Raw genomic sequence first — 57,671 nt, forward strand, 5'->3', positions numbered from 1 at the left:
CGTCACGTCGATGCGCCGGTTCTCGCTCACGACGCGCGTGACGCCGACGACCGCGACGTAGGTCGCCAGGGTGGCGAGGATGGCGCTGAGCCCGACCACCGTGACCAGGACCGCATTGACGAGGCCGACGACGAGCGCGGCGAGCAGAGCGAGCAGGAACGCCTGGGGGAGGCCCGCGCCGCGGTTGGTCAGCTGGTCGCTGAGAATGACGGTCGCGAGCGCCGCCGACGCCGGGAGCGAGAGGTCGATGCCGCCCGAGACCACGTCGTCCCCGCCGCCGATCACGACGATCGCGAGGCCGAACGCGACGACGGCGATCGGCGCGGTCTGCTCGAGGCTCGACAGGATGTTCGCCTGCGTGAGGAAGAACGGGGACGCCAGCGCGAGGTACACGCACACCGCGGCGAACAGGATCAGCGGCCCGCGGCGAATCGCGAAGCGGAGCACCCGGGCGCCCGTCGACTCGGTGGCGAAGGGTCCGGCGCTCGGCCTCGTCGTGGTGTCCGTGCTCATGAGGCGCTGCCATCGGCGCGGTCGGCGATCGCGGTGTCCGCGGAGGCCGGGGCGGATGCCGGGGCTGCGGTTCTCGCGTCGGCGGTCGGGTCGCCCGCGGCGCTGCCGGTCATGTGGGAGATGAGCTCCTCCTGGGTGAGGTCGGACGCGGGCACGTCGAGCACGACGCGGCCGCGAACCATGACGACGATCCGGTCGCAGAGGCCGAGCACCTCGAGCGGGTCGTTGGACGCGATCAGCACCGCGGCGCCCTCGTCAGCGAGGCCCGCGACGAGGCGATAGATCTCCTGCTTTGCGCCGATGTCGACGCCCACCGTCGGGTCGTCGAGCACGAGGATCCCGGCGTCCGCCGCCAGGGCGCGGCCGAGGACGACCTTCTGCTGGTTGCCGCCGCTCAGGAGCCGCGTGGTCGCCGTCCGATCGGCGGGCCGGATGTCGAGCTTCTGGATGAGCCCGTCCGACCGCGAGGCGAGGAGCTTCGAGCTCAGCAGCCCGAGCCGCGACGCTCGGCCGAGGGTGGACAGGTTGAGGTTCGTCTCCACGCTCTGCTCGAGCACCAGCCCGTCGTGGCGCCGGTCGCGGGGGATCAGCACGAGGCCGGCCTCGAGGGCGTCGGCGGGCGACGCGATGCCGCTGTCCCGGCCGGCGATGCGGATGCTCCCGGTGCGGTGCCGGCGGAGGCCCACGACGGTATCGACGACCTCGGCCGTGCCCGATCCGAGCAGCCCGGTGAGGCCGACGATCTCGCCGCGCGCGACGTCGATCGAGACGTCCGCGAAGGTCGCGCCGTCGCCGAGGCCGCGGGCGCTGAGGGCGATCCCGTCGCCGCGGGCGTCGCGGTCCTGCCCGTTCTCCCCGTCGCCCTCGTCCCTCCGATCCGCGCGATTCTTCCGCTCCGGGAAGAGCTGGTCGACGTCCCGCCCGATCATCCGGCGGATCAGCTCGCGGCCCGACGACTCGACGATGGGGTCGACCACACTGACGTCGGTGCCGTTGCGGAACACCGTCGCCCGGTCGCAGATCTCCGTGATCTCGCCCAGGTAGTGCGAGACGTAGAGGCTCGCGATGCCCTGATCGCGAAGCCGGCGGATCGCGCTCAGCACGCGCTCGCCCTCGGCGGCGGCGAGCGGCGCGGTCGGCTCGTCGAACACGACGAGGCGCGGCCCCTCCTGGACGAGCGCGCGGGCGATCTGCACCAGCTTGCGCTCCGCGGGTCCGAGGTCCCGGATCAGCCGCCGCCCGTCGATGGCGGTCCCGAGCACCTCCTCGAGGATCCGCTCCGCGCGCGTCCGCATCTCGCGGCGCCGGACTCCGAGGGGACCGACGAGCTCGGCGCCCATGAACACCGACTCGGTCACCGAGAAGGTGGGCACCAGCTGCAGCTCCTGGTGCACGAAGCGGATGCCGCGGGAGCGGACCGCCGCCGGCGTCACGTGCGCGAGCTCCTCGCCGTCCACCCGCATCGTCCCGCTGTCGGGCGCGTAGATCCCGGCGAGCACCTTGATGATCGTGGACTTGCCTGCGCCGTTCTCGCCGACGAGGCCGTGCACCTCGCCGGGCCGCACGGTGAGGCCGGCGTCGTCGAGGGCCTTCACGCCGGGGAAGGTCTTCGAGATGCCGGCCATCTCCAGCACCGGGGTGCCGGGCGGGGCTTCGTCGACGGTCACTTCGTGGTCCTCACGTTGGGGGAAACGCCGAAGTTCCCCCGCGGGAGGACGGGGGAACTCGGCTGCTCGATCCGGTGGTGCGGCTACTCCTTGTCGTAGCCCAGCTGCTCGTAGACCTCCCGCGCCTGCTCGGGCCCGGCGACCGGAAAGACCTCGGTGTAGCTCTGCCGCTCGATCTCCTCGCCGGAGAGGTAGGCGGCGACGTTGTCGGCCGCGACGGTCGCGATCTTGCGGGGCTGCTGCGCGACGTTGCCGACGAACGGGCTGCCCTCCTCCATCATGATCTCGAGCGTGTCGGGGCCCGCGTCGATAGCGGTCACCTTCACCTCGGTGCGGCCGGCCTCCTCGAGGGCCTGGACGACGCCGATGGCGGGCTGGTCCCAGCAGGCGACGTGGATGGCGGCGAGCTCGCCGACCGGGTAGCGCTCAAGCAGGGAGAGGGTCTGCTGGCGGGCGTCCTCGGGGGAGTTCGCGAACTCCTCGGCGAGCTCCGGCTGGAGGATGGTGACGTCCGGGAAGTTGGTCTCGAGCGCCTCGCGCCACGAGTCGTAGCGGACGCCGCAGAACTCGAGGGACTCGCCGAAGGCGTTGAAGACGGCGACGTTCCCGGTGCCCTCGATGGCCTCGCCGAGGATGTTGCCGATCGCCTCGCCCGCGGCCTCGTTGTCGGACTGCGAGTTGTTCACGGCGCTGGGGGAGTCGCGGTCGACGCCGAAGACGGGGATGCCCGCGTCCTTCAGCTCGGCGAGCTTCGGCTCGACGGCGTCGTCGCCGAGGATCGTGATGACGGCGTCGACCTGCTGGCTGAGGAACACCTCGTGGTTCTGCGCGTGCACGGTGTTGTCGCGTCCGCCGTCCGTGGTGAGGACGGTGCCGCCGAGCTCCTCGATCCGCTCGACCGCGCCGTTGAACGCCTCACGGTCCCAGAAGTGCTGCGTGCCGACGACGGCGACGCCGATGGTCTTGCCGGCGAGCGGCTGGTCGCCGCCGCCCTCGCCCAAGCCGGCGGTCTGGCCGCTGCTCGCGCTGCAGGCGGTCAGGGCGAGACCGGCGGCCAGGATGGCCCCGGTGAAGGCGAAACGGTGCTTGCGGATCATGTCGGTCCTCGTGGTCTTCGGTGCTCGCGCGGTGCGATGCGCGGGGTGCAGGGTCTGGCGCAGCGAGCGTCCGCTGCTCCCTGAAGGCTAGGAACCGGGTCTAACGAGGACCAAAGCGGGCGTCACATTGCGACACGTTGGGCGTGCGTCCGGCGTCGTCGCGCCGGTGGGTGCGGTCGCGGTCTCGGGCGGGCACTAGGCTCTGCCGGCGGATCACTGGGAGACCGGCGGATCCGGCGGATCACCGAAGAATCACCGGGATCACTGAAGGAGAGCGATGGCGAAGGTACTGACGGTGGGTCTGCACGTGGCCGACGTGCTGGGGCGATACGTCTCCGCGATCCCCGAGGGCCAGGGCATCGCCCTCCTCGACGAGATCCGCCTCACCGTCGCCGGCACGGCGGCCGCCACCGCGGTGAATCTCGCGAAGCTCGGCGTCTCGGTGGACACCGTCGGCGTGGTCGGCGACGACGCGCTCGGTGAGTTCATGTCGCGCACGATGACGTCCGCCGGGGTCGGCTGCGACCGCCTGCGCGTCAGCCCCACCCACCCGACCTCCGCGACGATGCTCCCGATCCGCCCGGACGGCAGCCGCCCGGCCCTCCATGTGATCGGCTCGAACGCGGCGCTGACCGCCGACGACGTGCCCGACGAGGCACTCGACGGCGTCGAGGTGCTGCACCTCGGCGGGTCCTGCCTCCTCCCGGGCATCGACGGTGCGCCGAGCGCCGACCTGCTGCGCCGCGCCAAGGAGCGGGGCATCACCGTGACGATGGACTTCATCCCGACCGGGGCCGCGTCGGACCCCGATGCACTGCTGCCGTGCTTCCCGTACGTGGACTACGTGCTGCCGAGCCTGGAGGATGCTCTCTCGTTCGCGGGCGCGTCGACTCGGCAGGAGGCGATCGACTTCTACCTCGACGCGGGCGTCTCGACGGTGATCATCACGATGGGCGGCGAGGGCGTCAGCATCAGCACGAGGGAATCGATCGACGAGCGGCTTCAGGCGTACGAGGTCGACGTCGTGGACACCACAGGGTGTGGCGACGCGTTCAGCGCTGGGCTCATCGCGGGGCTCGTCGAGGGCGCGTCCGTGACGGAGGCGGCGGAGCTCGGGATCGCGTGCGGGAGCCTCGTCGCGACGGGGCTCGGATCGGACGCGGGGATCGTCGATCGGACGTCCTTGTCGGAGTTCCGGGAAGCGACGCCGCTGGCGGTTTCCGGCGTGACGCTGCCGCCTGCGGCGGTTCCGTCGCCGGTGTGGGGCTGACGAAGCGGGTTGCTCAGGGCGCGCAGTTGCCGACGGTGAGGGCGACCCCATCCGGCCGGCGCCGTTGACGCTTGGCACCGCCGGCGGACACGCAGTGCTCCTGCGAGGTCACCGTGTCAGCGAGGCCTGGACCGCGGGAATCAGGACTCCGTAGATCATCCAGATCGCGACGCCGATGCCGGCGAGCTTCACGAGGGCGGAGCTCCGCCCGGAGCGACGCCTCGATCCGGTCGCGGTCTTCCTGCGGGGCGTGGCCGGCTGAGCTGCACGAGCCCGCGCCTTGGTCGGCTGCCGTGCCTCGTGAGGTAGGGCCGCCGAAGCGCCGTCCAGCGGCGCCGGCACCGCGCCGTGCAGTTCACGGGCCACGATGGCGTCGAACTGAATGGCAAGCGTCCGAGTATCGATGTCGGAAGCGCCGGAAGCGTGCCACGTCTCCGGTCTGACAGCGGCAGCGACGATGCGGTCGACCTGCTCCTGGCTGAACACGGGACGGCCCTCGAGGGAACCGAGCAGCTCCCAGTCGGCGACGACGCGCACACCACCTTCGGGAGCCGCCTTCACCGTGCGCCTGCCGGGGTTCACGAGGACGATCAGGGGCGTTACGGGCACGACCAAGCCCGAGGCGTCGGTGAGCAGGCGCTCGGCGCGCGCCGCTTCCGCTGTGGCGAGGCCGATGTAGTTCGTCCGTCGTCCGGACACCAGCAGGCCGTGTCCGCCGATCCAGATGTCCTGGCCCGGGTGACTCTTCGTGTTGATGGTGAAGACGCCGGCCGGTCCGATGACGACGTGGTCGATATCGGTGTCGCCGTCACCGACGGGAACCGAGTGCAGCACCGTCCAGCCGTCCCCGAGCCACTCGAGGATGCCGGCGACCGCCATCTCGCCGAGGGCGCCCCTGTACCAGGACAGCGTCTCGTCGCTCGGGGCGTACAAGCTCCGCTGGTGCAGTTCTAGGGTGCGCTGCATCAACGACTGAGCTGGGATGCGCTCGCGCAAGTCCGACATGGCTGCCCCGTTCCCGTCGCCCCCCGACGACTCTTCGAGTACATCGGAGATCGGGAGTAAAGGGGCGGCCCCAATTGAGGCCACAGGCAGGACCGCCATCTTCCGGCAGTCCGTGACGAGCAGTAGCTCGACCCGCGCGGGAAATGTCGACGCCAAGTTTCGTCTCTGCCGCCGGCCGCCCTGATCCACTCAGCACTCGGGATGCCGCGCGCCTCCGACGCGGAGCCCCTAGAGCTCACGCCGGGGTGCGGGCGTCCCTGCGGAAGGAAGCCCCCGGGTGCTCGGGGGCCAGGTGCGGCGTCCCGGTGTCAAGCAGGCGCTCGCGCAGAGTCATCGTCGGCAGATCCGTCTCGACGAGACCGCGTACCCGCAGCTCCGGCATCACGAGATCGAGGAAGCTGTCGAACGTCCCCGTGTGGTCGGGCTGCACCAGGAAGCCGTCGGCGCCGGTCGCCGCGATCGCCTCTTCCGCCTGGTCGACGACCTGCTGCGCGTTGCCGATGAAGGGCGCGCCCATCACGTTGTTGCGCTGGAACTCCTCGAGGATCTCCCGCACGGTCGGCGCATTCGGGCCGAGGAAACGCTCGACGTTGGTGCGACCGGTCTGCGTGCTCGCGACGATTGGGTCCATCGGCTTGTCCGCGTCCATCGCCGACAGGTCCAGGCCGGTGAAGAACGCGTACGCGGCCGCCGCGTCCTCGAGGCTCTTGGTCGCCGTCTGCCGCTCGCGGATCGCCCGGGCCTCCTCCTCGGTCTCGGCCACTATGAACGTGCCGGCCATCAAGCACTTGATCGATCCCGGGTCCCGGCCGTACTGCTCGGCGCGCCGGCGGATGTCCGCGATCTGCGCCGCGAGGGCCGGAACCTCCGCCGCGAGGAACACCGCCTCCGCATACTTCGCGGCGAGATCGCGACCGGGGGCCGATGCTCCCGCCTGGAAGAGGACGGGCGTGCGCTGGGGACCCGGCGGCACGGTGAGGACGCCCTTGGCCGAGAAGTGCGGGCCGTGGTGCTCGATCTCGCGCACCTTGTCGGGGTCGGCGTAGACGCCGGCCTCCCGGTCGACGACGAGGCCATCGTCGTCCCAGCATCCCTCCCAGAGCTTGAGCGACAGGTCGACGTGGTCGGCGGCGATCTCGTAGCGCACGTCGTGATCGGTCAGCGGGATTCCGAACAGCCGGGCGGAGGCGTTCTGGCCGGCGCCGGTGACGATGTTCCAGCCGATGCGCCCGTTCGTGATGTGGTCGAGGGTCGCCATCTTGCGGGCGACCATCGGGGGCTTCTCGACCATGGTGGACAGCGTCGTGACGAGCCCGAGCTTCTCGGTGACGGCGGCCAGGGCCGGCAGGATCGCCGTCGGGTCGCCCTTCGGGAACTGCACACCGCCCCGGATGGCGTTGGCCGGGATCGCGTCGCCCACAACCGGGTAGCCGTAGTCGTCCGCGAAGAAGAGGAAGTCGACTCCGGCCTCCTCGCAGCGGCGCGCCATCGTCAGCCAATGGTTCAGGTCGAGGAATTCGGTGGAGGTGTTGTCCGGCAGCTTCCACGCGCCCATGAGCCCCGCGCACTGGAACATGCCGATCTTCCACGATGCCGTCATTCCGCGTCCCCTTCGAGGTATGTGAACTGATCGATTCAGACGCTACGGCGGCCTTGTTTCGCCCATGTCACAGTCGGGAGAAGTTCGCGCATACGGAGTCGGCGGCGGCGAGTTGCAGCAGGGTGCGGAGGCAGTGGGGCGCGCACGCGTTCCGCCCTCGTCCACCCCCCTGCCAGTCCCCAGTTCGCGACGTCCTCCGACACGTCGCGGCGCGATCCGGCGCGCCTCTCGCCTGCTTCGGCGTCGTGGCCGATAGCTTCACAGCCGGCAAGTGATGCAGGTGGGGATAGGGCATGAGTGACGGAATTCAGCTGATCAGTGATGGCGACGGCCTGGCGGTGATCGGGGACTCGAGCACCATCGAACGGTTCCTGACCTCGGAGGGCCTCTCGTCGAAGGACCTCGGACTAGACCGGCTCAACGGTTCCATCGGCACCGCCGCTGCTGCGATCAGGGTCGGCTCGGAGATCTCAGCGAACTCGGGCCGCTGGGTGAAGCTGACGAAGGAGTCGGCGCAGCTGATCGATAAGTACGGACTTATGACCAGTTCGAAAACCGGACTGAGCATGGGCGTTGTGCAGGCGAAGGGCGGTCAGATCAAGGGAATCGTCCAGTTCGTGAGCGCGCCTGGCTCGCTCCTCACAAACCCTGCTGTTCTGTCCAGCGCGGCCGGGATCATGTCGCAGGTCGCGTTGCAACAGGCCATGGACGAGATCACGGATTATCTCGCGACGATCGACGGGAAGGTCGACGACGTGCTCCGCGCCCAGAAGGACGCTGTGCTAGCGGACATGATCGGCGTCGACATCGTGATCGCCGAAGGCATGACAATCCGCGAGCAGAGGGGACGCGTCCCCGAAGTGACCTGGTCCAAGGTGCAGGCAACTGCTCTGACCGTGGCGCGCACGCAGGGTTATGCGCTGCGGCAGGTCGACGCACTCGCCGAGAAGATGGAGCGCGAATCCGACCTTGGTGAGCTCGCCAGGGAGTCGTCGGAGGCTGCGTCCAAGGTAGAGGAGTGGCTCGCCGTTCTGGCCCGGTGCTTCCAGCTTCAGGATGCGATCGCCGTACTCGAGCTCGACCGCGTGCTCGACGCGGCCGCGAGTGAGCTGGACGAGCATCGCCTCGCTCTGAGGGCGGCTCGGCAGAATCGCCTGCATCTCATTGCGCGAAGCACCGAAAACTTGCTGGGGCGCGTGAATGCGGTTGCCGCGAAGGCGAACAAGCGCGTCCTCCTGCATCCGGGGAAGGCACGCTCTGCAGTGAATTCGGCGAACCGCGTTGCGAGCGCCTTGATGCGCTTCCACGGATGGCTCGGGATCGAGAGCGAGCACGAGTCGCTGCAGGCCAAACGATGGCTGGAGGCGGCCGCCGAAGCGAGGGACAACGTGCTCGAGACCGGAGCGGACGGCGTCGACGCGGCTAAGAGGCTCGGGAACGAGACCCTCGACCGCGCGCGGACGGCTACGGGCAGATTGGCTCTCGGGATTGCAGAGCGAGCGCTCCGCCCGCGCGGTGAACGCGAGGAGCGGCCGGAGGAGGGGTGACGGATCCCCTCCGAGCAGCCGTGGGACGCGGGCCAGAACCGATGGGGATTTGACCGCGAGCCCGCTGAGGAACCCGGCACACCCGTTCGGAGGGTTTTCGGAGGCCGCGCAATGTATCGGCGCTACTTGAACAGTTTTCCCCGGTCTCCCAACTGATCGGGGCCGTTCTCTAACCGTTGCCCGTGTCACAGGCGGGGCACCCGGGGGGACACGCGCGAACTGCCCGCAGACTGCTTCCAGTCGTCTTCGTTCTGAGAGGAATCATGAACGCACGCACAAATCGCCCATTGCGCACTCGCGAGATGCTCGCCGTTCTGCGTGATCTAGGGGCTGACCAGCAGCCGGCCCAACGCGCTCACGTTCTTGATTTGGTCCTCCGCCGGATCCCCCTCGAGGGCGACGAGAACGAGATCCTCGCCTCGGGCAGCAGCAGGGGAGTCGTCAATGTCCGATGGATCTCGGACGATCTCGCAAAGGCGGGCTGGTTGATCAAAGTCCCCTCGGGTCGTGGGCTCTGGAGCATCACGCCCGAAGGACTTGCCGCGCTGGAGCAGTATGCGGATCCGGTAGAACTGACGACGGAGGCTCGCGCTCGTTATTCCGCATGGGTGCGTGACCGGAACCGTTCACGGGCGGAGCGGCTTCGGAGTGTTGTCCTGCCCAGTGACGAAGATCAAGAGCGGGTCTTGGCTGCCGCCCTCGAGTTCGTCAACCGGGGGCTGAAGGAAGGCACCTCGGTCTTCGCGCCCACCCGCAATATCTGGACGGCGCCCAACGCGGCGAAGCTCGTCGAGCATTTCGCGCTCGCGGAGGAAGGCGCTGAGACGGGGTTCCTCAACAAACTCGAACGCCAGCTCGCGGACGTCGACGAGGATGCGCGGCTCTTGATGGCCGAGATCGTCACGCTGCAGTTCCTTCCGATCAAGGAGCAGATGGGCGAGCGCGCCAAGCTCGACCGCGTGAAGCGAGTGCTCGACCTGATGGAGCACCCTGTTCAGGTGCCGGCCGACATCGCGCAGGCCTTTCAGGGCGGCTCGTTCAATCCCGGCCCGGCGATGCAGAACATGCTCCCGGATGGAGTCGAGATCATCGTGCGCCTGCTCCACGCCTGGTTCGAGCTCACACCCGAGGAGCAGGAAGAAGCGCTCGAGAACCCGAAGGCATGGCGCGCCCTGGTGCGCGCTGTTCCCGGGCCCGCCTTCCCATCCCAGCGCAACTCCCTGCTCTACCTGGTGCATCCGAGCTACTTCTCGCCCATAGTCTCCGAGCGGCACAAGCAGCGAATCCGGGATGCCTTCGTCGGCGAGATTGACTCGGCATCCGGTGACCTCGACGAAGACATTCATCGGATAACCCTGGCCATCCAGGAGAAGAATCAAGGGCCGGCGAACTTCTACCAGGAGCCGCTCCGCTCGGTGTGGGACCCGGCTTCACTGGCTCCAGCCGACGGTGAGGAACCGGTTGACGTGGAAACGCCGCCGCAGCCGGCCGAGCTCACGATCGACGAGCTCGCCGACCACCTCCACATCGACGCGGACTGGCTGTCTTCGACCATCGAGCTGCTGGAACGGCGGAAGCAGCTGATCTTCTTCGGACCGCCGGGCACGGGGAAGACCTACATCGCGCAGGCGATCGGCCGCTATCTGTCGGGCAGCACGGACACGACATCTCTCGTGCAGTTCCACCCGTCCTACAGCTACGAGGACTTCTTCGAAGGCTTCCGCCCTGTCTCGAACGCCGACGGAGTCCTCTCCTTCGAGCTGCGTCCCGGGCCGCTGCGAATCATCGCCGAGCAGGCCAGGAACAACCCCGAGTACAACTACGTCCTCGTAATCGACGAAATCAACCGGGGCAATCTCTCGAAGATATTCGGCGAGCTCTACTTCCTTTTGGAATATCGTGACCAGGCCATCACGCTGCTCTACGGTCAGCGAGACGCGTCGGGAGCACCCGAGAAGTTCACCCTGCCTGCGAACGTCTACATCATCGGCACGATGAACACGAGTGACCGCTCGATTGCGCTCCTCGACGCTGCGATGCGTCGTCGGTTCGCGTTCCGCGAACTTCATCCAGAAAAGGATCCGGTCCGCGGCGTGATCAGGAGTTGGAGTGAACGAAACGGCTGCAAGAATGTCGCCGAGTTGCTCGCCGAACTGAACTCCCGAATCGCTGACGATGCCTTCAAGATCGGGCCGAGCTACGTCATGAAGGCAGAGGACGAAGCCGATCTCAGTGTGGTCTGGGAGACCGAGATCCTCCCCCTTCTCAGCGAACTTCACTTCGGCGATGGCGTGGACGTCGGTGACCGCTATGGTCTGGCTGCCATCAAGTCGGCGATCGCAGCCCGGCGCACCGGCGGCCCGAGCAACGAAGGCGAAGGAAGCGCCGCAGAGTGATCGTCCGGCTTGAGGAGGCAAGCGCTACGCAGGAGATCGCGATGCCACGCGCGCTCGCGCTCGAACTCATGCGCCTCCGCGTGGCGGACGTGCAACCCACCGTCCGCGACGACTCCTGGCTTGTGACATCGGTCCGCCGGATCGGCGGATTCCGGCTGGGTCGCGACGAGGTGCTGATCTCACCCAAGGTTCCCATCCGATCACTGATGTTCATGCTGGGATTCGGTGAGGCACAGGTGGCATGGCGCGACGAGTCGATCTCGGCCGACGAGAGCGACGATTTCGCGACAGTCGTCGCGACAACGTTGGTCCGGCTCACCAGCGCAGCAACTCGGAACGGCGTCATGAGGGGCTATCGCTCCGTCGAGGTAGCCGAACCCACAATTCGCGGCAGATGGGATGTGTCACGCCAACTGCGGAGCCGTCCGGGCCAGCCCATTCCGGTCGAGCTCACCTACGACGACTTCACCTCCGACATCCCCGAGAATCGGATCCTGCTTACGGCGTTGATGCGACTGTTGGCTCTCGGAAGCCTTCCGCAGCACGTCCGTAACGCTTTGCTCGCCTTGCGCCGGATCTTCGTCGGTGTGAGCGAGGTTTCCCGTGGTGTGGCGCCTCCGGCCGTCGTGATCTCGCGGCTGAATCGACACTACGAGTCGGCGCTTTCGCTGGCGCGGCTGGTGCTGAACGACTCGTCCCTGGAGCATGAGTTGGGAGGTGCCACGGGAACTGGCTTCCTCGTGACGATGTCGACACTGTTCGAACAGTTCGTCTCGCAGACCATGCGGCGCGCAGCAACTTCCCTGAACCACGACCTCGCTCTGCAGGACTCCTCAGATCTGGACGTCGAAGGGATTGTGCAGATCCGTCCAGACCTCGTTCTGCGTCGAGGCGGAACGGTCGTGGGCGTCGCGGACGCGAAGTACAAACTGGAGAAGCCGAGCGGCTTCCCGAACGCGGACGTCTATCAGGCGCTGACCTACGCCGTGTCCCACGGGCTGAGCGAGGCCCACCTTGTCTATGCCAAAGGAGAGAGCCCGACAGGCCGGATCTTCGTCGGCAGTGCCGATGTTGCCATCGTCCGACATGCGCTCGATCTCGACTTGCCGCCGGCCGCGCTCGTTCGACAGGTCGAGTCCCTCGTCGAGGCAATGTTGGAGACGCCGCAAACACGACTGACATCCGCTCTCGCTGCCCTCCCCTGAAGTCAGTCTTTGAGCAACCTCCGGATGTCCTCCCCGGTCAGCGCCGGCGGAACTGGGCGTTGTCCTCGTTCAGCTACGGCGATGGAATGGGCGAAAGGAACGCATTCGCGCCGTCACTTAGCGCGGGGTCGCGCGCTGATGTAGTCCGCCCATGCGCGCCGAGACTTCTGGTCACGTAATCCGTGATTGACATAGCCGGAAACAGTGCCTACGACTTCCGCCTTACTTTTTCGTGGCCGTCCGACCTGCGTGCCCGGGGCCGGCTCTTCAGCTTGCCGTAGGGGGCCGTCCACATCGGAACCCAACGTGCCGCGGGCCTCCGGCTCCATAGGGCGTGCGGCGCGACCCCTTGGCACCGGCACCTTGCCGCCGTTCGCACGCTTCGCAATTCGCTCGATGCCCTGCCGCGTCATGCCAGCCGCACGCGCGATCCGTTCCCAGGTGTGGCCCTCTTGGCGCAGCGCGACGATCAAGCTCGGCACGCGGGCCTGCGCGTCAAGGACCATCTGCGTCAAACGCTCGAGATCTTCAATCGTGGCAGGACCACAGTTCGGTTCGTCGTTCATCGACCCACACTTTACGATCCACAAAGTTGACTGAGCGATGAGACAGGCTTGGAAGCCGTCAGCCGACAGATTGCGAGCCGCACCGCCCCGGACGTGCGTCTCAGAGGAGAGAATCACTCCTAGAGCAAGGCGCGAATGTCCTCCGCGGTCAACGCCGAAGAGAACTTCGCGTCATCCTCGATCACCGCGTCGAACAGCCGCGCCTTCTGCTTCTTGAGCGCCATCACCTTCTCCTCGATGGTGCCCATCGCGACCATCCGGTAGACGTTCACCGACCGGGTCTGCCCGATCCGGTGCGTCCGGTCGATCGCCTGCTCCTCGGCGGCCGGGTTCCACCACGGGTCGAGCAGGAACACGTAGTCGGCCTCGGTCAGGTTGAGCCCGAACCCGCCCGCCTTCAGGCTAATCAGGAACACCGGCGCGGACCCGTTCCGCCACTGCTCGATCACCTCGCCGCGGCGGGGAGTCGACCCGTCCAGGTACTCGTACGGGATGCCCGCCTTCTCGAACCGCGCCCGCGCCAGACCGAGAAACGACGTGAACTGGCTGAACACCAGCGCCCGGTGCCCCTCGGCGAGGACGTCCACCAGCTGCTCGAACAGCACGTCGAGCTTCGCGGACGGGATGCCCGCGTGCTTCTCGTCGACGAGGGACGCGTCGAGGCTGAGCATCCGCAGCAGGGTGAGCGAGCGAAAGACGATGAACCGGTTCCGATCCATATCGGCGAGCAGGCCCAGCAGCTTCTGCCGCTCCCGCTGCAGCACCGTGTCGTACAGCTTCCGGTGCCGCGGCGACAGCTCGACGGAGAGGATCTGCTCCTGCTTCGGCGGCAGGTCCGAGGCGACGAGCTCCTTGGTGCGGCGCACCATCAGCGGACGGATGCGCCGGCGCAGGAGCGCGAGCCGGTCCGCGCCGCCGCCCGCGGTGATCGGCCGCACGTACTCCTCACGGAACCGCCGCGCCGACGGGAACAGCCCCGGCGCGACGATCTTGAACAGCGACCACAGGTCGGTGAGGGAGTTCTCCATCGGCGTGCCGGTGATCGCGAGCTTGAACGGCGCCGGCAGCGCGACCGCGTTCTCGTGCGCCTGCGACTCCGCGTTCTTCACGAACTGCGCCTCGTCGAGGATCAGCCCCGCCCAGGGGAGGACCTGGTAGCTCGGGAAGTCGAGCCGGAACAGCGCGTACGAGGTGACGATGAGGTCGGCGCCGCGGACCGCATCGGCGATCGGGATCCGGGACTTCTTCTCCGTCTCGGTGATGCCCGCGACCGACAGACCGGGCGCGAAGCGCCGCGCCTCGGCGACCCAGTTCGACACGACCGAGGTGGGCGCGACGACGAGGAACGGCCGCCGCTCCTGCTCAGGCGTCGCCTCGACGGCGTGGGCGACGAGGGCGAGGGTCTGCAGCGTCTTGCCGAGGCCCATGTCGTCGGCGAGGACGCCGCCGAGCGAGTGCCGCCAGAGGAAGACGAGCCAGTCGAAGCCCTCCTGCTGATACGGGCGCAGGGTCGTGGCAAGGCCGGCGGGCGGGGGAGTGGCGGCGACGCTCTCCTCGCCGGCGAGGCCGAGCAGCCCGGCGACGGACTCCCGCCAGGCGACGGCCTCCTCGGTCGAGTCGGCGAGGTCCTCGAAGTCCTCCCAGAGGCTCGCCTGGTACCGGCTGATGCGGAGCCCGCTCTCCCACTCGTCCAGCTCGGCGGCCTCGGCGAGGAGCTCGCGGAGGCGGTCAAAGACGGGCTGGCGCAGCGACAGGTAGGAGCCGTCGGTGAGGAGGAGCCTGTTGGCGCCTTTCGCGAGGGCGGTGAACAGCGGTGTGAACGGGATGGTCTTGCCGTCGACTTTGACGTTGACGCCGAGGTCGAACCAGTCCCGCTTGTCGGTCTCGACGGTGGACACCGCGAGGGACGGGGCACCGACGAGCTCGCGGTAGTCGGGCGGCGTGCCGACGACGTTCACGCGGACCTCGTCCACGGAGCGAATGCGGGGGAGCTGCTCGGCGGTGAACTCCGCCGCATCGATGCCCTCGAGCTGCATCGACGGCACGACGGCGACCTCGGGCAGCTCCGCCTTCACCCGCTCGAGCAGCTCGCGCTCGAGCGCCGGATCGCGGAGGGCGGCGCTGGTCGCGTCGGCGGCGAGGGCAGCGCGGGTGCCGGCGTAGTCCCAGCCCCAGTCGAGGCGGAGCTTGTGGCCGGCGGCGTAGGTGGCGGTGAGGACGAGGGTGGGGGCGACCGGCTGCGGGAGGTCGACGGAGGCGTCCGGGCTGGTCACCGGGACGCTGCGGCGGAGGGTCGGGTAGAAGGTGGAGAGGAATTCCTCGGTGTCCGCGGCTGGGATGACGACCGTGGAGGCGTTGGCGAGGAGGTTCCGCTGCTCGGTGGTTACCGGCACGGCCGTCGGCGCGAGCGCGATCCTCGGCGCGGGGTCGAAGTCCCAGGTGTAGATGCCGTGGTCGCCGACGAGCCGAGTGCGCTCGATCGCGTGCGGCGCGCCGTCGATCCGGACCGCGGGGGAGACGTGCAGGTCCGCGGGCGCCCCGTCGGTGTTCGAGGAGACGACCTCGAGCGCGACGGTGGCCTCGCGGCCGATTCCGACCAGGCTGCCCTTCTTATCGGTGATCAGGCTGATGCCCACCTCGTCGGAGGTGTCGAACAGGGTCCACAGGAGCGGGCTGGCGAGGTCGTCGAGGTAGAGCCACTCGGGCTCGGAGTGAACGTAGTAAGCGCGGCTCGAGCGGTGCAGCGCGGCAAGCTGGGCGAGCCAGCTCTGGTGGTCGGGGTTCACTTCGAGGCGGCCGCCCTGATGGGCGAAGTTGCCCCAGTTGACGTTGCGGACCCAGTTCCCGGACGGGCTGAGGGTGACAGGGCGGACGCCGAGGCGGATGTCGGCGCTCTGCGGAGTGCGGACGTCGACCGGCTTTGCGGACTCGCCGCGCCAGCGGTCGCGGAGGGAGCCGATCTCGCGCAGCTCGAAGAGGAGGCCCAACGGGGTGAGGGGGCGCAGCTTTCCGGTGCCCTTGGCCACACCGGCAGCAGTCAGGGCGGCAATCGCGCTCTTCCAGCTGGGCCCCTCTGTGATCGGCGGTGGCTCGCTGGGCACCGGAGCGGACTTCGTGCTGCGGGAAGTCTCGGTCAGCCGGTCCTGAAGCGTGGCAAGGTTCCGCCGGATGAGGGTCGCGGCGACGTGCTTGCAGTTGCCGCCGACTGGGCAGGTGCAGGAGCTGACGACGTCCTGCGGGTTCGAGGAGCGAAAGCGGATCCGACTCTCATAGGGGAGAGGAGAGGTGCCGGCCACGTGGCCAACGAGGATCTGGCTGTCGGCGTCCCAGGTGGTGTCGAGGACGGCGCCCCGCGAGGCGTACTCCTGGCCTCGCGCGAACGAGGCCGGCCCGACGAGGCGCGTGATGTCACGGACGTCGAGGAAGGGCTGCTCCTCGCTTCTCACGGACATCCGATCAAGGCTAGCTGGCTCTGCGGGCAGGAGGGCCGCCGCGGGCTGTTATGCAGGCCGCCGCCACGCGCGGGGAGAGTCACCGGCGAGACTACGAAGAAGATGCAGAGATCGATGTGCCCCTAACTGGGACGGCACTGCTCGTCCTGGCGGGTCCCTAGTCTCATGACGGGGGATTTGATGAGCATCAGCAACGATCTGGTCTGGGACATCGAACCAGGCGGGTTCCTTACCCGGAGCGAGCGAGCCGAGCGCTTCGGCGGCGGAACACAGAGCGGTATCGAGCCCTCTAACCGGGCCTCGACCGTCTTCCTGTACACGGATCCAGCCAAGGGACTCGCACACGGCTACAACTTCGACGGCTGGTCCCCGGACCGAAGCGTCTTCTTCTACACCGGCGAGGGTCAGTACGGCGACCAGACGCTGTCGGGCCGGAACGCCTCGATCCTGAATCACCGCGAGGCACGGCGGACACTTCGGATGTTCTCGGCAGAGGGGACGGTCGGTCGAACTCAGACGAAGCAGCAGCGGTACATCGGCGAATTTGAGGTCGATCGCGACCGGCCCTTCGAGTGGGAGATCGCGCCAGATACCGGCGGAGAGTTGCGCTCCGTCGTCGTTTTTCGGCTCCGGCCCGCCGGAAGGACTTTCGCGAGGAGCCGTGAGGACAGCGCCCATCCGATTTCCCCGGTCACCCTGGCGGAGGAGGTTGCTCCGCTGGAAGGACCAGTTGATGACGTTGTCGAGCAGGTGTTGCTCGAGAGGACGCTCACGCCGCAGTTCCTACATCACGACGAGGGCAAGCTTCGTGTCGCTGTGAGGCGCGAGGCCGAGCTAGTGACTCGGATGACGCGCTACCTTCGGTCCCTTGGACACGAGGTCGCGCGGAACAAGATTGTTCCCGCCGGAAGCGCTTTTCCCCTCTTCACGGACATTCACGACGTGACCGGAAGCGTGGTTTACGAGGCCAAGGCGAGCCCAGACCGACCTCAGGTTCGCCTCGCAGTCGGCCAGCTGATGGACTACCGGCGCTACTTAGGTGACTCTGTGGGGGTGAGCGCCCTCTTTCCTCGCAGGCCAGCCGAGGATCTCCCGGCCCTCCTCGCCCTTGCAGGCGTAGCTCTCAGCTACCCGCAGGGATCGACCTTCCGACTGCCCTTCGAGTAATCGTTGATGCGAGTGCGGGGCCGGACCTGGACGATGGAGCTATCCGGAGCGAGTCGTCAACCACGCGAGGTCGTTGTACGAACTCTCAGTCGAGTGATCGTGCCCGCAGTCAAAGCGCCGCTGACGAATGTGCTCTGCGACCGTTTCTACCTTCGATCGAATCGCCGTGAGTAGGGCGTCATTGACCGGCTCGTTGAGGTTGTCGCCCTTCGCATCAAGATTGAGCACCTGGATCCTGTCTGCGGATCCTCCGGTCAGCTCCCGGTAGCCCAAGGCGTAGACGCTGAGCTGATCACGAGTTGTCGCGGTCGCCTGCGACTCTTCGGTCGACTTGAAGTCGACGATGGAGGTCTCGTTCGTCTCGAGACGCTTCACAAGATCGATGCGGCCGTTGACAGTCACCCCAGGGGCCACCGCGACCTCGATTTGCTTCTCGGAGTGGACAGTGCGGGTGAGATCGGTTCCGTGCTCGGCGAAATACCGCTCGACCGCAGTCACAGCCGCCTTCCGCAGCTGCTCTCGCAGCGCGGGGTAGGCGTACGGGGTGTGAAGGTGTCGATCGACGAGGTCGGGCGCCTCGCCGACATCGGGCACATCCCCGACGAGCGCCCGCTTGTGCATCTCCGCCAGCGCGTCGTGCAGCCCCTTCCCGTACCCCAGCGCCTCGTGGATCGGCGGGTTGAAGCCGTACATGAAGCGGAGCTTGAACTGGTAGGGGCACTCGAGCAGGTACTTGAGCTCGGAGAACGAGATGGAGATGGCAGGGGTCTCGAGCTTCGGCGTCGACGCGAGGCGCGGAACTGCCGGCAGGCCCTCGTCGACAGTCGAGACCCAGTCCGAGCCTGTCGCGTGGGTGTAGAACTCAGAGCGCTGCTTGGCCTGGTTGTTGTCGCCTGGCGCGAAGGTCATATACAGGTACTTCTGGGCACGAGTCAGGGCCACGTAGAAGAGGCGGGTCTCGTCTGAGAGGCCGCCGCGGTAGCGCGCACTGTTGGGCACCGCCTCCTGCGGAATGACGTGGAACACATTGATGCCCCCGCTCACCCTGCTTGGGAACCGGTTCCGTCGCAGGCACGGGATGAACACGGCTGGCCACTGCATGCCCTTGGAGCGGTGGACGGTCGTGATCGTCACCGCATTGGGGGTCGCGAAGCCGGAGTCCTCGTCCGCCTCTTCGTAGTACGTCGGCGCCTGCTTCGTCAGGAACCCCAGGAAGGACCTGTACTTCGACTTCGGGTTTGATGCGAAGTAGATCGCCTCAAAGTCTGAGATGACCTGCGAGAACTTCCCCAGCTGATACATCACGAGTTCGGCGCGCGCCGGCTCGCCGGGGATCGTCTCTTCCCGGATATCGAGCGCCTCGAGGACGTTGAGGTAGAGGCGCTGGATGTTGTAGGCGCCCCAGCGTTCGCCGGCTGTGAAGTCGGCGCCTCTGTCCAATAGGCCCACTGCCCTCGGAAACAGGTCAGACCGAGGAAGGAGATCGGCCGATTCGAAGAGTGCTTTGAGCTCGGATGCGGAGATCTCCTTTTGCATGTAGCGGAAGAGCCCCACGAGGGCTTTCACCTCGGGCGCATCGAAGAGGCGCGCCAGCCCTTTCACCACGTACGGGATGCCCCGCTTGCGGAATTCGTCGACGAGCGCCTCTGCATCCTTGACGGTCCGGAAGAGCACCGCGCAGTCGGACCAGGCGAGACCCCGGGGATCGCGATCCGGCGCATCGACGAAGGGCATGCCCTGTAGCCGTTGGATGCGCTCGGCGATCCAGCCCGCCTCGCCTTCCAGATCCGGAAACTCGAGAGCGAGCATGTCGCCGCGCTCCCACTTCTGGTGCGAGGCGTACTCCATGCGCTTCGACAGTCGCTCACCGTCCGGCAGTCGCTCGGCCACGCTTCGGCCGAAGCGGACAATCCCCTCTGTCGACCGGAAGTTGTCGGCAAGCTCGATCGTGCGAACATCCTCATAGCGCCGTGCGAAGGAGAGGATGTTCGACACTTCGCTGCCGCGCCACTGATAGATCGTCTGGTCATCGTCGCCGACCACGCAGAGGTTGGCTCCGAATCGGGTCAGCGCTCCGATCAGCTTCTCCTGCAGGGGGTTGACGTCCTGGTACTCGTCGACGACCACGTACCTGATGTCGTCTTTGAGGTGACGCAGCAGCTCTCGCTCGAAGCTCTCGAGCTCTTGGTCGTCGGGGTCGGACTCGAGGAAGGCGACCGCGCCCGCGATCATCGAGGTGTAGTCGAAGTACCTTCTTTGCGAGAGCAGCGAGAGGTATGACTTGAGGCTCTTGTCGACGCCGTCGGGCACGTGCGCCCAGTCGACCTCGTCCTCCTGCAGGATCGCGAGGACCTGCATGTACAGCTTCGAGTCGACATACCGCCAGAGGGTGGGCCGGCTGGGGGCAGTAGTCGGACAGGTTGTCAGCCCCGACTTCGTGCTCTCCCGGTCGATGAGGAGCCTCTGCGTGATCTCGGTCAGCACCCCGTACTTGAACGCCTCGGGCACGTACGTCTGCAACAGGTTGAGGCAATAGCCGTGCATCGTGCCGATGTACATCTCGGCGAGCCCAGGAAGCTCGCCGTGCTCCTCCTTGACGATCGAGTAGACGCGGTCCTTCAGCTCAGCGGCGGCCTTCTCCGTGAAGGTGAAGGCGATGATGTTCGCCGGTCGGACGCCGGGCTGGCTGAGGATGTTCGAGATCCGTTGCGAGATCACCTGCGTCTTGCCGGAGCCGGCGCACGCGATCAGCTGCAGCGGGCGCTCGAGCTCGCCGATCGCCGCTTGCTGGTCCGCCGTGTATGTGGGTGTCATCAGGGGTCACGATATCGGCGGGCACCGACATAGGCCTGCGAAACGCGGCCGTATTCGGATGACGATCTATACAGTAATCACCTTCATGACCTCGTCGCCGTAGTCGTTGATCACCTTGATCGCGATCCTGCCGGTGGACGGCCTGCCGAAAGGCAGGGACTCTTCCCGGTAGAGGGGGGCCCAAGCATCGAGGTCGATGTCTGCCCGGAGAGCCGCCTTGAGCGACTTGTAGGGATCGTTGTCGCCGAGGAAGTAGCAGTGACGGACGAAGAACGATTCCTCGTTGTAGTCGGTGTCGATCATCCAGAGCGCGATGTCTTTGCGGCTGGAGCTACGGACGTCGCCGGTCGACGGGTCGTATACATCCACGCCGTTCAATGTGACTCTCAAATTGCCGTCGCTGACCTCATCCACCGACACGTCCGGCTCGCCGAAGACGGTGAAGAGGTTCCCGCTACCGGTTTTCTTCAACTCGTCGCCCATTAGCAAATCGGCGTTCATCCGGACGAGCAGCACCTGGATGCGCCCGAGCTTGCGTTCCCCCTCCACACTCGCGAACTCTTCAACGACGGTAACTCCGTCGGTCCCAGTCACACCGGTCGCCTGCGGATCGAAGGCGAAGCCGAGCACGCAGAGCAAATCCACGGACTGATCCGCGATGGCCTCCTTCGCAGCGGCCTTGATAAAGCCGGGGCTTACAGTGCCGTACTGGGGACCGAGCGCGACCGCGATGCGCGTTGGCGCCACGTCCTCCTGATCATGCAGGCGATCGCCGATCGCCTGCACGTAGGTCCCGCTGTACTGCTCGAGTGTCTCGAACTGGATGCGCTCCGCACGGTGACCGTTCTGGATGCCGGCACGGCGCAAATTCGCGAGGATCGTCTGGTCGAAACCGGCCTCGTTGTCCGAGGCGCCCGAACCGGTGCGCAACTGGTCCGCCTCGTCAAACTTGAGCGAGCGGTGGGGCGACAGTGATTCCATGGTGAAAGGACCAGAGACACGGACCTTGGACTTATCTTCCTTCGGCTTGTCATAGAGCAGCTCGAAGTCGGCATGTTTGCTGATGGCCATTTCGATTTCTCCGCGAGGCATCCCTGGTTTGATATCGGGGTTGTTCGCGATCGACTTGAGCGTGATCTGCTGCACTCTCTCGTAGACGAAGCCTTGGCGGATATCGCCAGCGGTGCGAGTCGGCGGAAGTCCTTCCAACCGGCGTCCTTCTTCCGTGTCTGCCTTCACGAAGTACGGGTACCGGGCGCCCATAAGGCGCTGACGCGCGAGCGTCAGCGCAACCCGCGACGTGTCGATCGTGATCCAGCGGCGGCCCCAATGCTCGGCAACGAAGGCAGTAGTACCGGATCCACACGTCGGGTCCAGAACCAGATCGCCGGGATCCGTGCACATCAACATGCAGCGAGCAACGATCATCGAAGCGGTCTGCACAACGTAGAGTTTGTCCTCACCGAAGCCACTCGTGACCGTGTCGGTCCAACCGTTTGTCAGGGTCTTGAGCGGGAAATCGGAATAGTACGGCTTGAAACGAAGAGAGTTTCCCATAACCAAGAGGCGATCGGCCGCAATCAGCCGCTTCATGCCTTCCTGGTTGGTTGACCACCCCCGACCTGCGGGTGGGTACAGCGTCTTACCGTCGAGAACAACCGGGAATCTGGAGGACTCCCCCCCTGACGCCGAGTATGCTGCACGGTGGCTATGCACCCGGGCGTCCTTTGGTACGGCACCACCGGTGAATCGCTCTCGCGTTCCCTGGCTGGTTTCGGTCCACTTCTGCTGACCGGCGAACCATTCGTCTACTGATGCCGATAGATAGAGCCGGCGCCACTTCAAGGAACTAGCGTCCTTGCTACACCACAGGATGTAGTCGAAGGTCCCGGGGAGGGCGTCGGAAGTTTGGAAGCCACCTCTGCGGAACGCGATCTGGCTGACGAAGTTCTCACTCCCGAACACCTCGTCCAGGAGGCTACGTACGAGGTGGACATTCTCATCGCCGATTTGGACGAAAACCGACCCTGAATCCGTCAGTAGGTCCCGTGCGATGACGAGCCGGTCTCGCAGGTACGACAAGTACGAGTGGATACCCAGCTCCCATGTGTCTCGGAAGGCTCGGATCTGCTCCGCCTCACGCGCGGCATCTTCAAGTTTGCCGTCTTTAACATCCCGCTTGCCCGCCCGGACCTGCCAGTTGGACCCGAACTTGATACCGTATGGCGGGTCCATGTAGACCATCTGAACCTTGCCACGTAGCGTCTCCCGCTCGGCAAGCGAGCCCATTGCCTGGAGCGAGTCGCCGAGAATCATCCGGTTCTTCCAACTCTCCTCGTGCTGGTAGAACTCGAGCTGGCTCAGGTCGTCAAGTTCGTCGAACTGCTCGAAATTGAAGAGTGACGGGGCGTCTGAATGTGGTGCATAACTCGTGGCGCCCTGAGCACGGATGTTCGCTATCACTGCGCGCGGGTCGATCTTCTCTTGGATGTAAATCGGCGGTGCGTCGACCACCAGATCCTCGCCGTTCTGACCGTCCTTGCCCTTCCACACTAGCTGTGGGTCGAGGCTCGGATCGCGCGCATATAGCAACGGCGGAAGCGCCGACGACGTCTCGTCGTAGAAGGTCGTGGCCGCGTCCGCAGTCGGAATGTTGATTCGCTTATCCGCATGCTGAATGGACTCGATGGGAGTCCGCCGCTTTGGGGTTGTACTGCGTGCCACTAGTTCTCCATCATGCCGGTTGTGCCGGCCAGGAGCCGGGCTGAGAGCAAGTCGGGATCGCCGATGATCGGCGCATCGGCTCGGAGCTGGTCCAGCCGAATCCGCAGCTCGTGTTCGGCGTCGTCGACCTCAGCCTTGCCGAGCTCTGTGTAGCCCCAGCGGCCGAAGCCGCCGTGGTTGTTCACCGCCGCGCACCACGAGTCCCGCGCGGTGCGCGCCTTCTCCTTGGTGGGGCCCGGGCTCTTCTGGGAGCCTGAGACCTCGACGATGAGTGTCCGTGAGAAGTCCTCGCCGTCCACGGGTGCCAGTCGCAGAAGGAAGTCTGGCCAGTACTCGTGGCTACGGCCCTTGTGCACGTACGGGATGGTGAAGCCGAGATGGTCGTTCTTCACATAGCTGGTGAGCACCCCTTCGGCAACGAGCTCTTCACAGACCCGTGCCACCTTGTGCTCCCACGTGTTGCCGTCCTTGCCATCCAGCGTGACGTGGCTAACATGCGAGGCGGTCGTCTCGTATGTCTTCTTGCGTGTGTCGAACCAAACAGCGTCAGTAGAGCCGTCGCCAGGGTCGCGCAGTATGGGTCGGGCCAGCTTTTGCCGCGACTCGTCGTCTTCGAGCCGCGTGATCGCGTTGTAGATTGCCTCGGCGGCGAGCTGCTGGGGTTCAGCAAGGGAGAGGAACCCGATGCTGTAGCCGGACTCGATGTGCAGCTTTGCGCGAAGCCACCTCTTGGTGATGTCCACCAGCTGAGGAAACAGCCAGGGGCGTGCGTCACCCTGCGAGGTGAAGAAGCTCTTGAGTACTCGGCTCGCAACCCGGAAAGCGATCTCCTGCTCCCGGATCTCGGCGATGCCGTCAATGCGCTCCTTCTCGCCGACGATGCCTTCGCTCTGGACCCAGCTCGGCACGGTAGCGGCGCCGATGGTCAGCGCGTCCGCGTGGGCCGGGTCGAAGATCAGCGGGGAATCCGGCATCTCGATGCGGTATCCGGCGAGGAGCGGGAATGCGATGCGCAGGTGCGCCCGACCCTCCAGGGCTCGCACCCGCGTCGGCGGATCCAAAGGCTTGGGGTCAGAGGGTGGGGCGTCGCCTGGGATGAACGAGAACGGAATCCCGTACACGTTCGAGTACTCGGGGCCGAACATGTCGGTCTCGGGATCGAGAGAGTAGTCCCGGCGTCGCAGCCCGCGACCAATCACCTGCTCGCAGAGCAGCTGGGAGCGGAAGGGCCGAACGCCGAGGATGTGTGTGACCGTGTTGGCGTCCCAGCCCTCGGTGAGCATGGAGACGCTGACGACGCACCGCACGGGCTCACCCAGCCGGCCCTTCTTCCCGACGGTGTTCATCACCTCGCGGAGCAGGTCTGCGTCGGTGATGTCCTCGACGCCGCCCCTTTGAAGGCGGTACTCCTTCTGGAACGCCTCGATCTCGTCCGCTGCGGCCGCCTTGAAGTCGGCCTTGATGGGCTCGCCCGATTCGAGCTGCTTCGAGTCGACGATGATCGTGCGCGGGCGGGCGAGCGGCGCCCCATGTTCAGAGTTGCTGAAGAGGTCGAGAGCGCCGGGGACGTGCTTCGTCTGGTCGCCATCGGCGAGCTCGTAGCCGGCGATCCAGTCGTAGATCAGCTTCGAGGCGACGGTGTTCGGTGCGACGACGATCATGACGGGCGGAGGCTCGCCCTGGTTCTTGAGCGTGCGCTCCCACCCCGCATAGGCGCGCTCGTAGCTCTTGTAGAGGCTGCGGAGGGCCCCCTCGAGGACTGCTGGCATGACCCATTCCGCCGGCGACTTCGGGGCGGCCTTCACCGTCCTCGGCCAGTTCGCGTCGTCCTTGATCTGGTCGTAGAGGTGCAGGTAGCTGACCTGGTCGCCCTGGGCGTCGTCGTCCACGGGGAGACGCGGCACCTTGACGATGCCGGATTCGATCGCGTCCATGAGCGAGAAGTCGCTCACCGTCCACGGGAAGATGAGGCCCTCACTCCAGCCGGAGCCGCTCAGATAGAACGGGGTCGCAGAGAGGTCGTAGATGGCCTTGATGCCGGCATGCTTCCGGATGTCGGCGAGGCCTCGGAACCAGACCTTGGCATCCTCGTTCGCCTCTTTGACGTCGGCGTCGACCTTCTCGTCGAGGTCGCGGGGCTGATAGCAGTGGTGTGCTTCGTCGTTGAGCACGACGATGTCCCCCTTGCCCGGCAGCGACTTGAGCACCCGGCTCACGACCGCCTGGGGGGTCTCCTTGAAGGGGTCCTCGCTCTTGCCAGCCAGCAGCAGCTTGCGCGTGGCGGAGGCGACGCCCTTGATCTCCTTCGCGTCGCGGGGGATGAACTGGTGGTAGTTGATGATCGCGATGCTGGCGGAGTTGAGCTGCTGACGGAGGTCCGCGGGGACAAGGCCGCGGAGGTCGTAGTAGTTCTCGGGGTCGCCCGGCTTGAGGACCCGCAGGCGATCGCGGATCGTGATGCCGGGCGTCACCACGAGGAAGCGGTTCGAGAAGCGTGCGTCATGTGGCGCGTGCGTCTTGTTGAGCGCCTGCCAGGCGATGAGCATGCACATCACGACCGTCTTGCCGGACCCTGTCGCCATCTTCAGGGCTCGGCGAGGGAGGCCGGCGTTGTGCTGCGTGTTGGCCTCCTCGAGCGTTGCCCGCCAGTCGATCCCGCCCGCCCGGCTGCGCGTGTACTTGTCTCGCCCGACCACTTCGGCGAGGTAGATGGCGGTCTCGGCGGCCTCGCGCTGGGCGAAGAGGATCCGGTTCTCGCGCTTCGGGTCCGACCAGTGCTCGAGCAGCTTCCGGGTGATCGGCGTGACGCCCGCGTATCCCTGCAGGCGCCAGTAGCGGAGGTCATCCCGGAGCTGGTCGATAGCGTCGTTCCGCTCCACCTTCTCGTCTGTCAGGTCGAAGGCGAGCTGTGTCGCTTGGCTCTTCTTGCTCTTCTTCGGCTTGGGGACGGGGACGAAGAACTCGCTGCGGCGGCGTGCGTTCGCTATCTCACCGGTGGGGCGACCGGCTTCGTCGAGGACGAAGTGACGCATGGGCTCCTCGTACGGCACATTGATCACCGGATTCGCGAGCAAATCCATGCGGTTACGCCACCTCCTTGAAACCCTCGACCGCTGGCCAGGTCGGGAGAGACGACGCTAGCGCATGGTGGAGACAGGATCGGGCCGCCCGGCCGGTCCCGGCGAACACTGGCCTTGATACGGGCAGCCGTTGGCCGTGTTGCATCGCCCACATGCGTCCGCCGGTTGTCCTTGCGCGAAGATGCGGGAGTGTCGACCCGCTGGTTCCGGTGTCGAGTCGCCTCGGAAGGGCATGATGATCCGGTGTCTAATTCAGCGCCAGGAGAACAGTTCCTTGCATCGTTCAACAGGTTTGAGTCTTGGCTGCGATCGCACCTAGGGAAGACTCAGGGGTACCCGTACCAGCGCTTACTCGAGGACTTGCGAAAGGCCGACGAGCTGACTAAGTCCCAGGAGCTTCAACTGCAGACGTTCGGGTATCTGCGCAACGCGCTTGCCCACTGGTCTCCCTCGGCAGAGGGGCTTGCCATCGCGGACCCGCGGTCCGACGCGTTGGAGGAGTTTCGAGCACTTACCGAGTTGGTGATGGCGCCCGCGCTAGTAGTGGATGTTCTCGGCCACCCCACAATCGAGTGCCTGGACTATGCCGGAAGAACCGGGGACTTTCTTGCACTGGTTAGGGACTTCGACTTCTCGCAGGCCCCGGTGCTGCGGGACGGCCGGTTCGCTGGCGTTCTCACCGTGGGGCAGGTAGCGCGCTGGCTTTCTGAGAAGGAATGGCCTGCACGAACCGACTTCCGGCGGGCTCCGCTCGCCGATGCTCTCAAGACATCGATCCAAGATCCCGCCTTCATCTGCGCAGGTCGCGCCCTGACCGCACCCGAAGCAGTCAACGCCTTCAGCGTCAGCGACGGAGGTGCTGCTATCTCGGGAATCGTCCTCCTCGACGAAGGCGACGAGGAAGACTCTGTGCTCGCGATGGTGGTTCCGTCCGACCTGCCCGCGCTGGTCGGCGCAACGAGCTGGCCCCGCTGAGTGGTGCGTCGGGGGCCGCCGGTTGTCCGAGGTGCTCGCGGCGCCTCACTCACCGACCCAAGAGACCTAGCGGTGACGGGCCGAACTCGGGGATGGGGCTGGCTCCGCCTGCGTCCAGGTTTGCGACTTGCGCGCTCATTCCCGTGCTCAATGTCTCCGCTGCGACCGGAGCCCATCTCTCCTGCATGGCAAGTGCCGCTTACATTCGCCCTCGAACTGAAGAGGAGGGCGTGGATCGTCGGTGCTCCTCATGATTGGGAGGAGCGCATGCCTGCTGGCTTCCTTATCCCTTCGCTCAGTCGCCCGATCCGCGGCGATCCTCCCGGACGGTGTCAGCGCCTCCGCTTACCGTCCCAGCTGTGAAGCTCCTGCACACCTCGGACTGGCACATCGGCCGCACGTTCCACACGCACTCGACGCTCGCGCACCTGCGCACCGTGCTCGACGCGCTGGCCGACGCGGTCCGGGAGCAGGGGGTCGACGTCGTTCTTGTCGCCGGGGACGTCTTCGACTTATCGATGCCGTCCGCCGACGCGATGACGCTCCTGAGCGACGTGTTCCGCAGCATCCGCGACGCTGGCGCGCAGATCGTCGTAACCAGCGGCAACCACGACTCCATCACCCGCCTCGGCTTCCACGCCGAGTGGATCCGGCACGCCGGCATCCACGTGCTCACCCAGCACCACAGCCTCGACGAGCCCGTCCCCCTCACCGATGAGCACGGACCCGTCCACGTTTACGGCATCCCGTACCTCGAGCCGTCGCTCTTGCGGCACTCCTACCTGGACGTGGACCTGCGCACCCACGAGCAGGCGCTCGCCTTCGCCATGCAGCGGATCAACGCCGACCGGGCGCAGCGGGGCGGACGCTCCGTCGTCCTCTCGCACTGCTTCACCGCCGACGTCGCCGCGAGCGACGGCGTCGAGCGGGACATCACCTCCGGCGGGCTGGATCTCGTCCCGACGAGCGTGTTCGACGGACCCGACTACGTCGCCCTCGGCCACATCCACGGCCGCGCTCAGCTCAGCGAGCGGGTGCGCTACTCGGGCGCCCCGCTGCACTACTCCTTCTCCGAGACCGACAAGCTGCGCGGCGGCTGGCTCGTGGAGCTCGACGCCGACGGCCTCGCCGACGTCACGTGGCTCGACCTGCCCGTGCCGCGGCGACTCGTCCAGCTCACCGGCGAGCTCGAGACGCTGCTCGCGGACGCCGCCCACGCCGAGTGCGAGTCGCACTGGGTGAAGGCGGTCCTCACCGACCAGGTCCGGCCGATGGACGCCATGCGCCGCCTGCAGCAGCGCTTCCCGCACTGCGTCGCCCTCGAGTACCGGCCGTCCGTGGTCGCCGAGGCGATCGCGGCGAGCTACGGGGACCGGGTGAAGGAGAAGACGGACGCGCAGATCGTCGGCGAGTTCCTTGCCTACGTCCGCAACGGCGTCGGTCCGTCCGAGTACGAGCGCGGACTCGTGCACGAGCTGCTGATTGAGCAGGACCTCCGCGAGGTTCCCGCGTGAAGATCCTCCGCCTCCGTCTCGCCGGGTTCGGGCCGTACAAGGACGAGCAGGTCGTCGATTTCGAGCAGTTCGACGCGGACGGCATCTTCCTCATCTCGGGCAAGACCGGCGCCGGCAAGTCGAGCATCCTGGACGCGATCTGCTTCGCCCTCTACAACGCAATCCCGCGCTACGACGGCCGCGACGCCCAGATCCGCAGTCACCACTGCGGGCCGGACGACCCCTCCTTCGTCGAGCTCGAGTTTCGGCTCCGCGGCGAGGAGTACCGGATCTACCGGACGCCGGAGTACCAGCGGCCGGCCAAGCGCGGGGGAGGCCTGACCACCGCCAAGCCCGAGGCGCGGCTCGATATCCGGGACGGCGACGGCTGGCGCGGCCTCGCCGCCATGCCGCGCGAGGTCGGCATCGCGATCGCCGAAATCCTGCCGATCGAGAAGGACCAGTTCCTGCAGGTGATCCTGCTCGCCCAGAACCGGTTCCAGAAGTTCCTGCTCGCCAAGACGGATGAGCGGCGGGCGGTGCTGCGGACGCTGTTCGGGACGCTCCGGTTCGAGATGCTCGAGGCGGACCTCATCGAGCGGCGGAAGCTGCTCGAGCAGGAGGTGGACGGGAGCCAGCAGCTGCTTCGCGCCTCCGCCGCGATGGTCGCCGAGCAGGCAGACCTGGAGGCGCCGGCGGGTGAGCCGACACTCGACTGGTTCCTTCAGGCGGGCGAGCGGGTGACCGAACAGCTCGTCGTCGCATCCGCGTCCGCGGACACGGCGCGTGCCGCAGCGGACGAGGCCGAGGAGCGCTGGCGTTCGGTGGAGGCGTTGCGCGCCCGGCAGGACCGGCGAGCGAACGCCGAGGCGAAGCTCGCGGTCCTCGCGGAGCAGGAGGCCGAGGTCGCCGACCTGCGCACGGCCCTGGAGCTCGCCGAACGCGCCGCCCGGGTGCTGCCGCAAATCGAGGCCCGGGAGGCCGCGGCCGCGACGCTGGCGACGGCGACCGAGCGCGAGGCGGAGGCGACCCGCGAGTGGACCGCCGTGGCACCGCCGGAGGACGCCGACGACCCCGGCCACGCGGCGGAACGACTGACCGCCGCCCTCGGCGCCCTCGAGTCCGCCCTGGCCGACGAGGCCCGCCTGCCGCGCCTCGACGCCGACGTCGTCGAGCTCGCCCAGCTGCTGGGCGTGAAGGACGAGCTGATTCGGGACCGGGAGTCGCGCATCGCCGACCTTCCCCGGCAGCTCGAGGAGCACGACGGGCGGATCGCGGCGGCTGCGCAGCTCGCCGCGACGATCGCGGATCGGCGGCGGGAGCTGGAGCGCCTGGCGAGCGCGGTGGACGCCGCGCGGACCGCCGAGCGGCTGGAGACGGAGCTCGCCGTTGCTCAGGACGCGGAGCGGGCCGCCAGCGGCGGAAACCGGTCGGCGGCGGCGGAGTACGACGAGCTGCTCAACCGGCGCCACGCCGACATCGCGTCCGAGCTCGCGGCATCCCTGACGGCGGGCGCGGCGTGCCTGGTGTGCGGCGCGACCGAGCATCCGGCGCCGGCGCCGCTGGTCGAGGATCCGGTCACGCCGGAGGCCATCGAGCAGGCGAAGAACGCAATGGGCGATCGGCAGCGCGAGCTCGACGCCGCCTCCCGCCGTGTGGGCGAGGTGGCCGCAGCGCTGGCAGCGGCGCGCGCCACGGCCGGCGGCGCGCTCGGGGACCTCGTCGCCGAGCGCGAGGCAGTCGCCACGCTGCTGACCGCTACCGAGGCCGCTCAGGCGGAGCGCGCCATGCTCGAGGTCGAGCGGTCGCGGATGCGGGAACGCCTCGACACCGAGCAGCAGGCGCTCGCGGACGACAGGGCTCGACGCCAGGAGCTCGCGACTCGGCACACCGAGGCCGAGGTGCGCGCGTTCGAGACGCGCTCGCGGGTTGCGTCGCAGGTCGGCGAGTACGGGTCCGTCGCCGAACGCGCCCGGCGGCTGCGCGTCCAGCGCGATGCCGCTGCCGCCCTCGTCGCTGCTCGCCGCACGGTCGCCCAGCGCGCCGAGACGCTGGCGGAGGCCGAGGCGGCGCTGATCCGCCAGCTCGGCGAGCAGCGATTCGAGGATGCGTCGACAGCTCTCGCGGCTCGGCTGTCGGTCCGTGAGATCGCAGATGCCCGGGCACGGGTGAAGCGGTGGGACGACGAGAGTGCGGCGTGCCGGGGCGTACTCTCCGAGCCGGACCTCAACGAGCTCCCGGGCGAGCCGGTCGACCTCGAGCCGTACCGTTCGGCCCTTCTCGCCGCCCGTGCCATTCGAGACGAGGCGATCGCGACGGAGGCCGCGCTGCGGGATCGGGCCGCGCAGGTCCGCTCCCGGGTCGGCGAGGTCGAGGACCTGTTCGCCCGCTCCGCGCGCCTCCTCGACGAGTACGCGCAGGTCCGCGAGCTGGCGGCGGTCGTGAAGGGTGACGAGCCGAACACGAAGCGGATGCGGCTCGAGACGTTCGTTCTCGCGGCGCAGCTCGAGGAAATCATCGCGGCTGCGAACCGGCGCCTGCGCACCATGACCGACGGCCGCTACACGCTCGTCCTCGACGACAGCAGGCAGTACCGGAACGCGGAGGCGGGGCTCGGGCTCAGCGTCCTCGACGAGCACACCGGCGTGCCCCGGCAGACCGCATCCCTGTCCGGCGGCGAGATGTTCCTCGCGTCCCTCGCGCTCGCGCTCGGTCTCGCCGAGGTCGTCTCGCAGCAGGCCGGCGGCATCCGCCTCGACACGCTGTTCGTCGACGAGGGCTTCGGGTCCCTCGACGGCGAGACGCTTGAAGTCGCGATGCACGCGCTCGACGGTCTGCGCGCGGGCGGACGGACCATCGGCCTGATCAGCCACGTCGAGGCGATGAAGGAGCAGATCTCGGCGAAGCTCGCAATCACGGTGAGGAGCACGGGGGAGAGCGAGATCGAGTCGAGCTACGCGATGGTGTGAACCAGGAGCCAGACCGGGGGCGCTGCTACGCCGCCGCACAGGGGAACGAACCGTCACACCAACCATGGCCACTCCTGAAGCCGCCCTTACCCTGCCTTCTTCCCGAGCGCGGCACCGCTGATACGTTGACCACATGGGCGACCGGACCGCGCGTGAAGAACTGGCCGCCTTCGTCGCCGAGCGCGATTGGGCCCAGTTCCACACCCCCGAAAACCTCGCGAAGAGCATCGCGATCGAGGCCGGCGAGCTGCTCGAGTGCTTCCAGTGGAGTGGCGACGTCGAGAGCCGTCGTGTCCAGGAGGAACTCGCGGACGTGCTGACCTACTGCATGCTGCTTGCCGAACGACTCGGGGTAGACCCGGAGCAGATCGTCCTCGAGAAGCTCGCAACAACCCGGCAGAAGTATCCGGCGGACAAGGTCCGAGGGCGGGCGACGAAGTATGACCGGCTTTGAGATCTCCCGCCTGGACTTCGACCACAGATCAGTAAGGACGTGGGCGCCGAAGAGCGAGCGCCACACGAATTGGCCGGTCGTCTACGTTCTCGACCAGGGCGGAAACGGTTCCGTCCAGGGATTGAGCGACGTCTACGTCGGCGAAACCCTGAACGCCGCCGCGAGGCTGCGACAGCACCTGGAATCCGCAAGCAAAAAGCATCTTCGGACCGTCCGAGTCGTAGTCGACGCGACCTTCAACAAGTCGGTCTGCCTCGATCTCGAGTCATACCTGATCCGCCTGCTCGCGGGCGACGGCGCGCTCCGGGTCCTGAACCGGAACGACGGCATCACCGAGGCGGATTACTACGACCGGGATCGATACCGTGAGGCCTTCCGAGATGTCGTCGAGCAACTGCGGCGCGACGGCATCTTCACCCGCTCCGTTCCCGAAATCGAGAACAGCGATCTCTTCAAGCTCTCGCCCTTCAAGGCCCTTACGCAAGACCAGGCGGTCGCCGTCGAGGACATCCTCGAAGGCCTGTTCGCTGACCTTGCTGCTGACATTCCCAGCACGACGGTCATCCAGGGCGATCCGGGAACCGGCAAGACCGTGGTCGCGATCTACCTGCTCAAGCTCCTCGCCGACATCGCGCGGGCAGCACCGTCCGAGGACCACGAGGCCGACTCGATGTTCTCGGACTTCTTCGCCCCCGGATACCGCGAACTGCTGGCCGGGGCACGAGTTGGACTCGTCGTGCCGCAACAGTCGCTGCGCCAGTCGATCAAGAACGTCTTCAGGAAGACTCCGGGACTGAGTCCAGGCATGGTTCTCACGCCATTCGACGTCGGTCTCGCCGGGCACGACTTCGATCTCCTCATCGTGGATGAGACTCACCGACTCAACCAGCGCGCCAATCAGCCGTCGGGCGTCCAGAACCGCAACTTCCGCGTGATCAACGAGCGGCTGTTCGGAAGCGATGATCTGGCTAAGACCCAGCTCGACTGGATCCGAGCCAAGAGCAAGCATCAGATCTTCCTCCTCGACGCTGCTCAGAGCGTCCGGCCCGCCGACCTGCCGGCTGATGCACTCGCCCGCCTGGCGGCGGAGGCCAGGTCGACCCACCGGCATTACTCTCTGGCCTCGCAGATGCGGGTGCGCGCCGGATCTGACTATGTGGGATTCATCAGAGCGGTGCTCGACGGACGCCCTGCTTATCACCCGGCGCGGCGTCTGACGCGCGCGGATTTCGGGGACTACGACTTCCGGATGTTCGAGAGCGTCGCAGAGATGCGCGACGCGATTCGAAAGCGCGACTCGGAGGTCGGCCTTGCACGTCTGGTGGCCGGATACGCGTGGGAATGGAAGAGCAAGAACGACAAGTCCGCGTATGACATCGAGATCGATGGGTGCCAGTTGCGTTGGAACAGCGTGCCGACCGACTGGATCGCCTCCCCAAAGGCTCTTGATGAAGTGGGATCGATCCACACAGTCCAGGGATACGACCTGAACTACGCAGGGGTCATCATCGGGCCGGACCTTCGCTACGACCCGGTGCGCAACAGGCTGTTGATCGATCGAGCCTCCTACCACGACAAGAAGGGGAAGGAGAACAACGCCCTCCTGGGCAAGGCATACACCGACCACGACCTGCTCCGGTTCGTCAGCAACATCTACGCCGTCCTGCTGACGCGCGGCATACAGGGAACGTACGTCTACGCATGCGACCCCGCTCTGCGCGCGTACCTGTCCTCGCGTTTCCCTCAAGACTCCAGGTAGCGGTCCGCGGTGGCGTTTCTCGCGGCAGACACCGCCGTCCGGAACACGGATGAACGCACGCGCCGCCGAGGTCGTCGGCGTAGGAGTGGCCGAGGTCGAGCCCGGGCAGGCGCAGAGCGAGTCGATCGCCAAGAGCAGAGGCATACCGAGGACGGCCGGTATACTGAAAGTATGACCACGACGATCAAGGTCACCGACGAGCTCCGTGATCGACTCAAGGCGCAGGCGGCGCAGGCCGGTCGGACCTTAGGAGCCCATCTCGCCGCCCTTGCTGACATGGAGGAGCGCCGCCAGCGACTCGCTGCCGTCAAAGCAGCCCTCGCGAGAACGTCGGATGAGGATGCGGCCTCCCACTCCGCGGAGACGCGCGAGTGGGAGACGACCGAACTCAGCGACGCTCGCGAGTGACCGGAATCCCGATCAAACCGGGATCCGTCGTCTGGGCCTCGCTCGAGCCGGTCGCGGGTCGCGAGCAGGGCGGCCACCGCCCGGTGCTGATCGTCGCCTCCGAGGGCTACCTCGATGCGGTCACGACACTGGCGATCGGGCTGCCGATCACCACCGTGGACCGGGGCTGGCCGAATCATGTGCGCGTCGCCGGCCCGAGCGGCCTCGACCGCCCATCTTGGATCATGACTGAGCAGCCGCGCACCCTCAGCAGAAGCAGGGTGACCGCCGTCGCCGGCCACGTCACCCCCGCCTGCCTCGCTGAATCGAGACGGTGGCTGGCCGACTTCCTCGATCTCTGAGGGAATCGCTGCAGTCCAGGTTCCGGTCCGGCGCTGCGACTCGGCCTGCGTCGACTCAGCGATGCGGATCGAGGACGTCAGTTAACGAGAGGCGCCTCGAACCCGGCATGCGCATCAGCCGGTCCCTGCGCCGCCTCGGGCGCGTCAAGCGCGTTTAGCCGCCGCAGCGCATCGTCCACCCGCCCGATGACCCCGACCTGACCGATCGCCCCGACCAGCCCGGCGAGCGGCCGCAGCCGCTCCGCAACCGCCGCTGCGTGCTTCCCCAGCCCGGCATCCGCCATCTGGTGCGCGAGCAGCGTCAGCTCGCCGCCGGTCGTCCACACGTCGAGCGTCGGCTTCCGCAGGGCCGCCGCGATCATCGCCTCGCCCTCATCGGTGCGGCCGGCCGCGATCGCGAGCGCCGCCTGCGCCCACGGCATCATCGACACGTTCGCGACCGGCACGCCCTCCACCTCCGACAGGCGCCCCTGGTGCCAGCGCACCGCGAGCAGCGCGAGCTCGTGCACGCCCATCACGTACAGCTCCGTCTGCCGGTGCAGCTCGTACGCGTGCCGGTAGAGCTGTTCCGCGCGCTCGATGTCGCCGCGGAACAGGTGGAAGGTGCCCTCGGCCCAGCGCAGCTGGACGCGCGAGATCGGCAGCCGCAGCGAGTCGCTGCCCGCGATGCCCTGGCGGAGGTGCTCCTCCATCTCGTCGAGCCGGCCCTGAATGAGGGCGGTGAGGGTGAGCATGTTGTGGCTGAGGACGGTGTCCAGGCGGGCCAGCCGGTGGGGGAGGACGAGGAGGCGCTTCAGGGCGTCCTCCTCGTCGTGCACGTGGCTCGCGACACCGGCGAAGACGAGAGCGCGGCCGAGGAGCGTGTCGGCGAGGACGTCGTTGTCGCCGGTCGACTCGGCGAGCTCGATCGCGCGGGCGCTGAGCCGGTCGCGGATGCTGCCGTCGATCTCGTAGTAGCTGCCGACCGCGATCGCGGCGAGGACCCGGGCGTGGGCGGCGGGGTCGGCGGCGACGAGCGGCTCGATGCCGACGAGGCGGGCCATCAGCGGGGCGGCGTCCTCGGTGTACGCGGCCCAGGGCCAGGATCCGGCCGTGCGCAGCAGCGTCGCGGCCAGGCGGCCCGCCGAGGGGAGGCGGCCGTCCCGGACGGCGGAGGTGACGCCCTCCTCGACGACCTGGAGGACGGTGGACCAGCGGCCCGCGCGGGCGAGCGCGGCGACCCGGGCGACGAGCAGCTGGTCGCGCTCCTCGTCGTCGCGGCGCTCGTCGGGCAGCTGGTCGTAGGCGCGGATGGCGGCGTCGTACCAGCGGGCGGCCGCCTCCGACAGCCACCGCTCCTCGGCGTCGAGCGCCGCCGCGCGGCAGGCCTCGAACACCTCCTCCGCCTCGACGAGCGGGAACGCGGACACGAGATGCGCGGCGCGCCGGACGAGGCGGTCGGGGCCCCCGGAGGAGCGGAGCGCCTCCGCGATCTTCGCGTGCAGCCGCTGCCGCCGCGGCGCGGAGAGCCCGGCGAGCACCTCGTCGCGGAGCAGGCCGTGCGCGAAGGCGTAGCTGCCGGACTCCGGCGCGGGCACGATCAGGTGCTCGTCGGCGGCCTCGTCGAGGAGGTCGGCGAGCTCCTCCCGGTCGAGTCGGGTGACCGCGCAGAGCAGGTCGATGTCGAGCGGATCGTTCATCACCGCGGCGGTGCGCAGCACCTGCAGCACGTCGGGGTCGACCGCGGTGAGGCGGCGGCGGAGCACCGAGCGGACGGCGAGCGGGATGCCGCCCGCGGCGCGCTCCTCGCGGGGCAGGCGGGCGTACTCGCCGACGAAGAACGGATTGCCGCCGGTCTGCTCGGTGAGCGCGACCGCCTCCTCGTCCGGGATCTCCTCGCCGCTGACGAGAGCGGCGAGCTCGGCGACCTCGCCCGTCGCGAGCGGGGACACCGCGAGCTGGCGGTTCGCCGGCTGGCGAGCAATGGCGGCGAGCAGGCGCTCGAGGTCGGGCCGCGGCTCGCCCTCGTCGCGGACCGTGAGCACGAACGTGATCCGGCCCGAGAAGCCGGAGGACGCGAGGTGCGTGAGCCAGCGCAGCGACGCGGAGTCCGACCACTGCACGTCGTCGACGAGGATCACCGTCTCGCCCGTCACGGACGCCCGCAGGAGCCCGTCGAGCCGGTCGTAGACGACCCAGCGGGCGGCGTCCGCGTCCGTGCCGGCGGGCGGGGTGAGCAGCACGTCCGGGTCGCCGCCGAGCCCGCGGACGACGCCGCGGATCGGCCACCACGGCGGCGTGCCCTCGTCCTCGGGACAGGCGGTGCGGACGATGCGGGCGCCGCGGGACTGCTCGTCCGCGAGGGTCTCCTCGGCGAGGCGAGTCTTGCCGATGCCGGCCGGGCCGGTGAGGACGAGCCAGCGGGCGGTGTCGGTTCCGGCGTCCGTCCGCATGCCGCGGATGGCGGCGAGCTCGCGGGTCCTGCCGATGAAGGGGCGGGACGGGAGGCGCACGGCGTCGGCCGGCTCGGGGTCCTCGTGCGGTCGGTCGGGCTCGACCACGGCGGGGACGTGGCGGGCGCGGCTCGCCACGGGCCAGGTGGCCAGGTCGGGATCCTGGCGGAGGATCGCGCCGTGCAGGTCGCGGAGCGCGGGTCCCGGCTCGAGGCCGAGCTCCTCGTCGAGGAGGCGGGCGTGCGCGCGGTACGCGTCGAGGGCGTCCGCGCTCCGGCCGTCGCGATGCAGGGCGATCACCTCGAGCCAGGCCCCGCGCTCGCGCAGGGGCTCGGCCGAGCGCAGGCGTTGCGCCTCGACGACCGCCTCGGCGAGGCGGCCGCAGCCGAGGAGGCCGGTGACGAGGTTCTCCCGGGTCTCGCTGCGGCGCTCGTCCAGCCGGTGGGACTCGCGCTTCACCCACTCCTCGTCGCGGAGATCCTCGAGCAGGCCGCCGCGCCAGAACTCGAGAGCGGTGCGGGCGGCGTCGACCGCGGCGGGCCAGTCGCGGGCCTCGACGGCGGCGCGGGCGGCGTCGGCGCCGCGGAGGAAGGCGGCGACGTCGACGTGCTCGTCGGGGATGTCGAGGAGGTAGCCGGGGGAGCGGCGGACGATGGGGGAGGCGGCGGTGCGCTCGTCCCGAAGGATGCGGCGCAAATTCGAGATGTACGCCTGGAGGCTGGCGGAGACGCTCGTCGGCGGGTTCTCGCCCCAGACGGCGGCGACGAGCCGGTCGGTCGGGACGACGCGTCCGCGGGAGAGCAGCAGCACCGCGAGGACCGCCCGCTGCTTCGGCGGGCCGAGGTCGACGCGCGCGTCGTCGTGCTCGACCTCGAGGGAGCCCAGCAGGCGGTAGTGCATGTGCTTCCCTCCTTCGCGCTGGCCGAAGTTTAGGAGGCGGCTCCGACCGGGCGCATCCGCGGGGGGGGGGGGGGATGAAGGACTCCGGCGGTCGGTGAGAAGCACGATGCCGGCTCAGCAATCGCGTCGCGGGTCCCGGCTCTTGCGCGGATCAGGATCGGCGCTTCCCGGCACGGCGCGTCTTCCTGAACCGCGTACGAAACGGGCCCTGGGTCCTGATCCGCGTCGAAAGACCTGAACCGCGCAAGAGGGTGACCGCCCGCCACCGGAGGCGGGGCAGAACCACAACATCTAGTGTTGTCCACCGCTTCTTCCTCCACATGTGGAGGACTCGCCGGAAAATCGCGGGGGCTGGCGGGTGTCGGCGGACGGTCGTACCGTGACCCGCATGGGAAGCGCAGGGGAGCCGATGATCGAGGGAGAGCGAGCGTCTCTGGTGCTCGCGGCTGTGCTCAGCATGCGGATCCGCAGCAAGCATGGCGGGACCGTTCAGCTCGCCGGGCACGCCGATGCGCGGGCCATGGCGGCGCTCGTGCGGGCGGTGGATCGGGTGGAGATGCGGATGCGCGCCCTCGAGGCGGCGGACCTCGTCGAGCAGGCGACCACCTACGCCGAGCGGCGGGGCGAGGCCTTCGCGATCGTCGCGCAGCGCGCGATGCGCGCCTACGGGATGACCGTTGCTCCCTGGGCCCATCAGCTCAGCGACGCGTCCTGACGGCGGACGGGGGCCTACGGCGGTTTCTGGCCGGTCCGAGTCGCGAGTCCGGAGCACATGGCGGGACCCTCGGCCGCGGAAACACCAAGATCGGCCCTGGCTGGGTGGGCGAGCCAGGGCCGATCCTGTCGGGTGTCGGGTGTCGGGTGTCGGGCGTCGGGTCGGGCGCGTCCGATGGGTCGGTTCAGGCAGGGCGGATGTGTCGGTTGAGGTGACTGCTCAGGAGGACAGGGCGAGCGCCTCCCGCATCGGCCGCGCGGCCCGGATCACCGACTTGGGGTCGTAGGTGGCCGAGAGGGTGACGAGCCGGGTCAGGGTCTCGCGGTCGTAGGTGCGGGCGACATCCTCGGGCTTGCCGCTGGGCGCCCAGTTCGGCATCGCGTGGCCGGTGCTCCAGGGCGCGAGCGCGCCCCCGATCTGCTCGGCGTTCGCCACCGTCGCCTCAGCGCCCGGACCCGCCTTGATGCCGATCGTGAGGAACGTATACGCGCTGTCGCGATAGGAGAGCGCGCCGGCGTTCTCCGGGAACCGCGCCACCGCGCCGCCCAGCTGCCGGACCTCGACGATCACCTGCGGGCAGTCCGCGGCGGGGCCGACGAGCGGGAGGAGCGCGTCCACGGTGTCCGGACCGAACTCACGGAGCAGGGCGGCGTGCTCGTGCACCGGCATGGGGTCGACGGGATCCGCGTGGACGAGGCCGATCATCGTGTACGGCATGACGCCGACCTGGCCGAAGATCGGCGCGGCCACGGCCGCCATCGGCGCGAACACCTGCTCGCCCTCGGCGGGGTCGCCGGTCCACACGAAGCGGACGGTCACCGACATGCGCCCGGCCAGGGGCGGCGGCACGAACGGCGCGTCGGGGAGCCGGAGGATCGCGATGGAGGTGGTCGCCTGTTCGGGCAGGGTGAGGCACCACTCGGCCCAGGTCCGCATGACCGCTGCGGTGTCGGCGCCGTCGAAGAAGAGGGCGCCGCCGTAGATGGTGGGCTGGCGCACCAGGTCGAACTCGATCGCCGTGATGATGCCGAGCGCGCCCTTGCCACCGCGCAGCGCCCAGAACAGCGCCGGGTTGTCGGTGGCGGTCGCGCGATGGAGCTCGCCGTCACCGGTCACCACCTCGATCGCCCGAACGTAGTCGGCGGAGACGCCGTAGGTGCGGGCGAGGGGGCCGATGCCGCCGCCGGTCAGGTAGCCGACCACGCCGACGTCGGGGGCGGATCCGGCGAGCGGTGCAAGCCCGTACGGGGCGGCGGCCTCAATGACCTGCGCCCACTTCACGCCGGCGCCGACGCGGGCCCAGCCCTCGGGGTGCACGGTGAGCTCGTCGAGCCGGTTCGTGCGGAGGAGCAGCACGTTCTCGAGTGCCTCGAAGGCGCCGTGCCCGGTGGCGCGGACGCCGACCTCGAGCCCGTGCTCGTTCGCGAACCTGATCGCCGCGACGACGTCATCGGCGGTCTCCGCCTCCAGCACGGCGGCGGGGAAGGAGGCGACGGCGACGTTCCAGGGCATGGCGGCGACCAGGTACTCCTCGGTTCCAGGGAGGTGGACGGGGCCGGCGACGCGGTCAGCGAGCTGGGCGAGGGGGCTGGATTCAGTGAGATCCGAGTCGGTGAGAGTCATGGGGTCGGTCCTTCGGGTCGGTGTGGGATCGAGTGCACATCGAGTGTGTCGAGGGGCGCTTGCCGGGTTCTTGCCGTCCGCCAGGAGGGCTTGGAGGCGACTTGGCGCCACGCCAGTGCGGGGACTTGGAGGGGTACTGCGGCTCGATCTCGCGGTCCGTGAGGGTGCGCTGCTGATCCTCGTAGCGGATCGTCACGAGGCGCCGGTTCGGGAATCCGTCGAGCAGCGGTCCGGTGACGCGGTCCGGCGGGGTCGCATACGTCGTGAGGACCTGAGCGGACGCGGGAGAGCCGACGAGGATCCGGGAGCGGACGCCACGAATGCGCCGCGCCTGCGCCGGCGCGAAGGACGTGGCGACCTTCCGCGCGATCGACCTCGTGTCGCCGAGCAGGATCGGCGAGCCCACCTTCTCGGCGATGGTGAGGCCGATCAGCAGCCCGATGGCCTCCGACTCGCTGAGGTGGACCCGGCCGAGCGACCAGCCGTGCTCCAGGCGCAGCCCGCCGCCGCGTCCCCGGTCACTGTCGATCGGCACTCCGATGTTCCGCAGGAAGGCGAGGTCGCGGCGGACCGTGCGGACGCTCACCCCGAGCTCAGCCGCGAGCTCGGGGGCGGTCGTGGTGTCCCGATCGGCGAGCAGGCCCTTGAGTGTCTCGAGCCGCGCCGCCTGTCCACGCTCCTCAGCCACGGAACAAATGTGACAGTCGCCGACACGTTTGCCCATAGCGTGCCGGGCACAGGAAGGGAGGCGCCATGCAGATCGCACTGTCACCGTTCACACTTCGGCCCGGGGTGACCGAGGCGGCCCTGCTCGACGCGTCCGCCGAGTTCGAGACCGGGTTCGTGCAGAAGCAGGACGGGATCGTCCGGCGCGTGCTCGTGCGGGACGGGGCCGGCGGCTACGCCGACCTGGTGTTCTTCGAGAGCGCCGAGGCGATGGAGAAGGTCATCGAGGCGGAGCAGGACGACGAGGTGTGCGCACGGTTCTCGTCGATCATGGTCGACGGCGGGGAGTACCGGGTGTTCGAGGTGCTGCGGACGTACGAGTGACGGCTGTCCCGGCGCAGGAGCGAGCGAGGGCGCCGCTGCTCTTCGGTGCGAACGCCGAGGACGGGTCGCCGGTCCGTCGCCGGACTCCGGGATTCGGCGGCTCAAGCGACCGGAATCGGCCGGCTGAAGACGGTGTCGACGCCGCGCGAGTAGAGGGCGGAGTCGGGCGGCCGCGACGCCAGGTCGGGGAAGCCCGCGGCCGCGAGCAGGTCGTCGTCGAGGTGCAGCAGCTCCGCTCGCTGGAGCGGCCACGGCCGATGGCTGTTCGGTCCGAAGCAGGTGTTGCCAAGGTGCCGCTGGTGGAAGCCCCAGCGGGCGGTGAGGAAGTCGGCGAGCGGATCGGCGGTGACCGCCTCATCGAGGACGCGGGCGATCACGTGCGAGGACGGCCCGTTCCGCGAGTGGCGGCGCGACCGGTACGCGATCCGGTCGCCGCGACGCTCCATCCGCATCCCTGCCCAGCGGTACGGCAGACCGAACACCGCCCGCGCCGTGAGCACCGGCACCAGGTGCGCCGCATCGAGGGAGGCGAAGACGACGCCGCGGCGGCCGGTCTCGTCGACGGAGTACAGGCGCACGTTCGTCTCGGGGAAGGTGCCGAGCCAGGGGATAGGCGGGCCGGGCGGGATGCGCGTGCGGGACAGCAGGAACGGGATCAGCCCGACCCACGCGGCGCCGTCGAAGACGTCGGGACGTGTCCCCTCGGGCAGGAGCGGCGCGACCCGGGCCGGGTCTACCCGCCAGTGCAGGAACGTGATGTCACTCCAGCGCTGCCCGATGATCGGGCGGCCCGGCAGCGGCGGTGGAACGGGGGAGATCGACGACGGTGTCACGGGCGGGAGGGCTCGGGCCGGGTCGCGGAGGCGACGTTCTCGGTCACCGCTCGGAGATGTCCTCCCGCTCATCTCCAGGAGTGATCTCCGCCGCCGACGCCGGCTCCTGCTTCCGCGAGAACTGCGCGACGAAGAACAGGATCGTCCCGACGACGACGTAGCCGGCGGAGCCGAGCCAGGCGATGCCGGTCTGCTGGGTGAGCAGGACGACCGCCGCGATGATCGCGAGGACGGGGACGACCTTCGGCACGTTGAAGTGGTCGTGGTTGACGCGATCCTTCTTCAGCACCAGCACGCTGACGCTCGCGGAGATGAAGACGAGCAGCAGCAGGAGCACCGTCGTCTCGGCGAGCGTGCCGACGTCGCCGAACACGGCCAGAACCATCGTCGCGCCCCCGATGACGAGGATCGACACCCACGGCGTGCGGCGGTTCGGCAGCACCCGCCCGAAGGCGGTGGGCAGCAGTCGGGCCTCCGCGAGTCCGTACGCGACGCGGCTCGCCATCACCATGAACAGCAGGGCGCCGTTCGCGATCGCGACGAGGGCGATGAGGCTGAACAGCCAGCCCGGGATGCCGACGCCGCTCGCCCGGACCACGTCGAGCAGGGGGCCGCTCGATTCGGCGAGGTCGCCCGGCGGCACCGCGATGACGGCGCCGAGCGCGATGAGGAGGTACACCACCGCGGCCGTGCAGAGAGCGGCGAACAGCGCGCGCGGGTACACCTTCGACGGGTTGCGCACCTCCTCGGCCATGTTCGCGGCGGCCTCGAAGCCGAGGAAGGAGAAGAACGCGACAATGGATGCCGCGAAGGCGCCCTCGAGCGGGCCCACGTTGGGAGTGAACTCGAGCACGCGAGCCGGGTCGCCTCCGCCCGCGCCGAGGAGGACGGCCGCGCAGAAGATCACGATTACGAGCCCGGTCACCTCGATCACGGACGCCACCAGGTTGGCGGTGAGCGACTCGCGGACGCCCCAGAGGTTGATGAGCATGAGGATGGCGATGAACACGACGGCGGTCGGACCCGCCGGCAGGGGCAGGACCGCGGCCAGGTAGTCGCCGGCGAACGCGTTGGCGAGGGCCGCGGCAGTCGTGATCCCGGAGGCCATCATCAGGAACCCGACGAGGAAGGACACGTACGGAACCTTGAACGCCCGCTCGGCGTACCGGGCGGCGCCGCCCGCGTGCGGATACTTGGTGATCAGCTCCGCGTAGGTTCCCGCCGTGAGGAGGGCCGCGACGAGCGCGATCAGCAGCGGCAGCCAGATGACCCCGCCGACGTCGGCGGCCATCGTGCCGACGAGGGTGTAGATGCCTGCGCCCAGGGTGTCGCCGACGATGAAGGCGAACAAAAGGGGGCCGGTGACGACCCTCTTCAGATGGCCGATCCCCTTCACCGGGATCGCGCCGGCCGTCGCGCCCGATGCGCTTGCCGCGCTGCTCATTGGACTACTCCAGGCGCAGCCCCGGATCGGTGCAACGGGTTGACGCGCCCCAGCATGCAGTGGGGGCGGGACGCACGCTGCCGCTTGAGAGCCGACGTCGCTGACCCAGCCGGATCTCTCTGGAGGGCGGCGGAGGCGGGAGGCGGCGTCAGCTGGAGGGACCCGTGTCCGGCGTATCGGACGGGAGCTCCGGCGGATAGGTGATGCGCATCCCGTTGACCCGGGCGAAGGAGTGCAGGGCGTGCGGGCGGGCGGCCGCGGCGGACATGATGTGCAGCACCGGCGCGGACCGCACCAGCAGGGCGTCCGCGATCAGCGAGCGGTGGCAGCGCCAGGGCACCGCCTCGGCGCACATGATCGCCGTGCGCCGTGCGCGCGCCCGCGTGAGCAGAGCGTCGACCGCGTCCGCGAACTGCTCCGTCTGCATGTAGTCGGCGTAGCCGCGGAAGGAGTCGTTGCGCCAGCCGCCGTTCGGGCTGTCCGGACGCGGGTGGCGGAGGCCGCCGAGCGCCGGCATGCGCTCGTACCCGATGCCGGCGGCGGGCAGGCTCTCCGCGAGCGCGTCGGCGTTGAACTGCGGGTTGTGGCGGGACTTGGGCACAGTCCGCACGTCGACGAGCAGTTCGACGCCGTACGCGCGGATGATGTCGGCGAACTCCTCGATCGGGTGCGTGGAGTGACCGATCGTGAGGACCGCGAGCCCGGCGCCGGCGTCCATCGGGTCACTCGCTGAGGAACGGCGGCAGCCCGAAGATCGGCACGAGGAAGGTGTTGTAGACCCACCACGCGACGATCAGCCCGACGCCGATGATCGCGAGCCAGTTCGTGCGCCGCTGCAGCCGCCGGCCGGGCTCCGCGACGACGTTGCGCATCCGGTCGCCGACCCGCTCGTCGGCGTAGCGGGCGGTCTGCCGCAGCGCCTTCGCGCCGACCGTGCCGACGATGTCGCGCATCCGCTCGTACGTGGCGGGGGCGAGCAGGTCGAACGGGGTGCGGGAGTAGACGAACATCGTGTCGTCGACGATCTCGACGTCGAAGCCGCCGACCTCGTCGATGAGCAGCGCCATGAGGTCGGGCGTGAAGACGTAGAGGGCGTCCCGCTCGTACTCCTGCGGCGCGTAGAGCGTGAAGTGCTGGTCGAAGTCGCCCTCGAGCGACAGCACCTGGTCGCGGTCGAACTGGACCGGCAGGTTGCTGGCGCGGATGCCGAGGAGGCTCCGGTCGTTGGCGCGAGCGTCGAGGAGCATGTGCGGCAGGTTCCGGTCGAGCCCGATCGCGATGTAGCCCCACCGGTGGATGGTGATCCGGTCCTGCCCCTTCCGGTTCCGCTGCACGACGATGTAGCGGTAGTTGCCGATCTCCGACCGCCGGCCGGTCGCGCTCGCGAGGCGCCGCTCCGCAGTCCGCCGCTCGCCCACCTGGAAGACGCTGCCGGGGTAGGAGATCGGCTCCTCGTGCCCGTAGGTGAGGCCGTTCGCGGACGCGAATCGGGTGAGCCGCAGCGCCGTCTCCCACCAGCGGCGCGGGAAGCCCGCGCTTCCGATCCAGCGGATCAGCGCGAACGCGGCGGCCCCGATCGCAAGGAGCCAGATCGCCGCGAAGCCGACGAAGAGGAGGTTCATCGGGAAGGGCGCACCGACCGTGTACTCGACGAGGCCGCGCACGAGCGACGGCAGGTCCGGCCCGACGACGAAGAGGAGGAACAGGACGCCGAGCACCGGAACGGCGACCGGGACGAAGCGGGCGATCAGGCCGCCCATGCCGCGGCCGGTCGGATCGGGACGGTGCGCCCAGGGCGCGCCCTGCGCCTTCGACTGCCGGCGGAAGTCGTCGATCTCCTGCTTGGTCAGGGGGGCGGTGAGCGGCGAGTAGTCAGGCTGGACGATCGGCGCCTCTGCGGTCATCACTCCTCCGAGCGGCCGCGTGGAACGGCAGGATGCGCGGCGTCGCGCTCAGGGTAGCGGTGGCCACGGGTCCGCCGGGAGGACGGAGCGTCCCCTCGTCGTCCAGCCGCCTGGGAGGCTGCGGTCCTAGCGTCGCGACGACGGCCTCCGCCGTCCCGAGAGCCACGACCCGAGGAGGACTGCTGGCGACCACCGCGACGAAGGAAGAGCTCGAGCAGATCGGCAAGATCATCAAGGACGCGCGCATCGGTCTGCTGACCACGGTCAGCGAGGACGGGCGCCTCGTCAGCCGGCCACTCGCCACCGTCGAGGCCGAGTTCGACGGCGACGTCTGGTTCTTCACCTACAACGACGCCGACAAGGTGCACCAGATCCAGAGCGACAACCACGTCAACGTCGCGTACGAGTCCGGCAAGGGCTGGCTCTCGATCTCGGGTCGGGCGGAGCTCGTGCAGGACCGCGCGAAGATCGACGAGTACTGGACAGGCGGCGCTCAGGCGTGGTTCGAGAACGGCAAGGACGACCCGCGGATCGCGCTGATCAAGGTGCACGCGGAGACGGCCGAGTACTGGACGATGACCGATCCGAAGCCGGTCGCCCTGATCAAGGGCGTGAAGGCCGCGCTGACCGGCGGAACGCCCGACATCGGCGACAACAACAGGGTCGCCCTGTAGCCGGCGCTCCTGCCGAGTGTCGGTCCCCGCCGCCATAATCGGTCGCATCCCGGCCAGCGGGAGGAGGAGGCGGCTCGATGCGGGTTCCGAAGCCGTCCGAGGACACGCAGCGGCTCTTCGATGAGCTGATCGAGTCCCTCGGGCCCGACGTGAAGCGGGCGCAGATGATGGGCCGGCCGACGCTCATGACCGGCCGCACCATGGTGGCCTGCCTTAACGGCGACGTGCTGGGGATCCGGCTCGGGCGGAACACGAGCGTGTTCGCGGAGGCGCTGGACGTGGAGGGGGCGGCGGTGTTCCAGCCCGGACCCCGACACGAGTTCAAGGACTGGGTGCAGATCCCGGCCAGCAGCTCGGACGCGTGGCTGCCGTTCACGGTCGCGGCGCTGGAGGCGGCTCGGCGGTAGGAGGGAGCGCATGCGGGGCGAGTTGCGCCTCGCCGTCTCGTGGTCGCGCTGTGCGCCGGATGCGAGGGTGACGCCCCTCGACCGACTCTGAGGCTTCTCGGCCGTCGGTGCAGGGCGGGGTCCCGTCAGCCCGAGCAGGGGCCGTCCGGGTCCCAGAGGCCGCGGCTCGCGTCCTGGGCCTCCTCCATGGCGGCCTGGACGTCGGGGCGGAAACGATCGTTCTCGCCCACGGTGATCGCCTCGGCAAGCCCCGCGCGGGCGAGCTCGACACTCACGTTCCGGCCGTCCTCGGTGTAGACGGCGGCCAGCATGCGGCCGAACTCGTCCCGCGGCTCGACGTCGAAGACCAGGCGGACCTCCTCGCCGGGGGAGAGGAGGTCCTTTGCGAAGTCGGCGGCCTCCGGGCCGAGGCACTCCACCGGACGGTCCTCGGCGACCGACTCGGGCGTATCGATGTTCAGCAGCCGGATGCGCTCGCGCTCCCCGTCCACCTCGGCGACGATCGTGTCCCCGTCGACGACCCGTTCCACGACCGCCGCCGTCCCGGCGACGCCCTCGAAACCGGCCGCCGGGGACGCGGGGGAGCCCGGGGAGGACCCGTCGCCGGCGGGCGCGTCGGCGCCGCGAGCCGTGAGCGCGACCCACAGCAGCACGAGGGCGAGCGCGAGCACCAGCAGGGCGGCGCCGGTGAGCCGCGGCTTGGTCACGAGCGGGCTCCTGCGGGTCACCTCAGCGAGGGTAGCCGGGGACGCCGCGGTGCCGCCCTCCCCGGCGATCCTCGTGGGAAGGGTTCCGCTGGGGAGGGAGCACGGTGGGGGCTCGGGCCCTGAACTGGAAGGAGCCGGCGCGCTACGACTTCAGGTCGAGCGCCTCCCGGATGGCGCGGCCCGCGCGGATCACGTGCTGCGGGTCGTACTCCTCGATGAGATCGGCTAGCCGGCGCAGCGTCAGATCGTCGTAGCTGCGGGCCACCTCCTCCGCCACCATGCCGGGGGAGAAGTTCGGTAGCCCGCCGCCCGTCGCCCAGGGCGACAGCGCGTCGATGATCGCATCGCCGTTCGCGACGACGGCCTCGCCCTCCGGACCGACCGGAACGCCGATCAGCAGCACGTTGTACGGGGCGTCCCGGTGCACGAACGCGCTCGAGTGGTCCGACGCCCGGGCGATGGCTCCGCCGAGCTGGCGGACCTCGGCCATGATCTGCAGGAAGCCGGAGTCCGGCCCGGTGACCCGGAGGAGCGCCTCCGCCGTCTCGGGCGAGAACTCGCGCAGCAGGGCGTTGTTCTCCCTGAACGGGAGCGGGTCGATCGGGTCCGCATGGATCATCCCGAGCTGCGTGTACGGCATCTCGCCGATCTCGCCGAGGATCGGGGTCCCGGCGGCGAGCATCGGGGCGAACTCGCGCTCGCCGTCCGCGGGGTCGCCGACCCAGGCGAAGCGGACGGCGACCGTCAGCTTGCCGGCGAGCGGTGGCGGGACGTCCGGCATCTCCGGAAGGAGCTGGATCGCGATCGACGTCGTCGCCTGCTCGAGGAGCGAGGGACACCACTGACCCCACGTGCGGACGACGTTCGGGATGTCCTCAGCGGCGAAGTAGACCGCGCCGCCGTAGAGGGTGCGGAGGTGCACCAGCTCGGTCTCGACGGCGGTGACGATGCCGAGCGCGCCCTTGCCTCCGCGCAGCGCCCAGAAGATGTCGGGATGCTCGAGAGCGGTCACGCGGCGCAGCTCGCCGTCGCCGGTCACGACCTCGAACGCCCGGACCCGGTCGGAGGCCACGCCGTAGGTGCGGGCGACCGGGCCGATCCCGCCGCCGGTGAGGTAGCCGACGACGCCGACCCCCGGCGACGATCCGGCGAGCGGCGCGAGCCCGTGCTCGGCGGCCGCGTCGATGACGCGCTCCCACTGGACGCCGGCGCCGATCCGCGCCCAGCCGTCCGGGTGGATCGTGACCTCGTCGAAATGCCCGGTGTGGACGAGGATCGTGTTCCCGAGGTGGTTGATGATGCCGTGCCCGGTGGCACGGACGCCCACCTCGACTCCGTGGGCGGCTCCGAAGCGGACGGTGGCGACGACGTCCTCGGGCGTCTTCGCCTCGACGACCGCCATCGCGTGCGTCTCTTCGGCGAGGTTCCAGGGCGTCGCGAGGTGCCGGTAGTCGTCGGTGCCCGGCTGGTGCAGCCTGCCGGTGAGCGACGCGGCGAGCTCGTCGAGCGGAACGGAGGAGGTGGGGCTTTCAGGCGCGAGAGTCATCGGAGTCCTTCGGGTCGGCGGATCGGAGGGTCCGCGCCCGGGAGGAGCAAGCGCGCCATGGGCTCCGGTCTCGGCGGGGAGGACGCCGGGTCCGGGGTCCAAGCCGACAACGCTGGCGGCGGACGCCTCTATCGTCACTCCCTCGATGGTCGAGCGGAAGGGAAAGCCCCAGCAAGGGGGCTCGGCCGTGCTCCGGAATGCACCGTCCCGTCGGGTCCGTGCCGCCGCATCCGCGCGCCTGGGAGGATGAGCGGCATGGCCGCTGAGCTGCACATCACCGGAGATCCCGCCGCCGACGAGCTGCTGTCGGCCGATCCGCTCGCGCTGCTGATCGGGATGCTGCTCGATCAGCAGGTGCCGATGGAGACGGCGTTCGCGGGGCCGCTGAAGATTCAGGAGCGGCTGGGACGCCTCAGCGCGGACGCGATCGCGGGGGAGAGCGAGGAGCGGCTCACCGAGGTGTTCCGCACGCCGCCCGCGGTGCACCGCTTCCCGGGCTCGATGGCAGGGCGGACCCAGGCGCTGTGCGCAGCGGTCGCAGAGCACTGGGACGGCGACGCGGCGGCGATCTGGACGCGCGACGACCCGGACGGCGCCGAGGTGCTGCGCCGGCTCAAGGAGCTGCCGGGCTTCGGCGACCAGAAGGCGCGGATCTTCCTCGCACTGCTCGGGAAGCAGTACGGCGTCGACGTGCCGGGCTGGCAGGAGGCGGCCGGTCCGTACGGGGAGGAGGGGTCCTACCGGTCGGTCGCCGACATCGTGAACCCGGACTCGCTCACCAAGGTGCGAGAGCACAAGCGGGCGATGAAGGCGGCCGCGAAGAAGGACTGACCCGGCGGAGGCGGAGCTCCCTCCGCCGCGCCGCTCATCCCCGCCTGGAATCTCCGGCATCGGCCGCGGCTACCAGATGATGCCGTAGCCGGTGAAGTAGAGCAGGAAGTTGATCGCGGCGATGACGAGGCCGGCCATCGCGAGGCGGAATCCGCGGCCCTGGAGCTGCCGCGAGCGGTTGATGCCCAGGATGCCGAACACGATGCCGAGCACGCACGGCACGAAGCTCAGGAACAGCCCGATGAAGAACGGGATGATCCCGACCACGATGCCGACGATCGCCAGGATCAGCGACGCCACGGCGTAGCCGTTGTTCTCGGGGGGCGCGCCATAGGCGATGGTCGCCGGCCGGGGCGCGTACGGCTGCGAGGGCGCGTACTGCGGCTGCGCTGCGTCGTAGGAGGGGTACGCCGCACCCTCGTACCCGCCCTCCGGCCGCTCGGGGCGCGTGGCGTGGTACGCCGTCGTTCCCGGCTGCTGCGACGCTCCGTAGTAGTCGCCGTCCGTCTGCTGTGCCTGGTAGTGCGGATCGCCCGCAGGCTGCTGCTGCGCCTGGCCGTACGGATCTCCCGCCGGCTGCTGCGGCTGTTCCTGGCCCTGCTGCCGGCGCGGATCCTGGGATCCCGGTTCCCATGTCATGCGGGGATGGTGGCAGAGGGCCTGTTACGCGGGGGTGGCCCTTAGTCCCGTCGTCGCGGAGTGGATGACCGGGCCCGTCGGGCCCGAGAGGCGCCGTGCCGCCTCTCGGGCGCCCTCAGTCCTGCTCCGCCTCGGCGCCCTGGAGGTCCTTGCGCAGCTGCAGCGAGACGGTCTCGAAGCCGAGCGACTCGTACAGTCGCCGCGCCTCGGAGTTGAAGCCGAACACGTTGAGGCCGAGGTTGGTGCCGCCGAGCTTCCGGACCTCGTCCTCGGCGAGCAGCATCGCGGCCCGGCCGTAGCCCTTCCGCCGGTGCTCCTCGTCGATCGCGATGTCGTACACCCACCACGACTTGCCGTCAGGCACCTGCGGATGCGGCCCGATCCAGAGCGCGCCGACCGGCCGGCCGTCCGCCTCGACGTCGTAGACGAAGTGGCCCTCGAGCGGATGCCCGTCCGGGAAATAGGTCGCCATCGACCGCTCGGCGCGGGCGCGGGCCTGCTGATGCGAGTCGCCCGCCTGCTCCCGCGACTCGACGTAGTGCTCGAGCGCGAGCGTCAGCCACTCCTCGAGCCGGCCCTCGGGCATCGGTGCCAGTTCCACCGCCACCGCCTCAGCCTGGCATCGAGGGCGGAGTTCGGGAACGGGGATGGCGTGTCGCCTCGCGATCTGAAAGGGTGCGGCCGCGGATCGGTGGCACCGCCTGGCAGCGGGGCCAGCGGGTGAGCGCCGAGTGCGAACTGGGCCCGCGGGACACGCGCAGCGGCTCCCGGAGCCGCTCGCCCCCGCCGCCTAGCGTGGCGGAGGTCCACGCGCGGGACCGGGGGAGGGGTGCCGTGCGCTCGAGGAACGGTGGGGCGTCACGGCGACGCCGAGGCACGACACGTGGGCTGACGTTCGGGGCGGTGCTCGGCGCCCTGGCGGCGGTTCTCCTCGCCGCGGTCGTGATCACGGGCGGGAATCTGCCGCCGGTGCTCGCGGGTCCGGCCGATCCCTCGTCAGCGGTCACCCCGGCGCCGCCGATCGCGCCACCGGCAGCGTCCCCGAGCGCCGGGCCCTCCAGCATCCCGTCATCGAGTCTGGCGGTCGACGTGCTCGCCACCCTCGAGGTGAAGGGGCGGGCTCCGAAGACGGGGTACGACCGCGAGGAGGACTTCGGAACCGCATGGCTCGACGTCGACCGCAACGGGTGCGACACCCGCAACGACATCCTGCAGCGGGACCTCGACGGCGAGCTCCTGTCCGGTCCGTGCAAGGTGCTGAGCGGCACCCTCTCGGATCCCTTCACCGGCAGGACGATCTCCTTCGTCCGCGGCGAGGCGACGAGCTCGCTCGTGCAGATCGACCACGTCGTCGCGCTCATGGACGCCTGGCAGAAGGGCGCCCAGCAGCTGACCCAGGAGGAGCGGATCCGGTTCGCCAATGACCCCCTCAACCTGCTCGCGGTCGACGGCTCGGCCAACAGTCAGAAGGGCGACGGTGACGCCGCGACGTGGCTGCCGGCGAACCGCCCGTTCCGCTGCGAGTACGTGGCGCGGCAGGTGGCGGTCAAGGCGGCGTACCGGCTGTGGGTGACAGCTGCGGAGCGGGACGCCATCGCCCGCGTCCTCGACACGTGCCCGGGGCAAACCGTTCCCGTACCGTAGTCCCGTCAGCGCGGGGCGTGAGGCTCCGTCCGCCCTCGCGCTCAACAGGCGGCGATGTCGTTCAACAGCACGACACGCCGCCGCCGAACCTGTTCGCCGAGATTCTGCTTGGCCAGACCGCAGCCCGGTAGGTCTACGTCAGGAGACGGTCCGCCTGGACTTGAAGCGAGGCGAGGGCGGACCGAAGTGGTTCGTCCGCGTCGTCCAATTGAGCGAGTTCGAGCGTCGCCGCGGCCAGCAGCGACGTCAGGAGCTCGTGCCGCGGAGCCGGTTCGGCCGGCGGAGCTGTCACCGCCGCGTCCCGGGGCGCCCGGCGCCTCCTGACCCGATCCATCGAGTCGAGCCGCTGCTCAGGACGAGCAGGAGCGACGATCGTCGCCCGCCGTCCGTTCGAGTCGGGATCACTCGTTCGGCCTAGGACCTGTACCCGTTCGTCCCCGTGCACGTGCCAGATCGCAGCCGTCCATGCGCAAAGCACGGCGTCCAGGAGGTCCTCGCGGTGCTTGTGGTCGGTCGCGACCGGCGTGGACGGCTCGTCGAGGAGAGTGCGAGTCAGGTCGTGCGAGCGGAGGTCGACCGGTGGCACCGCGTCCGCGAGGTCGCCGACCCGCCGGATCAGCTCATCGAACTCGGTCGCTCGCTGCAGGCGTGCGTCCGGCGCCGACATGCCGGGGATGAGCCTCTTGTAGCGCGGCCGCTCGATCTCGTAGCCGAGCTCCTCCATTCCCACCAGAGTCGTGTACGGGTAGCACTCGAAGAACCCGCGGGCGTCGGGAGCGGGCGGCCGCGTCCCGTCCAGGTAGTCGAAGCCGGCCGCTTCCAGCTGTCCGCGGAGGGTCACGCCGCCGAGCCAGCCCAGGCCGGCGTTGCTGGCGTTCGCCGCCACGCGCCATCGGCCGTACGCCTGCCCGACCTCGCGCTCGCACTCGCGCATCCCGGTCGAGTTGGCGACCACGAGCGGTGCGTCGACGGCGATGATGCAGCCGGGCTTGGCCGTCTCGATGAGCCACTCCGCTACTGCCTCTATGCCTCGAAGCCACCCGGCATCGAGGATGCGCCCGCCGGAGTCGAGCACCGCGAACCCCGATTCCTTGGCCTGCCGGCCCTCCGTCCCTTCCCCCCACGCGAGGTCCACCCCGATGTACTGCATTCTTCCCCCGAGCCGACATGCCGCCCCGGGAATTGATCGGGGCCGTTGGTTGTCTTCCCCTAATGATGACTGCGAACACTGCTCCCTCCCGGATCACCATGTACGGCGCCGACTGGTGCGGCGACTGCCGCCGCTCGAAGCGGGTGCTTGACGCGCTCGGTGTCGACTACGACTATGTGGACACCGTGGAGATCGAGGACGCCGCCGACCGGGCGCGCGCCATCAGCGGACGCACGAACATCCCCGTGATCGTGTTCCCGGACGGCTCGCACCTCGTCGAGCCGAGCGACCCGGAGCTGCGGGAGAAGCTGGCCGCCTGACCGAGGAGGCGCGGATGCCCGTCGGATACTCCGCCGCACAGATCCGCGCCGCGGAGGCCCCGCACCTCGCGAACCATGAGCCGCTCATGCAACGGGCGGCCGCCGGCCTCGCGGCGGAGATCCGCGGCGTCATCGCCGAGCGGCGGCGTGACGGGCGGCTCCGGCACGCTCGCCCCTGCGTCCTGCTGCTCGTCGGGCCCGGAAACAACGGCGGAGACGCCCTCTACGCCGGCGCCGAGCTCGCGGCGAAGGGCAAGCGTATCCTCGTGCTGCTTGTGCTTGGCCGCGTCCACGAGGACGGGCTCGCGGCCGCCCTCGCCGCCGGGGCGGAGATCGTCACCGACGACGAGGCCGTCGAGGCGGCCGCGACGGCCGACGTGATCGTCGACGGGATCTTCGGCACCGGCTCCTCCGGCCGCTCCGCCCTGCAGGGCGCCGCCCGCGACGTCGTGATGCGGCTGCAGCCCCTCCTCGGCGGTCCGGAGGCCCCCGCGGTCGTCGCCGTCGACCTGCCGAGCGGCGTGGACGCCGACGACGGCAGCGTCCCCGACCCCGCGGTGCTGCCGGCCGACCTGACCGTGACGTTCGGAGGGATGAAGGCGGGCCTGCTCCTCTCGCCCGCGAGGGAGCTGGCCGGGCGCGTGAGGGTCGTCCAGATCGGCATCGAGCGCCAGCTCGCTCGCATGGAGCCCGCGCTGCAGCTCCCCGACGACACCTCGGGCGGTCAGTAGAGCTTCTCGCCTCGGGCGAGCATCTCGACGAAGTTCCGGATGCGACGCTCGCGGGTCTCGGGCCGCTTAGCCTCCTGGATGCGGTAGAAGATCGCGAACCGGTTCGCCTTGTCGAGCTGCTCGAGGAACCGCTCGGCGTCCGGGTCCTGCCGGACCGCGGCCAGGAAGTCGTCCGGGAGCTCGGCGGATCGCTGCCCCTCGTACGCGCGCTCCCACCGCCCATCGGCGCGGGCCCGCTCCACCTCGGCGAGGCCGCTGGGCTGCATCCGCCCGTCCGCGATGAGCTTCTCCGCGAAATCCCTGTTCCTCTTCGACCAGGGGCTGCGCGACGTGCGCGGGCCGAACCCCTGCAGCCAGTAGCGGTCGTCCTGCGGCCGCTTCTGCCCGTCGATCCAGCCCCAGCAGAGGGCGACCAGCAGAGCCTGGTCGTACGTGACGGAGGCGATTCCGGAGCCCTTCTTGGCGAGCCGGAGCCAGATGCCCGGGGACGTGTCGTGGTTGCGGGCCAGCCACTCCTCGAACGCTGCCTCGTCCGGGAACTCCTCCGTCGCGCGCTCGGGTGGCATCCCTTCTCCTTCCCCTCGGAGCCGACGGTAGCGGGAGCCGCGGCCACGACGCGCGCCGGACTCCGAACGACCGATCCGAAGACGCAACCCCTCGATCGGGGTGCAGGGCTTCGCCCTACCGTCGTGTGAGGAATGCGGAATACGGCATCCGGGAAGGGAGATCACGTGCACGACCAGGAATTCGCTCCGCTGTCGAAGGACGAGCTCGCCGCGGAGTCCGCGACGGCACTGCCCGACAAGGAGGTCGCGTCCATCCTCGACCTCAACGCGGACCTCAACCTGGACCTCGACGTCGCGGCCCCCATCGACCTCGCGGTCGCGGCCAACGCCAACGTCGCCGCGCCCATCGACGCGGCCGTCGGCGCCAACATTCTGTCCGACGGATCGACCGCGCAGGCGCTCGCCGATCAGGGCGTGGTGATCGACCAGGGCATCAACGCCGACGCCACGGCGACCGCCACGCAGGAGAGCGGCATCGACCAGGACTCGACGGCAGGGGAGACCGCCGGCACCGCGGGTGCGGACGGCACCGCCGCCGCTGCCACCACCACACTGCCCGACGGCACGCTGCCCGATGCTGGCGCACTGCCCGGTGGCGCACTGCCGGACGACACGCTGCCGGATGCGGGTGGGGCACTGCCGGACGGCACGCTTCCCGACGTCGGCGGCACGCTGCCGGAGGTCGGCGAGACGGTGGACGAAGTGGGGTCTGCGCTCACCGGTGACCTGCTCGACGTCGACCTCAATCTCGACGCCGCGGCCGGTCTGGCCGCGCCCATCAACGGTGCGGTCGCCGCGAACGCCAACGTGGCGGCCCCCATCGACGCCGCGGTGGCGGCCAACGTCGCCTCGATCGACAGCGAGGCAACGGCCGTCGCCCAGCAGGACGCGATCATCAGCCAGCAGATCGACGGCGCGGCGACCGCCTCGGCCGACCAGCAGTCGGACCTGCAGCAGTAGATGACGGTCGACACCGGCGGGCCGTCCACCTCGGGCGGCCCGCCGGATCCGACTCCGCCGGCAGCGCCTCGGTGGGTCCCTGCTCGGGCCGCCGGCGTCCAGCTGCTCGGCGACATGGAGGGCTCCGGCTACCGGGAACCGCCCGCGCTCGTGCGACGCGGCGACGGGCAGGTGCTGCAGCTGACGCCCCTGCTGTACCGGGTGCTGTCGGCGGCGGACGGCACCAGCACACTCGAGGACATCGCACGGCGGGTCGGCGCGGAGACGAGACGCCGGGTCGAGGCCGGCGATGTGCGAACGCTGCTGATGTCGCAGCTGCTTCCCCTCGGGCTCATCCGGCGGCTCGACGGCGGGGAGCCCGAGGTCAAGCGATCGGATCCGCTGCTGCGCATGCGGTTCCGGGTCGCCGTCACCGACCCCGAGCGGACCCGCACGCTGACCGCACCCTTCGCGCGGCTGTTCACACCGTTCCTCGTCGTCCCGGTGCTGCTCGCGTTCGCCGTCGTCGGCTGGTGGGTCCTGTTCGAGCGCGGGCTCGCCGCTGCCACCCGCCAGGCCTTCGACCGGCCGGCCCTGCTGCTCCTCGTCTTCGTGATCACCGTGCTGTCCGCGGCCTTCCACGAGTTCGGTCACGCGGCCGCCGCCACCCGCGCCGGGGCCACGCCCGGCCGGATGGGAGCAGGGCTTTACCTGGTCTGGCCGGCGTTCTACACCGACGTCACCGACTCCTACCGGCTCGGGCGGTGGGGGCGGCTGCGGACGGATCTGGGCGGTCTCTACTTCAACGCGATCGTCGCCGTCCTCATCGCCGCGGTCTGGCTCCTCACACGGGACGACGCTCTGCTCCTCGTGGTCGCGAGCCAGCTGCTGCTGATGGTCCGGCAGCTCGCGCCGTTCGTCCGCTTCGACGGCTACCACGTGCTCGCCGACGCGACCGGTGTGCCGGACCTCTTCCAGCGCATCGGCCCGACGCTGCGCGGCCTGCTTCCGTGGCGCTGGCGGAGCCCGGAGTCGCGCGAGCTGAAGCCATGGGCGCGCGCCGTGATCACCGTGTGGGTGCTCCTCGTGGTGCCGCTGCTGGTGCTCACGGCGGTGCTCCTGATCCTGGCCTTCCCGCGGATCGTCGGGACTGCGCTCGGCGAGCTCGGAGAGCAGGTCCAGCTGCTCGGCGACGCGGGCGGGGACGCTGGAGCGGTGGCCGGTCACGTGCTCGCCATGATCGCGATCGCGATCCCGGTCGCCGGGATGGCGTATCTCCTCGTCCGGATGGCACGGCAGACGGTGGCCCGGACCTGGCGCCGAACTCAGGGGCGTCCGGTCCGGCGCGGCGTCGCCGCGGTGGTGGGCGCGACGCTCGTCGCGGCACTCGCCTGGGCGTGGTGGCCCTCCCCGCAGGTGTACCGGCCCGTGCAGGCGTACGAGGACGGCACGGTCCTGTCCGCGGTGCGCGCGCTGGTTCCCGCCGACGAGGGGACGCTGACCGCCGGAACGGCCGGGCAGCAGGTTGTCGTGTGGCCGGAGGACGCGCAGCGGCCGACCGCGGACGATCCCGCGCTCGCGCTGGTGCTCCTGCCCCGCGCTGCGGGAGCGGGCAGCGGGGACGCCGGCTCGGGACCGTCATGGGTCTTCCCCTTCGACCGCCCGACGGCGCCTCGGGATGGGAGCAGCCAAGCCCTAGCGGTGAACACGACGGACGGCAGCGTCGTCTACAACGTCGCGTTCGCGCTCGTGTGGGTCGAGGACGAGACGGTCGACACGACGAACGAGGCGTACGCCTTCGCCAGCTGCTCGGGGTGCGCCGCCGTCGCCGTGGGCTTCCAGGTCGTGCTCGTCGTGGGACAGGCCGACGTCGTCGTGCCGCAGAACATCGCCGCGGCGGTCAACTACAACTGCATCGAGTGCGTCAGCTACGCACTCGCGCAGCAGCTCGTCCTGACCCTGAACGGGCCCCTGAGCGCCGGGACGCTGTCCGAGCTCGAGTCGATCTGGGCGGAGCTCGGGGAGCTGGGGTCGAACATCGCGCAGGTTCCTCTGTCGGAGCTCGAAGCTCGACTCAGCGAATTCCGCACCCGGATTGCGGCCGTGATCTCCGC

45 protein-coding genes (2 of these 45 only partly in view) are annotated in these 57,671 nt (G+C 69.1%); 22 read left to right on the forward strand and 23 right to left on the reverse strand.

Features of this window, described 5'->3' with window-relative positions:
* From J3P30_RS13505 to J3P30_RS13515, 3 genes are all read right to left on the reverse strand, one after another.
* On the reverse strand, positions 1–513 hold the 5' portion of the coding sequence (locus J3P30_RS13505; RefSeq protein WP_210481525.1) for an ABC transporter permease. The gene continues 507 nt to the left of window position 1, outside the view; only the first 513 of its 1,020 coding nucleotides appear in the window; it begins with the start codon at positions 511–513; the stop codon falls past the left edge of the window.
* A complete protein-coding gene (locus tag J3P30_RS13510) occupies positions 510–2,180 on the reverse strand; it encodes a sugar ABC transporter ATP-binding protein (RefSeq protein WP_210481526.1) in 1,671 nt (556 codons plus the stop codon). The genes J3P30_RS13505 and J3P30_RS13510 overlap by 4 nt, the downstream gene beginning before the upstream one ends.
* An 83-nt stretch (positions 2,181–2,263) precedes the next feature.
* On the reverse strand, positions 2,264–3,277 hold the full coding sequence (locus J3P30_RS13515; RefSeq protein ID WP_210481527.1) for a sugar ABC transporter substrate-binding protein: 1,014 nt from the start codon (positions 3,275–3,277) through the stop codon (positions 2,264–2,266).
* A gap of 277 nt (positions 3,278–3,554) precedes the next feature.
* Between J3P30_RS13515 and J3P30_RS13520 the strand changes: the two genes are divergently transcribed.
* The gene (locus J3P30_RS13520; RefSeq protein WP_210481528.1) at positions 3,555–4,547 is read left to right on the forward strand and encodes a carbohydrate kinase family protein; all 993 of its coding nucleotides are present in this window, start codon (positions 3,555–3,557) and stop codon (positions 4,545–4,547) included.
* Between the two features lie 108 nt (positions 4,548–4,655).
* Here J3P30_RS13520 and J3P30_RS13525 read toward each other — a convergent pair whose 3' ends face one another.
* Entirely contained in the window at positions 4,656–5,480 is an 825-nt protein-coding gene (locus J3P30_RS13525; RefSeq protein WP_210481529.1) for a nuclease-related domain-containing protein, read from the reverse strand.
* Between the two features lie 307 nt (positions 5,481–5,787).
* Positions 5,788–7,152 carry an NtaA/DmoA family FMN-dependent monooxygenase gene (locus tag J3P30_RS13530; protein WP_210481530.1) on the reverse strand — a complete coding sequence of 455 codons (1,365 nt, stop codon included), beginning with the start codon at positions 7,150–7,152 and terminating at the stop codon, positions 5,788–5,790.
* A gap of 293 nt (positions 7,153–7,445) precedes the next feature.
* Between J3P30_RS13530 and J3P30_RS13535 the strand changes: the two genes are divergently transcribed.
* From J3P30_RS13535 to J3P30_RS13545, 3 genes are all read left to right on the forward strand, one after another.
* Positions 7,446–8,699 carry a hypothetical protein gene (locus J3P30_RS13535; protein WP_210481531.1) on the forward strand — a complete coding sequence of 418 codons (1,254 nt, stop codon included), beginning with the start codon at positions 7,446–7,448 and terminating at the stop codon, positions 8,697–8,699.
* Positions 8,700–8,962: 263 nt separating this feature from the next.
* Positions 8,963–11,095, forward strand: a complete 2,133-nt coding sequence (locus J3P30_RS13540; protein ID WP_210481532.1) for an AAA family ATPase — start codon at positions 8,963–8,965, stop codon at positions 11,093–11,095.
* Positions 11,092–12,300: an McrC family protein gene (locus J3P30_RS13545; RefSeq protein WP_210481533.1), complete on the forward strand. Its 1,209-nt coding sequence runs from the start codon at positions 11,092–11,094 to the stop codon at positions 12,298–12,300. The genes J3P30_RS13540 and J3P30_RS13545 overlap by 4 nt, the downstream gene beginning before the upstream one ends.
* A gap of 113 nt (positions 12,301–12,413) precedes the next feature.
* Here J3P30_RS13545 and J3P30_RS13550 read toward each other — a convergent pair whose 3' ends face one another.
* Both J3P30_RS13550 and J3P30_RS13555 read right to left on the reverse strand, forming a co-directional pair.
* Positions 12,414–12,866, reverse strand: a complete 453-nt coding sequence (locus tag J3P30_RS13550; RefSeq protein ID WP_210481534.1) for a hypothetical protein — start codon at positions 12,864–12,866, stop codon at positions 12,414–12,416.
* A 119-nt stretch (positions 12,867–12,985) separates the two neighbouring features.
* Complete coding sequence (locus tag J3P30_RS13555; RefSeq protein WP_210481535.1) at positions 12,986–16,318, reverse strand: DEAD/DEAH box helicase; 3,333 nt, start codon at positions 16,316–16,318, stop codon at positions 12,986–12,988.
* Positions 16,319–16,498: 180 nt separating this feature from the next.
* Between J3P30_RS13555 and J3P30_RS13560 the strand changes: the two genes are divergently transcribed.
* Positions 16,499–17,485 (forward strand): hypothetical protein, encoded by a 987-nt coding sequence (locus J3P30_RS13560; protein ID WP_210481536.1) that lies wholly within the window; start codon positions 16,499–16,501, stop codon positions 17,483–17,485.
* A gap of 39 nt (positions 17,486–17,524) precedes the next feature.
* On the opposite strand, the gene J3P30_RS13565 is transcribed toward J3P30_RS13560, so the two are convergent.
* From J3P30_RS13565 to J3P30_RS13575, 3 genes are all read right to left on the reverse strand, one after another.
* Complete coding sequence (locus J3P30_RS13565; RefSeq protein WP_210481537.1) at positions 17,525–20,299, reverse strand: ATP-dependent DNA helicase; 2,775 nt, start codon at positions 20,297–20,299, stop codon at positions 17,525–17,527.
* Positions 20,300–20,365: 66 nt separating this feature from the next.
* Positions 20,366–23,023 (reverse strand): site-specific DNA-methyltransferase, encoded by a 2,658-nt coding sequence (locus J3P30_RS13570; protein ID WP_210481538.1) that lies wholly within the window; start codon positions 23,021–23,023, stop codon positions 20,366–20,368.
* Positions 23,023–26,103, reverse strand: a complete 3,081-nt coding sequence (locus tag J3P30_RS13575) for a BPTD_3080 family restriction endonuclease (RefSeq protein WP_210481539.1) — start codon at positions 26,101–26,103, stop codon at positions 23,023–23,025. The genes J3P30_RS13570 and J3P30_RS13575 overlap by 1 nt, the downstream gene beginning before the upstream one ends.
* A 243-nt stretch (positions 26,104–26,346) precedes the next feature.
* On the opposite strand from J3P30_RS13575, the gene J3P30_RS13580 reads away from it, so the two are divergent.
* The 7 genes from J3P30_RS13580 (at position 26,347) to J3P30_RS13610 (ending at position 34,502) form a co-directional block, all read left to right on the forward strand.
* The gene (locus J3P30_RS13580; RefSeq protein ID WP_210481540.1) at positions 26,347–27,078 is read left to right on the forward strand and encodes a hypothetical protein; all 732 of its coding nucleotides are present in this window, start codon (positions 26,347–26,349) and stop codon (positions 27,076–27,078) included.
* Between the two features lie 359 nt (positions 27,079–27,437).
* Positions 27,438–28,592, forward strand: coding sequence for an exonuclease SbcCD subunit D (locus J3P30_RS13585; protein ID WP_210481541.1), 1,155 nt, complete (start codon positions 27,438–27,440; stop codon positions 28,590–28,592).
* Positions 28,589–31,540, forward strand: a complete 2,952-nt coding sequence (locus J3P30_RS15655) for an AAA family ATPase (protein ID WP_210481542.1) — start codon at positions 28,589–28,591, stop codon at positions 31,538–31,540. Before J3P30_RS13585 ends, J3P30_RS15655 begins: the two co-directional genes overlap by 4 nt.
* Positions 31,541–31,673: 133 nt before the next feature.
* On the forward strand, positions 31,674–31,994 hold the full coding sequence (locus J3P30_RS13595; protein ID WP_210481543.1) for a nucleotide pyrophosphohydrolase: 321 nt from the start codon (positions 31,674–31,676) through the stop codon (positions 31,992–31,994).
* Complete coding sequence (locus tag J3P30_RS13600; RefSeq protein ID WP_210481544.1) at positions 31,981–33,753, forward strand: DUF2075 domain-containing protein; 1,773 nt, start codon at positions 31,981–31,983, stop codon at positions 33,751–33,753. The genes J3P30_RS13595 and J3P30_RS13600 overlap by 14 nt, the downstream gene beginning before the upstream one ends.
* 171 nt (positions 33,754–33,924) lie before the next feature.
* Positions 33,925–34,161 (forward strand): hypothetical protein, encoded by a 237-nt coding sequence (locus J3P30_RS13605; RefSeq protein WP_210481545.1) that lies wholly within the window; start codon positions 33,925–33,927, stop codon positions 34,159–34,161.
* Complete coding sequence (locus J3P30_RS13610) at positions 34,158–34,502, forward strand: type II toxin-antitoxin system PemK/MazF family toxin (protein WP_210481546.1); 345 nt, start codon at positions 34,158–34,160, stop codon at positions 34,500–34,502. Before J3P30_RS13605 ends, J3P30_RS13610 begins: the two co-directional genes overlap by 4 nt.
* Before the next feature lie 77 nt (positions 34,503–34,579).
* Here J3P30_RS13610 and J3P30_RS13615 read toward each other — a convergent pair whose 3' ends face one another.
* Positions 34,580–37,834 (reverse strand): BTAD domain-containing putative transcriptional regulator, encoded by a 3,255-nt coding sequence (locus tag J3P30_RS13615; protein ID WP_210481547.1) that lies wholly within the window; start codon positions 37,832–37,834, stop codon positions 34,580–34,582.
* 388 nt (positions 37,835–38,222) lie between these two features.
* Between J3P30_RS13615 and J3P30_RS13620 the strand changes: the two genes are divergently transcribed.
* A complete protein-coding gene (locus J3P30_RS13620) occupies positions 38,223–38,549 on the forward strand; it encodes a hypothetical protein (RefSeq protein WP_210481548.1) in 327 nt (108 codons plus the stop codon).
* Between the two features lie 219 nt (positions 38,550–38,768).
* Here J3P30_RS13620 and J3P30_RS13625 read toward each other — a convergent pair whose 3' ends face one another.
* Positions 38,769–40,172 carry an FAD-binding oxidoreductase gene (locus tag J3P30_RS13625; protein WP_210481549.1) on the reverse strand — a complete coding sequence of 468 codons (1,404 nt, stop codon included), beginning with the start codon at positions 40,170–40,172 and terminating at the stop codon, positions 38,769–38,771.
* Positions 40,144–40,860, reverse strand: a complete 717-nt coding sequence (locus tag J3P30_RS13630; RefSeq protein WP_210481550.1) for a YafY family protein — start codon at positions 40,858–40,860, stop codon at positions 40,144–40,146. The genes J3P30_RS13625 and J3P30_RS13630 overlap by 29 nt, the downstream gene beginning before the upstream one ends.
* Before the next feature lie 104 nt (positions 40,861–40,964).
* Between J3P30_RS13630 and J3P30_RS13635 the strand changes: the two genes are divergently transcribed.
* Positions 40,965–41,222: a hypothetical protein gene (locus J3P30_RS13635; RefSeq protein ID WP_210481551.1), complete on the forward strand. Its 258-nt coding sequence runs from the start codon at positions 40,965–40,967 to the stop codon at positions 41,220–41,222.
* 101 nt (positions 41,223–41,323) lie between these two features.
* Here J3P30_RS13635 and J3P30_RS13640 read toward each other — a convergent pair whose 3' ends face one another.
* The 4 genes from J3P30_RS13640 to J3P30_RS13655 all read right to left on the reverse strand — a co-directional run bounded on the left by J3P30_RS13640 (position 41,324) and on the right by J3P30_RS13655 (position 45,403).
* Positions 41,324–42,055 (reverse strand): DUF2071 domain-containing protein, encoded by a 732-nt coding sequence (locus J3P30_RS13640; protein WP_307807509.1) that lies wholly within the window; start codon positions 42,053–42,055, stop codon positions 41,324–41,326.
* 43 nt (positions 42,056–42,098) lie between these two features.
* Positions 42,099–43,499, reverse strand: a complete 1,401-nt coding sequence (locus tag J3P30_RS13645) for an APC family permease (protein WP_210481553.1) — start codon at positions 43,497–43,499, stop codon at positions 42,099–42,101.
* 148 nt (positions 43,500–43,647) lie between these two features.
* Positions 43,648–44,217, reverse strand: a complete 570-nt coding sequence (locus tag J3P30_RS13650) for a DUF488 family protein (protein WP_210481554.1) — start codon at positions 44,215–44,217, stop codon at positions 43,648–43,650.
* A gap of 4 nt (positions 44,218–44,221) precedes the next feature.
* Positions 44,222–45,403 (reverse strand): hypothetical protein, encoded by a 1,182-nt coding sequence (locus J3P30_RS13655; RefSeq protein ID WP_210481555.1) that lies wholly within the window; start codon positions 45,401–45,403, stop codon positions 44,222–44,224.
* 59 nt (positions 45,404–45,462) lie between these two features.
* On the opposite strand from J3P30_RS13655, the gene J3P30_RS13660 reads away from it, so the two are divergent.
* Entirely contained in the window at positions 45,463–46,077 is a 615-nt protein-coding gene (locus J3P30_RS13660; RefSeq protein ID WP_307807510.1) for a pyridoxamine 5'-phosphate oxidase family protein, read from the forward strand.
* A gap of 77 nt (positions 46,078–46,154) precedes the next feature.
* A complete protein-coding gene (locus J3P30_RS13665; RefSeq protein ID WP_210481557.1) occupies positions 46,155–46,484 on the forward strand; it encodes a hypothetical protein in 330 nt (109 codons plus the stop codon).
* Positions 46,485–46,609: 125 nt separating this feature from the next.
* On the opposite strand, the gene J3P30_RS15660 is transcribed toward J3P30_RS13665, so the two are convergent.
* Together J3P30_RS15660 and J3P30_RS13675 are read right to left on the reverse strand one after the other, a co-directional pair.
* Positions 46,610–47,212, reverse strand: a complete 603-nt coding sequence (locus tag J3P30_RS15660; protein ID WP_210481558.1) for a thermonuclease family protein — start codon at positions 47,210–47,212, stop codon at positions 46,610–46,612.
* A gap of 121 nt (positions 47,213–47,333) precedes the next feature.
* A complete protein-coding gene (locus J3P30_RS13675) occupies positions 47,334–48,737 on the reverse strand; it encodes an FAD-binding oxidoreductase (protein WP_210481559.1) in 1,404 nt (467 codons plus the stop codon).
* A 246-nt stretch (positions 48,738–48,983) separates the two neighbouring features.
* Here J3P30_RS13675 and J3P30_RS13680 point away from each other — a divergent pair, with 246 nt between their 5' ends.
* Complete coding sequence (locus J3P30_RS13680; protein ID WP_210481560.1) at positions 48,984–49,568, forward strand: HhH-GPD-type base excision DNA repair protein; 585 nt, start codon at positions 48,984–48,986, stop codon at positions 49,566–49,568.
* A 69-nt stretch (positions 49,569–49,637) separates the two neighbouring features.
* Here the strand turns inward: J3P30_RS13680 and J3P30_RS13685 are convergent, their stop codons facing one another.
* Both J3P30_RS13685 and J3P30_RS13690 read right to left on the reverse strand, forming a co-directional pair.
* Positions 49,638–50,207, reverse strand: coding sequence for a DUF4190 domain-containing protein (locus J3P30_RS13685; protein WP_210481561.1), 570 nt, complete (start codon positions 50,205–50,207; stop codon positions 49,638–49,640).
* Between the two features lie 115 nt (positions 50,208–50,322).
* Positions 50,323–50,814: a GNAT family N-acetyltransferase gene (locus J3P30_RS13690; RefSeq protein WP_210481562.1), complete on the reverse strand. Its 492-nt coding sequence runs from the start codon at positions 50,812–50,814 to the stop codon at positions 50,323–50,325.
* 296 nt (positions 50,815–51,110) lie between these two features.
* Between J3P30_RS13690 and J3P30_RS13695 the strand changes: the two genes are divergently transcribed.
* Positions 51,111–51,851, forward strand: a complete 741-nt coding sequence (locus J3P30_RS13695) for an HNH endonuclease family protein (RefSeq protein ID WP_307807511.1) — start codon at positions 51,111–51,113, stop codon at positions 51,849–51,851.
* 133 nt (positions 51,852–51,984) lie between these two features.
* Here the strand turns inward: J3P30_RS13695 and J3P30_RS13700 are convergent, their stop codons facing one another.
* Positions 51,985–53,001 (reverse strand): DUF429 domain-containing protein, encoded by a 1,017-nt coding sequence (locus tag J3P30_RS13700; RefSeq protein ID WP_246852779.1) that lies wholly within the window; start codon positions 52,999–53,001, stop codon positions 51,985–51,987.
* A 62-nt stretch (positions 53,002–53,063) separates the two neighbouring features.
* Here J3P30_RS13700 and J3P30_RS13705 point away from each other — a divergent pair, with 62 nt between their 5' ends.
* Both J3P30_RS13705 and J3P30_RS13710 read left to right on the forward strand, forming a co-directional pair.
* Positions 53,064–53,321: a glutaredoxin family protein gene (locus J3P30_RS13705; RefSeq protein ID WP_374058556.1), complete on the forward strand. Its 258-nt coding sequence runs from the start codon at positions 53,064–53,066 to the stop codon at positions 53,319–53,321.
* 14 nt (positions 53,322–53,335) lie between these two features.
* The gene (locus tag J3P30_RS13710) at positions 53,336–54,052 is read left to right on the forward strand and encodes an NAD(P)H-hydrate epimerase (RefSeq protein WP_246852780.1); all 717 of its coding nucleotides are present in this window, start codon (positions 53,336–53,338) and stop codon (positions 54,050–54,052) included.
* Here J3P30_RS13710 and J3P30_RS13715 read toward each other — a convergent pair.
* Positions 54,046–54,618: a YdeI family protein gene (locus J3P30_RS13715; protein ID WP_210481563.1), complete on the reverse strand. Its 573-nt coding sequence runs from the start codon at positions 54,616–54,618 to the stop codon at positions 54,046–54,048. The genes J3P30_RS13710 and J3P30_RS13715 overlap by 7 nt on opposite strands.
* Positions 54,619–54,783: 165 nt before the next feature.
* Between J3P30_RS13715 and J3P30_RS13720 the strand changes: the two genes are divergently transcribed.
* Both J3P30_RS13720 and J3P30_RS13725 read left to right on the forward strand, forming a co-directional pair.
* Complete coding sequence (locus J3P30_RS13720; RefSeq protein ID WP_307807512.1) at positions 54,784–55,578, forward strand: peptidoglycan-binding protein; 795 nt, start codon at positions 54,784–54,786, stop codon at positions 55,576–55,578.
* Positions 55,579–57,671: the 5' portion of a hypothetical protein gene (locus J3P30_RS13725; RefSeq protein WP_210481565.1), read on the forward strand. It continues 277 nt past the right edge of the window; the window shows 2,093 of its 2,370 coding nt (coding positions 1–2,093); its start codon is at positions 55,579–55,581; the stop codon falls past the right edge of the window.

Origin of the sequence: Naasia sp. SYSU D00948, assembly GCF_017916515.1 — a bacterium.
In the GTDB taxonomy this organism is placed as follows: domain Bacteria; phylum Actinomycetota; class Actinomycetes; order Actinomycetales; family Microbacteriaceae; genus Naasia.

Coding starts and splice junctions, on each gene's coding strand:
- J3P30_RS13560 (WP_210481536.1), top strand. CDS start 16,499: ATGAGCATCAGCAACGATCTGGTCTGGGACATCGAACCAGGCGGGTTC.
- J3P30_RS13645 (WP_210481553.1), bottom strand. CDS start 43,499: ATGAGCAGCGCGGCAAGCGCATCGGGCGCGACGGCCGGCGCGATCCCG.
- J3P30_RS13535 (WP_210481531.1), top strand. CDS start 7,446: ATGAGTGACGGAATTCAGCTGATCAGTGATGGCGACGGCCTGGCGGTG.
- J3P30_RS13685 (WP_210481561.1), bottom strand. CDS start 50,207: ATGACATGGGAACCGGGATCCCAGGATCCGCGCCGGCAGCAGGGCCAG.
- J3P30_RS13680 (WP_210481560.1), top strand. CDS start 48,984: ATGAGCGGCATGGCCGCTGAGCTGCACATCACCGGAGATCCCGCCGCC.
- J3P30_RS13625 (WP_210481549.1), bottom strand. CDS start 40,172: ATGACTCTCACCGACTCGGATCTCACTGAATCCAGCCCCCTCGCCCAG.
- J3P30_RS13615 (WP_210481547.1), bottom strand. CDS start 37,834: ATGCACTACCGCCTGCTGGGCTCCCTCGAGGTCGAGCACGACGACGCG.
- J3P30_RS13515 (WP_210481527.1), bottom strand. CDS start 3,277: ATGATCCGCAAGCACCGTTTCGCCTTCACCGGGGCCATCCTGGCCGCC.
- J3P30_RS13530 (WP_210481530.1), bottom strand. CDS start 7,152: ATGACGGCATCGTGGAAGATCGGCATGTTCCAGTGCGCGGGGCTCATG.
- J3P30_RS13650 (WP_210481554.1), bottom strand. CDS start 44,217: ATGGACGCCGGCGCCGGGCTCGCGGTCCTCACGATCGGTCACTCCACG.
- J3P30_RS13705 (WP_374058556.1), top strand. CDS start 53,064: ATGATGACTGCGAACACTGCTCCCTCCCGGATCACCATGTACGGCGCC.
- J3P30_RS13700 (WP_246852779.1), bottom strand. CDS start 53,001: ATGCAGTACATCGGGGTGGACCTCGCGTGGGGGGAAGGGACGGAGGGC.
- J3P30_RS13520 (WP_210481528.1), top strand. CDS start 3,555: ATGGCGAAGGTACTGACGGTGGGTCTGCACGTGGCCGACGTGCTGGGG.
- J3P30_RS13575 (WP_210481539.1), bottom strand. CDS start 26,103: ATGGATTTGCTCGCGAATCCGGTGATCAATGTGCCGTACGAGGAGCCC.
- J3P30_RS13550 (WP_210481534.1), bottom strand. CDS start 12,866: ATGAACGACGAACCGAACTGTGGTCCTGCCACGATTGAAGATCTCGAG.
- J3P30_RS13620 (WP_210481548.1), top strand. CDS start 38,223: ATGGGAAGCGCAGGGGAGCCGATGATCGAGGGAGAGCGAGCGTCTCTG.
- J3P30_RS13605 (WP_210481545.1), top strand. CDS start 33,925: ATGACCACGACGATCAAGGTCACCGACGAGCTCCGTGATCGACTCAAG.
- J3P30_RS13715 (WP_210481563.1), bottom strand. CDS start 54,618: ATGCCACCCGAGCGCGCGACGGAGGAGTTCCCGGACGAGGCAGCGTTC.
- J3P30_RS13675 (WP_210481559.1), bottom strand. CDS start 48,737: ATGACTCTCGCGCCTGAAAGCCCCACCTCCTCCGTTCCGCTCGACGAG.
- J3P30_RS13600 (WP_210481544.1), top strand. CDS start 31,981: ATGACCGGCTTTGAGATCTCCCGCCTGGACTTCGACCACAGATCAGTA.
- J3P30_RS13540 (WP_210481532.1), top strand. CDS start 8,963: ATGAACGCACGCACAAATCGCCCATTGCGCACTCGCGAGATGCTCGCC.
- J3P30_RS13665 (WP_210481557.1), top strand. CDS start 46,155: ATGCGGGTTCCGAAGCCGTCCGAGGACACGCAGCGGCTCTTCGATGAG.
- J3P30_RS13565 (WP_210481537.1), bottom strand. CDS start 20,299: ATGACACCCACATACACGGCGGACCAGCAAGCGGCGATCGGCGAGCTC.
- J3P30_RS13655 (WP_210481555.1), bottom strand. CDS start 45,403: ATGACCGCAGAGGCGCCGATCGTCCAGCCTGACTACTCGCCGCTCACC.
- J3P30_RS13555 (WP_210481535.1), bottom strand. CDS start 16,318: ATGTCCGTGAGAAGCGAGGAGCAGCCCTTCCTCGACGTCCGTGACATC.
- J3P30_RS13710 (WP_246852780.1), top strand. CDS start 53,336: ATGCCCGTCGGATACTCCGCCGCACAGATCCGCGCCGCGGAGGCCCCG.
- J3P30_RS13595 (WP_210481543.1), top strand. CDS start 31,674: ATGGGCGACCGGACCGCGCGTGAAGAACTGGCCGCCTTCGTCGCCGAG.